The sequence below is a fragment of the Nocardioides panzhihuensis genome, assembly GCF_013408335.1.
In the GTDB taxonomy this organism is placed as follows: Bacteria; Actinomycetota; Actinomycetes; order Propionibacteriales; family Nocardioidaceae; genus Nocardioides; species Nocardioides panzhihuensis.
The window spans coordinates 2825944-2882261 of sequence record NZ_JACBZR010000001.1 but is presented as its reverse complement, the minus strand read 5'-3'; the positions used below and the strand labels follow the sequence as shown (position 1 = coordinate 2882261).

Genomic DNA, 56318 nt, shown 5'->3' with positions numbered 1-56318 from the left:
GCATCGTCGGCGCCACCTCGAGCTCCCGTTGGATGCTCGGCAGCGCGATGTTCACGATCGAATCGTCGAGCACCACCATCAGCTGTGCCGAAGCGATCACCAGCAGCGAAACCAACCCACCGCTGGTCGACTTCGTGGCCGTCATCTGGCTTCTCCTCCTTGGCGCAGGCGTCGCTGCGCGGAAACGAATTCACCCCTGTGCGTCGTGACGACGACAGGATCAGATACCCAATGGGGGTATCACCTTATACGGGTGGAGGGTATCAAACGAATCGGCCGATACGAGGGACACAAGCGATGGATCTCCAACTCACCGGTGGCCGGCGTGATCACGGTGCTCGCACGTACCCGTGAAGTGGGTCATCGCCCGCCACCTGCTCGGGCGAGACATCGCTGGTTGATCGACCGGTCGCCTTCTGGCGATCAGCGGTGACGTCAGGGGCGATCGGGGGCACACTGGCCCCATGATGTCCGTGTCCGACAGAGGCCGTCCTGAGCTGCGGGTGCGCCTCGCCGCTGAGGCGGCCAGCGTGCCCGGGGCGCGCAGGTTCGTCACGGACGGGCTTCTGGAGTGGGGACGCGCGCACCTGGTCGACGACGCGGCCATGTGCATCACCGAGATGGCGGCGAACTCGGCCCTGCACAGCGGCAGCCCCTACATGCAGGTCCGTATGCACGATCTCGAGCCGGCGGTGAGGGTCAGCGTCGAGGACGACGGCGCGCTGGTCCCGGTCCAAGCGGTTGCTCCGCCTCCTGTCGAGAGTCGGGGCACCACCGGGCGCGGGCTGGCCATCGTGTCGGTGCTGGCGAAGTCCTGGGGGATCGAGGAGCGCGTCGACGGGCGGCGCATCTGGGCCGACCTCGTCGGTGACGGCGTCGAGCACGACGTACGGCCTCCCACGGTGGAGTACGGCGATCAGGTGGTGCCGGAGTCGTCCGCCGTCCCGGCGGACTGGGTCACCGTGCGGTTGCCCCGCTGCCCGGTCCAGCTCGGGCTCCAGATCGACCAGCGCCTCGACGACCTGGTCCGTGAGCTCCAGCTCATCGACTCCGAAGAGGGTCCGACCCCGCCGCGGGAGCTCGGTCAGCTCATCGAGCGGTTGGTCGCCCGACCGGCCTTCGCGCGTCACCTGGGTCGGCGTACCGCCTTGGACGCGGCTGCTGCGGGGCTGGAGTACGTCGACATCGAGATGACCCTTCCCCGCGAGATGGCCCCCGTGGTCCGTGAGCTGATGGCCGCGGACAACCTGGCCGACGCGATCAGCGAGACCCACCAGCTGCTCACCCTGCGATCCACACCGGAGATGGTCTCGCTGCGAACCTGGTTCACCGAGAGCATCGTCGGCCAGGCGAAGAACGACGCCGAGCCCGTGCCGTACGACGAATGGCTGCGGGCCAGAGGCGGCACAGGGTGACGGTGGGTCAGGCCAGGACGCTGGCGATCGCCTCGGCACCGCGCCGGGACATCACGATGGTGTAGTGGTTGACGCTCTCGACAGGAACCATCTCCACCTGGGGAAAAACCTGTGCCAGCTGCTCGACGGTCGCGGGAGCGTAGAGGCCGGGCGGGTCGTCGACGAACCCGCGAGGTGCGTGCAGGAACGTCGCGGCAGGAAGGTGCGCCAGCGCGTGCCCGAGGACCGGACCGCTCTCGATGTCGGCCTGATCGGCGAGGACCGCTTCGAGCGATGCGGAGGAGCCGTACGCCCCTGGCGACCGCTCCACGGCGTCGTACGTCGCGTAGGCGCGGGCCTCGGGAGACCAGTCGTGGGAGAAGGCCGGGTGCTGCTGGAAGAGAGCGACGTACTCGTCCGGTGAGCTGTACGTCGCCCCCAGCCGGGCCTTGATCAGCTCGACCGCGGCACGAGTGGTCTCCAGCTCGGTCGGCGCGAACGGGAGCCCGCCGTCGACCAGCACCAGCCGGCCGACCAGATCGGGGTGTCGTTGCGCGAGGACCACTGCGATGAACCCGCCCATGGAGTGGCCGACCACGTCGGCGGGACCGTCGGGGGTGACCTCCCGGATCAGCGCGGCGACGTCGTCCGCGTGGGCTGCGAGCCCGTACGGGGCCGGCAGCATGCGCGACCCACCACGTCCGCGGAGGTCCGGTGCGACCACGCGACGGTCGAGGAGCGCTGCGGCGAGGAAAGGCCACGCCAGGTGGGTGGCGGTGATCCCGTGGATCGCGATGACGACGGGCTGTTCGGACCGGGGACCCCACGTCCGGACGGTCAGCTCACTCATGCGTCGAGGCGTGCGGCGATCGCATCGGCCACGGCCTGGGGATCCTCGAGCGGGATCCCGTGACCGACACCGTCGAGCACGATCTCCTCGTAGGACCCGCCGTTGGCCTGGTAGCGGTCGAGAACAGCACGCAGCTGGCTCTCCATCGGCTGGGGCGGCATCACCTCGGCGCCCGGCCACCCGGGCACCGCGCCCATCTCCCCGAGGGTGGCGAGATCGAACATCGAGCGGTCGGACACCACCTGGTCCTCGGACGCCCGGAGCCAGGTGATCGGGACGCCGTTCTGGAGATCGCCGAGGGCCGAGGTGTCGAAGAACTTCGGCGACATCGCGTTCATGATGCCGCGCGTGCCCGGTGCGACCGAGGGCCAGCTCTGCGACGGCGTCGCGTCACCCGGGTAGCTGTCGTCGCCCACGGTGGTCTTGAGCAGCTCGTCGACGAGGAAGTCCTCGTCGACGGCGGCGGCGTTCCGGCCCGGGCCGAAGTAGGTCATCAGGACCGTCCTCGGGGCGCTCTGAGGATCGGCGCTCGTGGCGTCGCGCTCGGCGAGGCGGCGTACGAAGTCCGGAGCCGCGGTCCCACCGCCGGTGCCGGCGAAGTCGTCGGTGCAGGGCTCACCGTCTTCACCTCTGGTCCCGCCGAAGCCGTACGGCGACAGCGGCGCCACCAGCGTGACCGAGGCGAAGTCGTCCGGCCAGGAGAGGAGGTGCTGCTGCAGGACGCCGCCGCCCATCGACCACCCCGCCGCGTGCACCACGCCTCTGTCCGCAAGCCCCAGCGTCTCGAGCAGTCCCCGGATGTCGTCAGCCAGGTCGGCGAGCCCACGGGTGGCGTCGACAGGCTTCGCCTCGGTGTCGCCGAAGCTGCGCAGATCCGGCGCGATCACGCGGACGTTGCCAGGAAGGGCCTCCGCGACGTACTTCCAGAAGCCGCCCGTCGTGATGTTGCCGTGCATCAGGAGCACGGGGATGCCGTCTTCGGGACCCGAGGTCCATACGTTCATGCGCAGGCGTGGCGTCACGACGGTCTCGGCTCGGAAGTGGCTCATGTGCCGTGTCTACCAGCGGTTCGTACGCCGCGTCGCCGTTCTTCAACAGTTCTGTCATCCGCAGTCGCGGCTCAGCGACTGCGGTGGCAGGAGCGGGTGGGGTTGGAGGTCCACACGGCGTACGCCGCAGCGGGTGCAGCGTACGTAGAGGACTCGGCCCTCCGACGTCTGATGGCTGGACTCGGTGAGCCAGCCGTGCTCGTGGGCGGCGTCCGCGCGCGGGGACTGCTCTGTTGCGGTGTCCGTCATGGTCACCACCCTGGTGTAATGGTCTTATGCATCTCAACCCTTACGGCGAGTACGCCGTGCTCATGGCTGCCTCGCTCGCCGACGACTGGCCCGAGGACCGGGCCGGCATCGAGGCTCGGACCAGGGAGTTCGGCATGACGATGGACTTCGCCGAGGCCCCAGACGACCATCGACGAACCCGCGGGGTGATCGACGAGTGGCTTCGTATCGTCGATGCGGACGAGCCGGGGGAGCGGGCACGGTTGCTCAACGACCTGATGGCGGAGGCGACGGCCTATCCGCGGCTGACCGACCATGGGCGGGAGGGGTGGCACATCCATTACCGGGACGAGGCCAACGACTCGCTTCCCGACGTGCTGCGAGCGGTGATCAGCGTCGGCACGGCGCTGCACCTGACCACTCGGGGCATCCATCGCCTGAGCCGGTGCGCCGCGGGGCAGATGGAGGGGGACCCATGCGTCGCTGTGGTCGTTGACGTCACTCGCAACGGACGGCAGCGCTATTGCTCGGTCCGCTGCGCCAACCGGGCTGCGGTACGCCGGCACCGAGCCCGCCGCTCTTCGCCTGCCCGCTGAACGGTCGTCGCGTGGGCTCGGGCATCGCCGCGGTGCCGGCCGTTCCCAACAGTCTGATCACGCGGCATGCCGGGCAACGGAGGGGGTACCGGATCGGCATGGAAGAGACATGGTCGAAGCAACCCGATCAGGTGACTCTCCGCCGGCCCCGCGATCTCGCACCGAGCTGTGAGCCGAGCTGAACGCACGCGCGCGGTGGAGACGCCCGACGTCACCGTCGTGGTGATCACCCGGAACCGTTGGCCCGACCTCAGGGAATCCCTGCCGCGTCACCGCTGCCCGGTCATCCTCTTGGACAACGGATCCGAGGACGGGACGCCCGCGCACGTCCGCGCGTCGTTTCCAGCCATCGACGTGATCGAGCTCGGCAGGAACCTCGGGGCGGTCGCGCGCAACACAGGAGTCGAGCGGGCGACCACACCGTACGTCGCGTTCGCCGACGACGACTCGTGGTGGAGCCCGGGAGCCTGTCGTCGGCCGCATCGATCCTCGACGCGCATCCCCGGCTCGCGGTTCTCGCCGCTCGGGTCCTCGTCGGGGAGGAAGAACGCCCCGACCCGCTCTGCGCCGCCATGGAGGCCTCGCCGCTCGGGACCGAACCGGACCTGCCCGGTCCGTCCGTCCTTGGATTCCTCGCCTGCGGCTCCGTCGTCCGTCGCGACGCCTTTCTGGCCGCTGGCGGGTTCGACGACGTGGTCTTCTTCGGAGGCGAGGAGGAACGGCTCGCCCTCGATCTTGCGTCGCAGGGCTTGGGGCTCGCGTACGTGGATGCCGTCGTGGCCCGGCACCACCCCTCTCCCGGCCGCGACCGCGCGAGCGGCGTGCGCGCGGGGAACGCAACCGGTTGCTCACCGCCGTGATGTGCCGGCCCTGGCCCGTGGTGGCACGCCACGCGTTGCGGGCCATGCTTCAAGGCGGCCCCGGGCTGCGCGGGGTCCTCCGCGCGGTGCCGGCGCTGCCTCGGGCGCTGAGGGCAAGGCGACCAGTGGACCGCCAGGTGGAGGCGGCTCGCGGCTCATCGACACCACGCCCTCCCTCGAGGCGGCGAGTCGTCGGCCGGATCCGGCGGCTGCCCGTGCTCGGTCGAAAGCCAGCGCTGCTGACCCGTGACCGGCCTAGCGCGTGGAGCCCGATGCTGAGCTCGTCAGTGCGACCGGCGTTGCAGAGCCATCAACAGCGCGCCCCGCCCAGCGTCCCCCACGGACCCAGGCGAGGTGGCCTTCCGGGCCGCGGCGGGCAGGTTCACAGGGCCACCTCCGCGGGCCGGGTCGGGGTGGGGCAGACGACCTGCCCGCGCAGGCGCCACACGAGCGTTCCTCCGGTCAGAAGCAGTGCTCCGATCGCCAGGAACGGCTGCGCGGGCGCGAACCAGGTGATCGCACCCGAGTAACCGAGTGCCAGCAGCGCAAGCTTGTTGCAGACCGGACAGCCGACCGCGAACCACGCCAGGACGCCTCCGGCGATGCCGAAGCGGCTGCTTCGCCGCTCCGAGCGTTCGTCCACGGTGTCTGGGTCGGTGGTGCTGGCGTCAGACCCGACGACGTAGGTCGCCACGAGCATCCCCGACAACAGCGACGTGGCCACCCAGACGGGGTAGTTCCACCACACCGGCGCGATCTCGCGGCTGAAGATCGGGTTGGGGATCAACACCGTCGCTACGCCCAGCAACAAAGCGAACCCGAGGGCGGTGGCGGCAGCCGTCGCCACCTGTAGGGGCGTCCAGGTGCGCAGGCCGTCTGCCGCCTGTCCGACTGCCTTGCACCACGACGACACAGCTGCCTGGACTGACCTCATGGCTCCAGCATTCCCGATAGCCGACCATGATCCATAGCTGACCTGGCAGTTGTCGGTTCCGGCCGCGCCGGCCGGGTGTGGCCGCTACCTTGTGCGCATGCACGCCCGGCTGCCCCTCGGCATCACCCTCGTCTCCCTGCTCGTCGGCCCACTGCTGACGGTCACCTCGGCCGCTGCCGAGCCCGCTCCGAACCCATGGTTGGAGCACCGGGTCATGAACATGGCGCATTCGGGCGGTGAGGACGAGGCGCCGACGAACACGATGTACGCCTTCAAACGGGCCGCCTCGATCGGCTCCGACATGCTCGAGCTGGATGTCCAGTCCACCGCTGATGATGAGCTCGTCGTGATCCACGACGCCGACGTCAAGCGCACCACCAACGGCACCGGGCTGGTCGAGGACCTGACGCTCGAGCAGGTGCAGGGGCTCGACGCGGCCTACTGGTTCGTGCCCGGGCGGAACACCGTGCAGGGTCTGCCCGAGACGACCGGAGCGAGGTCGAGCGGCGTGCTTGCTCGTCCGCTCGCGCCGAGCGAGGGAGTGACCGCGCGAAGCGCGGACTCCGCCTATCCGCTGCGCGGTGCCCGGCACGGCAAGAAGGTCCCTGGCTACAAGAACAAGGACTTCCGGGTCCCGACGCTGGCCGAGGTGTTCCGCGAGTTCCCCGACACCCCGATCAACATCGAGATCAAGGGCACCGCCGACTCCGACCTCGCGTCATTCAAGCGTACGGGGCGCCTGCTGGCCGACTTCTTGAACAAGTCGGGGCGCACCGATGTCATCGTCGCCTCGTTCAACGACGCAGCCCTCGTCGACTTTCACGCGCGGGCACCGCAGATCGGCCTCGCGCCCGGCATGGCAGGCATGATGGCGTACTTCCTGGCGGGGGTGAAGCCGATCGACGGGACCGTCGCCTTCCAGGTGCCGGTGCAGTTCCAAGGCATTCCGGTCGCCACCCGTGCGTTCGTGGAGCGGGCACATGCCGATGGTTATGCCGTGCACGTGTGGTTCAGTGGCTCGGCACCCGATGACGCCGCGACGTACTCACGGATGATCGACGCCTGCCTCGATGGCCTCATGCCTGCGAAGCCGTCCGTCCTCGAGACCGTCCTCGACGAGCGCGGCATCGAGCGCCCCGGTCGTCCTGGCCTCGATCCCTGCGCCTGACTCGTCTCGCTGCGAGCGATCGTCCGCGGTGTGGTCACTCCAAGGCACTGATCCCGAACGCCACCGCGAAGCCCAGCGTGGTCACCAGACCGACTACCCGGCCACCATGCTCGAACGCCTCCGGCATCATCGTGTCCGCAAGCATGGTCAGGATCGCACCCGCTGCGAACGCGAGCACGAAGGCGATCGTCGTGTCCGATGCGTCGGCGAACGCGGTCGCGCCCACCTGCGCGGCAATGCCGCTGATCACGGTGACGAACACCCAGAGTCCCATCACCCGGCCGCGAGACCAGCCCGCTTGCGACAGGCCGACAGTCGCGGCGATCGCCTCAGGAAGATTGGAGAGGAAGACCGCTGCGAGCAGAGCGATGCTCACGGAGCCTTCCGAGAGCACGGTGAGCCCGAGCGTCATCGACTCCGGGATCCCATCGAGAACGATCCCCAGTACGATCGCGAGTCCGGAACCTGTGGCCTGCGCCCCCGAGACGCTCTTACGGCGGTCGCCTCCGAGTCGGTCGATCAACCAGTCGCCGCAGAAGAATGCCAACGAGCCGGCAAGCAGGCCGAGCGCGAGCGCGCCTGTGCCCTTCGCCGTCTCGAAAGCCTCTTCGACGAGCTCATAGGCGATGGCGCTCATCAGCACTCCGGCGCCAAAGGCCATGATGATCCCGACCGCCCTCCGGGGCAGCGTCACCAAGTAGGCGAGCCCGCCGCCCAGGATCAGCGAGGAGCTGGCAAGAAGTCCCCACAGGAGCGCTGCGGTCAACGAAACACACCCCGCTCGATGACGGTCATGAGGCTCAGTATGGCTGGTCCACTGCTCACTGAGCGCGTGCGTCAACGCCGTGTCTGCCGGAGGGGCTCTACTTGGCTGACAGCTCCGCGACGTCCTTTTCGATCCGTGCGGCCCGCTTCTCCGGCGTCTCGACCTCGGAACGGAACATCATGTTCGCGACCTCCTCAGGCAACACGGATCAGTGAGGTTCACGCCAATCGTGGCCAAGGGATGAGTCTGAGTTCACACCACGCGTACGCGGGTCTTGACCTTCGTGAAGTCCCAGACCTCGGCCGCCATCTTGGCGCTGAGGCGAATGCAGCCGTCGGATGTCTTCTCGTCGGTGCCGAGATACCAGTTCGGGTGGATCTGACGACCCGTCCGCATGCTCACCGGCACCCGGTGGAAGGCTACGCCGCAGGGCGCGAACCGGACGAAGTGGTAGAGCCACTGCGTGCCGCTGTAGTTCGTACGTGGGTTGCCGCGCACCGGTCGGCCGCAATAGGAGCCGGTGGTGTACCACTGCTTGTCCAGCCACTCCGCGTCGATCATCCCGCCCTGCGCGCGGATGGACCCGTCGGCGCGCACCAGCCAGACCCAGGCCTGTCGCTGGCTGATCACGATGCGGCGTCCGGTCCCGGTGCTCGCCGGCACCGGCCGTTTGTCACACCGCTTCGCCGTCGACGACAACAGCCGATTCCGCGTGGTGGTCGTGAAGCGACCGCTCGGGTTCAGGCGGTGGCGGGTCTGGAAGCGTACGACGGCCGTTCGGGTGTGATCGTCCACGCGCCCGTCGACGCGGCCGACGTTGCAGCCGAGGCCTGCCAGACGGGTCTCCCACCGCTTGATCGTCGTGGCGGTGGCGGCGTTGCCGGGGCTGACCACCACCACGGCGGCCGTCGCCAGCGCAACAGCGGCGACGAGGGGAAGAATGAGGACGAGGATGGCGCGGCGTGTCCGAGACGCGCCGGCCAGGGTCGTGAAGGTTGGCACCGGGCGAGGCTATGCGACGTTCGCGCTCCGGGCAGCCGCTGTTGCCCGGTTGTTGACTAGATGACGCGGACGCGGGTGGGCCGCACTCACCGAATCGTGGCTAGTCGATGAGGAGCCAGAGCAGGTGCGCCGAGAGCGCGGTGGTTGCGGCACTCAGAGCGACCACGGCGCGGAGCGGTGGTCGTGACTGCTGGATGTGCATACTTCGTACGTCGCGGTGGTAGCGCGTGGTGGTCGAGCACGCGATCGCGACTGCGACCGTGAGGTAGGCGGCGGCGGAGACGATGCCTACCGGGCCCAGCTGTGGAGCTGCCTTCAAGCAGATGGTGGCGACGACCAGGTAGCCGAGGACGGTTCGTGACCAGGCCAGGCTGGTTCGTTCTGGCTGGAGACCGGGGTCTCGCGGTGGGGTTCGGTCCGTGGGCGTCACAGCATGAGCACCAGGAAGCTGCCGGCTCCCGCCAGCACGACGAGCGCGAGCATGGGTACGAGCGGCGACAGCGGGAGTGGACGGCCCCTACGCAGAGCGCGCTCCACCGTCAACCAGCGCACCGCGGCCCCGATGCTGACAGCAGTCCCTGCCAGCAGCAGGAGTACGACCACGGGTTGCCGGACGCCGGACGGCCACTGCTCGGCCATCAGGGTCTCGGTCGCCACTGCCGCCGCGACGACCGCGAGCGCGGTGCGGATCCAGGCCAGGAAGGTGCGTTCGTTGGCCAGGGTGAACCGGGGGTCCGGCTCGACGTCACCTCCGAGCAGGAGACTGCGGACATCGCGGCGGCTGTTGCTCGATCTCATCGTGGTCGTTCATCCTTCGCGCAGCTCACCTCGTCGGGGCCCCTGAGGGTTGTGTCCTCAATGGGAGGTGAAGACGCGTTGGCGGCGCTGCGCCTCGGCGTCGGCATCGTCGGGTGCGGCTGGGCCGTCGAGGTCGATCCGCACGGTGTGCACGGTGCCAGTGAAGGCGTTGTCGACCGCGGCGTACTCGTCGCTGACGGGGGTGCCGAGGTCGACCCCGATGTCCAGCGTCTCGTCGAAGGAGAAGTAGTAGGCGATCGTCCGCTCCACCCGCCCCTGGGCGACCTTGACGCCGTCGACCATCAGGATGACGTCGCCGCCGAGGCCGTGTCCGTCGCCGTCGTAGTGGAACTCCATCCGGATCTGGTGACGTCCGGGGGACAGCGGCTCCTCGGCGCCGACCGTGAAGTGGGTCAGGTCGAAGTAGCTGTAGTCGTAGCGGACCCTGCCCTCGACGCAGTACAGAGACCAGCCTCCGAACCGGCCGCCCTGGGCCACGACGACTCCGGCGGCGCCGGTCGCGGGCACCTCGACGTCGGCGGTGATGCTGTGGGAGCGGTTCTTGACGTTGGGTGTGGTCTCCTCGGTGAAGCGCCGCATGCCACCGCGGTAGGTGACCGAACGGCGATCGCCGATCAGGTCGACGCGTCCAGCCAACGTGGGGTTCTCGCGCTCGGTCACCCGGGGATCGAGCGGGAACACCTGGTGCTTCGCGGCCTCGATGAGGAACAGCTCCTGCAGCTCGCGCAGCCGCTCCGGGTGCTCCGCGGCCAGGTCATGGGCCTGAGAGAAGTCGGTGTCGACGTGGTAGAGCTCCCAGACGTCATCGCTGAACCGCCGTCCTCCCTCCGCGACCATCTCCCACGGGATCCCGTGCCGGGTCACCGCCATCCAGCCCTCGTGGTAGATCCCGCGGTTGCCGCACATCTCGAAGTACTGCGTACGCCGCCGCCCGGTCGCGTCGGACGCGTCGAAGGTGTAGCGCATGCTCGTCCCCTCGACCGGCTGCTGCGCGACGCCCGCGACCGAGGCCGGCTGCGGGACGCCAGCACAGTCGAGGACTGTCGGCAGGATGTCGATGACGTGGTGGAACTGGTCCCGGACGCCACCGCCGTCCGCGATCCCCTCGGGCCAGTGCACGATCAGGCCGTCCCGGGTTCCTCCGAAGTGGGAGGCGACCTGCTTGGTCCACTGGAACGGGGTATTGAGCGCCAGCGCCCATCCGACCGGCGCGATCGGGTAGGTCTCCGGGCCGCCGATCCGGTCCAGGTCCGCGATCATCTCCTCGGGGTCGTCCACGAGGCCGTGGCCGAGCCGATGCTCGACCGTGGTGCCCTCGATGCCACCTTCACCCGATGCGCCGTTGTCTCCGAGCAGGTAGACGAACAGTGTGTTGTCCATCTCCCCGAGCTCCTCGAGCGCGGCGACGAACCGCCCGACCTGCTGGTCGGCGTGCTCGGTGAACCCGGCGAAGGTCTCCATGAACCGAGCCGAAAGCGCACGCTGCGTCTCGGAGAGCTCGTCCCAGTGAGGTACGCCGTCGGCCCAGCGTGCCAGCTCGGCCTCGGCCGGTGCCACGCCGAGCCGCTTCTGCTCGGCCAGCGTGCGCTCGCGCTGCTCGTCCCAGCCGTGGTCGAACCGACCCTGATACCTCTCCCGCCACTCCGGTGCCACGTGCAGCGGCGCGTGCGAGGCGCCGAGAGCGAGGTAGGTGAAGAACGGTCGGTCCGGGGTCAGGGTGCGCTGCGTCCGCACCCACTCGATCGCCCGGTCGGCGAGGTCCTCCGAGAGGTGATACCCGTCCTCGGGCCGCCGGTCCGGCTCGACCGGCGTCGTGCCTTCGTACAGCAGCGGGTACCAGTGGTTCATCTCCGCACCCATGAACCCGTAGAAGGTGTCGAACCCCTCGCCGGTCGGCCACCGGTCGAACGGGCCCACCGCGCTGATCTCGCGCGGCGGGGTCTGGTGCCACTTGCCGAAGGCCGCGGTGCTGTAGCCGTTGCCCTGCAGGATCTGGGCGATCGTCGCCGCGGACTGAGGCCGGAACCCGTTGTAGCCGGGTGCCGACGTGGCCATCTCGGTGGTGCCGCCCATCCCGACGGAATGGTGGTTCCGGCCGGTCATCAGGGCCTGGCGGGTCGGCGAGCACAGGGCGGTCACATGGAAGCGGGAGTAGCGCAGGCCACGCTCGGCCAGCGTCTCGGCTGTCGGCATCGCGCACGGGCCACCGAACGCGCTGGACGTGCCATAGCCCAGGTCGTCCATGACGACGATCACGACGTTCGGTGCCCCCGACGGAGGCGCGGTCGGACGCACGGGTTCGAAGGCGGCGGTCTGATCCTCGATACCAAGGGCGGTGGCGACGACCTGTGCCTGGTCGGGCTCGGGCAGTACGTGCCGGTCGGCGTTGAAGAAGGTCACGATGGAATCTCCTCGGAGGCTGGTTGGGCCGAGTCTGTGCCAGTCCGCTCGACCCTTCGAGTGTCGGTCCAGGACGCTCGCGGCAGCAACGGCGAGTGGGCTAGGTCAGCGATAGCCGCTTGCTATGCCTTAGGGGCACAGAGTGGCGGGGCGAGGGCGCCGGCTCGGTCGCTAGGTCTCGGCCGATCCGGCTTTGACGCAGAAGTCGACGAAGCCCAAGGCCAGGTCGCTGGCCCTGCGCTTGCGCCAGATCACGTGTACCGACCGGCGAAGTGGCGGGTCGAGCGGTTGCACTCGAGCTCCCTTGACGGCGGCATCCTCGGCCATCGCCTGCGGGAGCACGGCGGCGCCCGCTCCGGACAGGACCAGGGGTGCCACCGCGGCGAGGTGAGCCGTTTCGACGGCTACGTCCGTCGAGAGCCCCGCGCCCAGGAGTGGTTCGGCGACGATGCCCCGGAGCACGGTGCCGTCGGGCGTACACACCAGGCCCCGTTCCGAGAGATCGCCGATCGTGATGGATTCCGTGTCGGCGCTGCCGTCCGTCGGAGTCGATGTGGCGTCTGGCGGGGATACGGCCATCATCTCGAGGTCGGCCAGCCACTGGCTCTCCAGAGTTCCGCCAGGAGGGGTCCCGTCGACGAGACCGAGCTCCGCGCCGCCCATTCGCACCGTCTCCAGCACGTCACCGTGCCATACCGGGTCGGCCACGGTGACCTGGACGCGGGGATGCAGCTCGCGAAATTCGCCGACCAGCCGTGCCAGTGGTTCGACGGCCCACAGCGTGTTCGTGATGATGGACAGGCGACCGAACCCGGCCTGTGACACGGCGCGCACCGCGCCACGTGCCACGTCGAACGATCGCAGGGACCGCCTGGCCGGTTCGAGCAGCGCCTCGCCGGCTGGAGTGAGTCGGACGCCCCGGCCGTGTCGATCGAAGAGGCGGGTGTCGAGATCTCGCTCGAGCCAGCCGATGGCGTTGGACAGCGACGGCTGGGCGATGGACAGTGCTTGGGCCGCCCGGGTGAAGCTCCCCAACTCGGCTACCGTCACGAAATATTCGAGGTGGCGCCTGTCCATGCGTGGAGCATAGTGCGTCGACGCGACGGGCGGTCCGAGCGTGATGGAGACGGGAGCGGGTCCATTGCCGGCGCCTATGGCTGCGATAGCCAATCGAGGGGTTCGCCTGGGCGGATTCGTTGAGATCCTGTTCGAACCGAAGCGCAGGCATCGTATCCAGCCAGATCTACGGGATGGCGACAACGGGCCCGCTGAACCTGAGGGGTCGAGCTGTGGACGAGAAGCAAACTTCTGACCAGGCGCGTCACGCGGACGATGGAAGACGCACCCGTCGCAGAGTCGGAGGGTCGTTGGGGAGGATCGATCCGATGCGCCCGAAGTATCCCCACGACCGGCATCCAGCCCTGGTCCCGGGCATCTCCATCGACGAGCAACGGCGGCGCTACAGCGTCGACAAGCTCGTCTTCGCGATCGCCGGAGGGCTCACGGTCGCCTTCGTCATCTGGGGCGTCGCGGCGCCGGACAGCGTGGCCTCGGTCGCTCAGACCGCCTTCGACTGGTCCACTCGGAACGTCGGCTGGCTCTTCAACTCGGTTGCCGTCGTGGTGCTCGTCTCGCTGCTGGTCCTGGCCTTCTCGCCCTACGGCAAGATCCCGCTCGGCAAGGACGGCGAGGAAGTGGAGTTCAGCACCTTCGCCTGGGTGGCGATGCTCTTCGCCGCAGGTATCGGGATCGGCGTCATCTTCTTCGGCCCCTCCGAGCCGCTGACCTACTTCACCGACCCACCGCCGCTCACCAACGAGGCGGGGTCGGTCGAGGCGATGCACGGGGCGATGGCGCAGACGTACTTCCACTGGGGGTTCCATGCCTGGGCGATGTACGCGCTCGTCGGTGGTGCCGTGGCGTACTCCGCCTATCGACGCGGCCGGAGCCTGCTGATGTCCTCGATCTTCCGTGATCTCCTCGGGGAGCGGTTCACCGAGGGCTTCGTCGGCAAGCTGATCGACATCCTCGCGATCGTCGCCACCCTCTTCGGCACCGCCGCAGCGCTCGGGATCGCAGCCATGCAGATCGGGACCGGCGTCAGCATCGTCACCGGGGTCGGTCAGCTGACGAACGTCATGGTGGTCGGCATCCTGCTGCTGCTCACCGTGGCGTTCGTGATCTCGGCCGTCTCCGGTGTCGCCCGCGGCATCCGCTATCTCTCGAGCATCAACATCGTGCTGACCGTTGGCGTCGTCGCGCTGATCCTGGCCGCGGGGCCGACCCTGTTCCTGCTGAACTTCCTGCCGTCGGCGCAGCTGGAGTACCTGGGTTCACTTCTCGACCTGATGGGCCGCTCGCTGTCCTGGGGTGAGGAGACCCAGGAGTTCCAATCGACCTGGACCGTGTACTACTGGGCGTGGTGGATCTCCTGGTCGCCGTTCGTCGGCATCTTCATCGCCCGCATCTCCCGGGGACGGACCATCCGGCAGTTCCTTCTCGGCACGATCCTCATCCCTTCCACGCTGCTCTTCGTCGCCTTCGGTGTGATGGGCGGAACTGCGATGTCGATGTCCCAGGACGGCTCGCTCGCCGGCGACCTGACTCCGCCGCAGGTCTTCTTCGCGATGATCGACAACCTGCCGTACCTGGAGTGGCTGCCTTACCTGATCATCGTGGTGCTGGCCATCTTCTTCATCACCTCCGCTGACTCCGCGTCGGTGGTCATGGGGATGCTGTCGACCCGGGGGCACCTGGAGCCGAGCCGCTGGGTGGTCGTCTTCTGGGGACTGGTGATGGCCGGCATCGCTGTGGTGATGCTGCTGCTTGGAGACGCGACCGCCCTGGCAGGCCTGCAGCAGCTGGTGATCGTCACTGCGGTGCCGTTCGCCCTGGTGATGCTCCTGATCATCGTGGCCTGGGTCCGCGACCTCACCACCGACCCCTACACCCTGCGGCACCGCTACGCCGACGCCGCGATCCGCAACGCCGTGCTCCAGGGTGTCGAGAGGTACGGCGACAACTTCGCCATCCAAGTGGTGGAGGCGAGCTGTCCCGAAGAGGGTGCCGGCGCGGAGGTCGACTCCACCGACGAGCGGTACACCGACTGGTACCAGCGCACCGACGAGGAGGGCCATCCGGTCGACTACGACTTCGACTCCGGAAAGTGGGCCGACGGCTTCGACCCGGAGACCGGCGAGATGCCGGCCGTCCGCCCCGACAGTCCCTGAAGAGATAGTACGACCGAGAACGCCCCCGAGCGACCGAAGTCGTTCGAGGGCGTTCTCGCTGTTCAGAGCCCGATGAACTACGCTTCCGCAATCATCGGAGCCCGGATCTAGATGTCGTAGTTGTGACTGACTGACCCATGCTGACCTGTGCAAACGTCGGTGGCTTTCGACCATTTGTACCACGCTTGTAACAGACGCAGGCTCCCGGCACGGGCTGATCATCATCATCGCGCTGGGTGAGGCGATCGTCGGGGTAGGCGCTGGCGCCGAAGCCGCTCTTCCGCGCCCGAGTGTTGTGACGGCCGTCCTCCTCGCCGTGCTGATCGCGGCCGGTCTGTGGTGGTCCTACTTCGGTTATCTGCGCGGCGGTGCCGAACGACGGCTGCGCGGCACCACTGATCGGGAGCGGTCAAGGCTCGCGCGCGACTCCTACAGCTACCTGCATCTGCCGCTCGTGGCCGGGGTGGTGTTCTTCGCTCTCGGGGTGCACGAAGCAGTCGCGGCTCCGGGGGAACCACTCCCCTTGTTGCCGGCCGTCGCCCTGGCCGGTGGCGTCGCGATGTTCTACATCGGCGACGTCGCCTACCGATGGCGCGACCACCACCAGCTCGCCACCGGTCGCCTGGTGGTCGCAGTGGGGGCTGCTTCGCTGATCCCGGTCGCGGTGGTGGCGCCTGCTTTGGCGGCGCTCGCCGGGCTAACCCTCGTCTGCTTGCTGCACACCAGCTGGGAACTCTGGCACCACCCGGCGATCGGCCCGGCCGACGACTCCTGATCGTCCAGTGCCATCGCCGCGCAGACTCTCGCAACTACGGCTTGGGACTACCTCACCGGACGGCGTTTCGCAGGGGCTCGCCGACGGAGACACGGCGCAGTCGCCACGCGCGTGTCGCCAGGTGGAGGTTGAGTTGTGCCTCGACGTCGTTGAGGTCGTGGCCCGAGATCTCGGTGATGCGGCTGATTCGGTAGCGCAGTGTGTTGCGGTGGATGGTGAGCGTCGTTGACGTGTCGGCGTACTTGCCCCCGTGGTCAAGGTAGGCCGCTAGCGTGGGGACGAGCTCGGTGCCGTGGCGACGGTCGTAGCTCAATAGGTCGCCGAGCCAGTCCCTGATGAGGCGCTCGACCTCCTCAGCGTTGCCGTCGAGGGCGAGCAGCCGGTCTACTCCCAAGTCGGCGTAGGCGATGAAGCCATACGGATTGTGGGACTGCTGACGAGCCCTGAGTGCTCGTCGGGCTTGCTCATACGCACGTGGGATCTGTTCCGGCGAGTTGGCCGGCTCCCCCTTGGCGATCACACCGTTGGTGTCGCCGTAGGCGCGCGACAAGTCGTTGAACAAGCGGCCCATGTCGACACCTCGATGGGCGAGGGCGACGACCAGTCCCCGGTTCCGGACGACCAAGCAGGCCAGTCGCTGACGAGCCATGGCCATCCGGAGGTGATCGACGTCGCGGTCGTGCCCGCGGTGACCCCGCTCGGAGGACCATGCGCACACGATCAGGTCGTGCGGAACGCCAAGGTCGTGGCCCTGAGCGGATGCCCGGTCCACGGCAACGTCGGCCGGGAGCCCTTCAAGAAGGTCGTCGAGGAGGTCTCGACTCAGTCGGTTCTCCAGTTCATTCATCGCTACGGCCTTAGCCCTCAGTAGCCCCAGTGCGACGCCCGCGTACCGCAGAGCGAATGATGCGTCGTCTCGGTCTTTGTCCGGTGGCACCTCCAGTTCGATCGTGCCGAGTTCGGGGCGTCCGCCGATGACCTCCTCGAGCGAGGTTCGCTCGAGGACCGGTTGGTACCGGCCGGCAACCGTGATCCGGGTCGTCTCGTGCCCGAATCTGTCCCGCAGCACGACAACGGAGCCAGTGAGCCGGCTGAGTGAGGTGGCCACGTCGAGCTCAGTCCCGGTCGTGGATAGTTGGGCGAACTCCTCAAGCACCCCCTCACGGTGCTGCAGCGCCGCGACGGTGCGCGCCATCTCGTTATTGGCTGCATCGAGTTCGTGGGCACGTCGGCGGTGGCGCTCGTGCACCTGCGCGTCCGCGAGCGCCGTCCCGAGGAGATCGCCCAACCGTTCGATGACGAACAGTTGTTCGGGGTCGGGCCGGGCGAAGCTGCGAAGGACCAGTTGGCCCGGGGCGCCGTTCAAGACCGCCACAGCCGTCGTCGACGTCCAGGAGTCGCCGTTGTCCTGCACGAATACCCGTTCACCGGTTGAGGGGCTCGGTTCCGCCGGCTTCGTTGGCTCCCCGGGGGGCAGGGTGATCCACTCCCGGTCCCGCTGGAAGGTGACGCGAACCAACTGGCAGCCGGTCACCGACTCGACCTCACGCTTCAGGACGTTGATGACCTCGTCCACGTCGTGACGTTGCATCATCGCCATGGACATCACCAGCAGCCCATCGAGGCCGGTGAGGGCACGCCGCAGATCCAGCTCGCCGGTTGGCACCACGGTTCCGGTTGTGGCGGGCTCGCAGACGGTCATCTCTTGATCCCTGGCCGGCCCGCCCAGGATGCCCCTGTGCCGTAGGGACCCCACAGGTCGTCGCGCTGAGCGGCGACGCCTCGGTACATGCAGCACGGATGTATCCCGGGATCCAGTCCGAGTCCGTGAGAGCTCATCGGTCCTCATCAACTCTCGGGGGCAGCGTCGCGCTCACTGTACGCCTTGCCCAGCGCACCCACCCGCGAGGAGTTGTGCACTCGAACCAAATCATGCCCCGGGACTTTGGCCTGGTGCGCCCATGACTTCTTGGTGGTCGGCGACGAGCGTGGACTGCTCGGAGTCACCGACACAACGATTGGAGATTCGCCATGAAGGCTGTCGTCTATCAGGGACCCAAAGATGTCGCGGTCACGGACGTTCCGGACGCCGAGATCGAACGGCCCACCGATGTGCTGGTCAAGGTCACAACGACCAACATCTGCGGCTCGGACCTGCACATGTACGAGGGGCGGACCTCCTTCGAGAAGGGCCGGACGTTCGGCCACGAAAACATGGGAGAGGTGGTGGAGATCGGCAAGGGAGTAGAGAAGATCAAGGTGGGCGACCGGGTCGTGCTGCCCTTCAACATCTCGTGCGGGTTCTGCAAGAACTGCGAGCGCGGGCTCACGAACTACTGCCTGACGACGCAACCTGACCCTTCGGCCGCCGGTGCGGCCTACGGCTTCGCCGAAATGGGCCCGTACGGCGGCGGGCAGGCAGAACTGCTCCGGGTGCCCTTCGGCGACCACAACGCGCTGCGCCTGGGTGAAGACGCGCAGGACAAGGAGAACGACTACGTCATGCTCTCCGACATCTTCCCCACCGGCTACCACGCCACCGAGATGGCCGGCGTGATCCCGGGCGACAGCGTCGTGATCGCCGGGGCCGGCCCCGTGGGACTGATGGCCGCCCTGTCCGCGACGATCAAGGGCGCCGCGAAGGTCATGGTGGTCGATCGCCACCCCGACCGGCTCGCGCTGGCCGAGCAGATCGGAGCGATCGCCATCGACGACTCCAAGGTCGACCCCGTGCAGGCTGTGCTGGACGAGACCATGGGGCTCGGAGCCGACCGTGGCTGCGAGTGTGTCGGCTACCAGGCCCACGACCCGCAGGGGAACGAAGACCCGGCTGCCACCTTGAACATGCTCATCAACTCGGTCCGGTTCACCGGCGGGATCGGCACCGTCGGCGTGTTCGTCCCCGAGGACCCGGGGGCCAAGGGCGAATTGGCCAAGCAGGGCAAGGCGGCCATCGACTTCGGCACCCACTGGTTCAAGGGACAGACCATGGGCAACGGTCAGTGCCCGGTCAAGAAGTACAACCGCCGGCTGCGAGACCTCATCGCGGCTGACAAGGCGAAGCCGTCCTGGATCGTCTCCCACGAGATCTCGCTGGACCAGGCCGCCGACGCCTACAGGAACTTCGACTCCAGGTCTGAGGGCTGGACCAAGGTCGTCATCAAGCCGGGTATGTCCGACGGAAAGAAGGCAAACTGATATGGCAGCAGATCTTCAGGGCAAGAGGGTCGCGATCCTCGCCGCGGACGGGGTCGAGCGCGTCGAACTCGAGCAACCCCGCGAGTCTCTGGACAGGGCCGGCGCTCGGACCGAGGTCCTCTCGATCCACGACGGCGAGATCAAGGCCCGTAAGAACGACCTGGATGAAGCGGGCACGTTCACCGTCGACGGGCTGGTCGCCGACGCCTCGGTGGGCGACTACGACGCCTTGGTGCTTCCGGGCGGCACGGTGAACCCCGACCAGCTCCGGGTCGACGAGGGCGCCGTTTCCTTCGTCCGCGACTTCGTCGAGAGCGGCAAGCCAGTGGCGGCGATCTGTCACGGGCCGTGGACGTTGATCGAGGCCGGCGTGGCCACCGGTCGCACCCTGACGTCCTTCCCGAGCATCCGCACGGATCTGCGCAATGCCGGCGCGAACGTCGTCGACCAGGAGGTCGTGGTCGACAAGAATCTCATCACCAGCCGCTCGCCGGAGGACCTGCCGGCGTTCTCCGAGGCGATCGTGTCCCAACTCGCGGGCACCACGACAAAGGAAGAGGAGAAGTCATGAGTGTGACCAAGGGATTGCTGGTCAGGTTTGACGCGTTGCCCGGCAAGGAGGACGACGTGAAGGAGTTCCTTGACAGCGGCCGTGCGCTTGTCGAGGAAGAGCCGGCGACCACCGCGTGGTTCGCGATCCGCCTCGGGCCCTCCTCCTTCGGGATCTTCGACGTGTTCCCCGATGACGCCGGACGTGACGCTCACCTGTCCGGCCCTGTTGCGGTAGCTCTCGGCGAGCAGACCGGTACGTTGTTCTCCGAACCGACGATCGAGAAGCTCGACGTGTTGGGCTCCAAACTTCCCGCCTGACACCACAGACCGGGAGTACTGACCCCGACATGAGGGGTCGCTGCGCGCGGTGACTTCGGGCTGACACAGCCCGTTGACGTCATGGCAGCGGCCCCTTGTCTTGCGGCCCATCGCACATCCCTAACAGATCGAGGAACCGCGATGACAGGAACTGACGACGACGTTGCCCCGACGCGTTCACCCGAGGTAGCAGTGATCGGGGGCGGGATCGTCGGTCTGTCGACGGCGTACGCGCTGCGGGAGCAGGGCGTGCCGGTGCGCTTGTACGAGGCCGGTCTGCCCGGAGCTGGTCAGTCCGCAGGCGAGTCGCGGATCTTCCGGCATGCCCACGACGACCCGCGACTCGTCGCTTTCGCGCGCGAAAGCCGCGGCGTATGGGATGAGTGGGCCGAACACTTCGACGTCGAGCTGGTCTCATCAGACGGTGTCGTGGCGATCGGCGACAGCGCCCTGGCGCGGCTGCGGGTGCTCGACCAGGTCGGCGGCGTGGAAGCGTACGAGATCGATGCAGCCGAGCTCGCCCAACGGATGCCGCTGCTCGCTGGGTACTCGGGGCCAGCGGTGCTCGACGAGTCGGGCGGCGCGATCCGCACCCGCACCGCGATCACGGCACTCGCGGGTGCCCTCGCAGATGCCGTCACCACCGCAGAGGTCATCTCCATCGATCCCCGCGCCGATGGGACGGTCGAGGTGCGCAGCGTCACCGACCGGGCTGTCTACTCCAAGGTGGTCGTGTGCGCCGGCCGCGAAACCGCCCGCCTGGCCCGCAGCGTCGGCCTGTCGCTGCCGGTTCGCCTTGCCGCGCACGTCCGGCTGACCTTCGACGTGAAAGCCGCCGCCCCGGCACGAGTCGCGTGCCTGCAGGACAGCAGCGGCGTCTTCGGCGAAGTCGGCGTGTACGCGACGCCGCTACCGGGCAACAGCAGTTATTCGGTCGGACTCAGCGAAACCGTCGGCGTCCGCGACGACGGAACGTTCATCGACCCTGCGGCGATTCGATCGCTGGACGAACGCGCGCGCGAATACGTGACACGGGCGCTGCCCGGTCTCCACCCAGAGCCGCGCGACTTCCTTCACTGCTGGGTGACCGACCTCCCATGGAGCGAGGACGGCGTCGCCGTGTGGGAGGCAGGCTCTGTCCTGTTCGTGGCCGGTCACAATCTGTTCAAGCAGGCACCTGCGCTGGGGCGCGCTCTAGCTCGAGCCGCGACAGGTGAAGGTCTCGCCGCCGAGCTCGAGCAGGGGGCGCGCCTGGGTGAATTACAGCAATAGGCTCCCGATCCATTCGACGTAGCATCCACGGGTCCTTCTGTGCGCGGCAGCCGACTGGCAAGGGCAAGCGTAGGTTGAGGTAGGGATCAACAAGACCCTCCCTGTTCACCCAGTGCACACCCCGCCCGCTCATCGGCATGAGCGTGCACAAGGGAAGCGGCCGCGGGGGAGTGCCGGCGTCTGTACCTCTCGCCGTGCCGGGATGCGACGAGGGCTCCGGCGACGCCGGAGCCCTCGTACTCGAGTCTGTTGAGCTCGAGCTCTACGCGAGAAGTGACTACAGGTCGTAGTTCTGACTGACTGATCCATGCTGACCTGCGCAAACGTCGACGACTGTCGACCATTTGTACCACGCTTGTAGCGACCGACGGTCTCTTCCTGACGGGGGGCGTCAGCAGTGCACGCTGAGCCAAGAAGGGTGTAGGAGATTCCTTGAAGAATCACGCGGTGACCCTGCCAACGTCGACGCCACGGCGGTCACCTCGTCGTACGCCACTCTGACGGACGCAACTGGGATACAAGGTTCGCGAGTGCCCGGGTGAAGAAGATGCTGGACGTCGGGACCCCCGTCTCCTTCAGTCGTGCCTGGAGCCCGCTGGTGACCCGAGACTCCGGCGGGCTGCGTCGCGCGACGACACGATCCGCAAGGTGAGTGTTCTTGGCAGTGTGGGAAACCGGACCGACGACTGTTCGCAACGTGAGGGTGACCGGCCGCTCTCGCCGGACGACGGTGACCCGGCTGCATCGGCGACCGGCACCCTCTGCAACCATCTCGGTCAAGGCTGCCGTACTCGCCGTTCGGGTTCGAATCCCGCAATGACGGTGCCCGCGCTCGAAGCCGCCAGATCATCCGGTCAGGAGGTTGTGTTCGGGTCCGGCGGGGAACGCCGTGAGGAGTTCAGCACCGGTTTCGTTGACGAACAGGACGTCAGTGTCGCCATAGACGCCGGCTCCGGGTTCGTGCTGGGCGACAGCGCTGGTGACACGCAGCGAGACCAGCATGCCGGGTTCGAGCGCGATGTCGAGGTCGCGGATGGTCTCGCGGCCGGCCCAAGGTCCGTAGGGATGGGCGAGAAGCCTGACCCGGTGGTTGCGGTCGCTGAGGTGGCGCCAGCTGTGGTCTGCGCGGGTCTCGTCGAGCTCACGTTCGATCTTGCGACACGTGGTGCCTGGTCGGATCACCTCGAGGGCGTGCTGGCGGATGTTCAGGTTGGTAGCCCATGTCTGCAAGGCGCGAGCGTCAGGTTCGCCCAGGAAGAGGGTGCGTCGCAGCGCAGTGCCGTACCCCGCGACCGTGGGGAAGCAGGTGAAGCTCAGGATGTCGCCGGCTTTGATGCGGCGTCTGGTCGGCCACGTCTGGCCGCGCAACGTGTTGATGCCTGACTGGAAGCTTGTCCAGGCCTGTCCTTGCTCACCGTCCGGGGACTGATTCGCCTGGGTTTCGTTCCTATCGGTTTCCCTGGCCAGCGGTCGCTGGCTGGGATGAATCAAGGTCAGCGTAGTAGGCCTGCTCGACCTCGATCGGTGTGCGGTAGCCGAGCTCGCCGTGAAGGCGCTGGTTGTTCCACCACCACACGTACTCCAGAGTGGCCAGCTCGACTTGTTCCACAGTCCGCCACGGGCCACGGCGGCGGATCAACTCGGTCTTGTACAGGCCGTTGACCGCCTCCGCGAGGGCGTTGTCGAAGGAGTCCCCGACGGTCCCTGTGGAAGGCTTCGCGCCGAGTTCGGCGATCCGGTCGGTGTAGACGACCGCGAGGTAGTTCGAGCCGTGGTCGGCGTGGTGCACCAAGCCGTCCAGATCGCCGCCGTCACGGTTGGCGTCCCAGGCGGCCATGTCGAGTGCGCGTAGCGGGAGAACCTCGGCGCGCAGCGTCGCAGCGACGTTCCAGCCCACGATCCGACGCGAGTACACGTCGGTCACGAACGCCACGTAGGCAAACCCCGACCAGGTCGCCACATACGTCACGTCGGCTACCCACAGCCGGCGTGGCCCCGGGGCGGTGAAGTCCCGTTTGACCAGGTCACCAGGCAGGTCCGTGGTCTTGTCCGGGCGAGTCGTGAAGACCTTCTTCGAGCGACGTACCCCACGCAGGTCCAGCTCCCGCATCAGTCGGGCGGTCTGGTCGCGGCCGATCGCCCAGCCCTGCCGCTTGAGCAAGGCATGCATCTTCCGCACCCCGTACACGCCGTAGTTCTCCGCGTGCAGTCGGGCGATCTCGGGTTTGAGCAGGTCATCCTTCAGCTGGCGTGCTGAGGCCGGCCTGTTCTTCACGGCCCGGTAGCCGCGTGAGGTGATGAACCCACGAACTGCCGGGCGCAGCACCCGGCAGATGGCCTCGACCCCGAACTGATCACGGTGTTCGTCGATGTACCGGATCACTTCGTCGTGGGACGGTCGAGCTCCTTGGCGAAAAACACGCTGGCCGACTTCAAGATCTCATTCGCCCGCCGCAGCTCAGCGTTCTCCCGCCGCAACCGCTTGATCTCTTCAGCCGCGTCCGTGGACACACCCGGCCGCGTGCCCGCGTCGACCTCGGACCGGCGCAACCAGACCCGCAGCGTCTCGCTGTTCATCCCCAACAGATCCGCCACGTGACGGATCGCAGCCATCTGGTTGGGGTGGTCCGGCAGCGCCTCGGCCACCATCCGCAGCGCCCGCTCACGCATCTCATCGGAGTACTTCTTCGGCATCGTTCCCAATCCTGTCAAAGATGTCGGAACGAAACCCAGGGCGAATCAAACCACTTTTGGCCAGCCGCATTGCCGAGGTATCGAAGAGCTCGGCTCGGTGAAACTAGTGCCGAACGACGAAGGATCGGTCCTTGACGCGCCACAGACCCCGACCGTTCTAAGGATAGGGAGCAGTGACTGCTCGGTGCGAGTGAGGGCCAGCGCGTCCGCGGTCGCGCCGAGCTGGTCGGACTCTTGGTGATAGATGACGAGGCTCTCGGCGTTGGCGAGCAAGGACGATGCCAAGGCACGCGCAGCGGAGCCCGAGTCGCCGACGTTGTCCAGGTCAATCAGCTTGTAGGAGATCAGCACCTTCGCGATCCCGTAGTGGCGGACCAGGTGCCAAGGAGCCCCCAGACGCCGAGGCGGTGCTCGGCACTCGTGTGAGTTTCTCGTTCCTGCGCGACTGGCGGACTCATCGACGACCGCAGTGCCACGACGATCCCGACCTGCGGTGGTCAGTGGTGTGGCGAACATCTTGCTCACCCACGGGTCCGCGGCATTGCACTGGCGCCCGACCTTGTCGCCAACGGCGTGGAGTGATCCACCTGGTCGGCACCTGAGGTCCTCGGATGGGCGCCGACGAACGGTCCGCACACGTCGAATGAATCGGCGACACGCTGCACGACATCTTCGACCCCGCCCGGCGAGACAGATGAGCACCGAGCGTGCCGCGCGTCAGCAGGCCAACGAGCGCCAGGCCGACTGAGGAAAGTTCCTGTCCGGAGCGTGATCCGTCCCCAGCGCGGAGGGCGTCATGGCTGGGGTAACGGAGTGATGGCCGATAGGAACAGCAGCTTCCCGTAGCTCGTGCTCCTCCCAGAGGTCGCGGAACTTTTGGACCGTTTGGCCAGAAGAGCCACGTAGTCCGCCGCGCGGGCGTTCGGTCCGCGGAGGCTGAGTACGCCGCGGAGTGCGGCGTACATCCGTGAGTAGAAGCCGTGGTGCTCAGGTAGGTAGAGGTCGCGGGTGAGGGGATCGGTGAACCAGCGGTAGCCTCGACCCGTCCCGAGCAGGTCGAGACCTTCCCTTCCTGCCCACCCGCGTGGTTGGATCCGACGCCGACCTGATGCCGCTGCTCGACGACTGAGTGCCCTATGTCAAGCAGTCGGCCACGGCACGGGTCGGTCGTGCTGCCGAACAGTCGGTGCACCACTTGCGGATGTCGTCGGCCCGGAGGTGCCAGAAGGCGTGCCAGCCGAGCGTTGGGGCACCGCAGTAGGTGACCTGGCTGCCGATGCGCTTGAGGTGCGCCGCGCCCCACGGTGCGCGCAGGCCGACGTGCGCGGGCTCGCGATGCCGGGCCACGACGACCCAGCCCAGAGCGGTCAGCGACCGGTCAGCTCCCGCCGGTGCGGGTGACTCCACTGTCCTCGGCACGGGAGGTCACGCCTTCACGGCCCGGTCGTCGCCGGCGATCTGCGCCATGATGGCGGGGTCGCTGAGCGTGGTGGTGTCGCCGACGGCCCGGTTCTCGGCGACGTCGCGAAGGAGCCGGCGCATGATCTTGCCCGACCGGGTCTTCGGGAGCTCGGGCACGATGGTGATCTTGCGGGGCTTGGCGATGGCGCCGATCTCCTTGCCCACGTGCGTACGCAGCTCGTGCACGAGCGCGTCGCCGGCCGAGGCGCCCTCCTCGGCACCGGAGCGCAGGATCACATAGGCGAAGACCGCTTGGCCCGTCGTCTCGTCGGCGGCACCGACCACGGCGGCCTCGGCGACCCGAGGATGGGAGACCAGGGCCGACTCGATCTCGCTGGTCGAGAGCCGGTGGCCGGAGACGTTCATGACGTCGTCGACGCGGCCGAGAATCCAGATGTCGCCGTCCTCGTCCTTCTTCGCGCCGTCGCCGGCGAAGTAGTAGCCCTGCTTCTCGAACCGAGCCCAATAGGTCTCGACGAAGCGGTCCTTGTCGCCCCACAGCGTGCGGAGCATCGCCGGCCAGGGCTCGGTCAGCACCAGGTAGCCGCTCGACCCGTTCGGAACCGGGTCGCCGTTCTCGTCGACGACGTCGACCCCGATGCCGGGCAGCGCCTGCATCGCGGAGCCGGGCTTGCCGGCGGTGACGCCGGGCAGCGGGCTGATCATCATCTGCCCGGTCTCGGTCTGCCACCAGGTGTCGACGACGGGGCAGCGGTCACCCCCGATGACGTTGCGATACCAGAGGTAGGCCTCCGGGTTGATCGGCTCGCCGACCGAGCCGAGCAGCCGCAGGGAGGAGAGGTCGTAGCGGTCGGGGATCTCCCGGCCCCACTTCATGAACGTGCGGATCGCGGTGGGCGCGGTGTAGAGGAGCGTCACGCCGTAGCGCTCGACGATCTCCCACCAGCGGCCCTGGTGCGGGCTGTCCGGGGTGCCCTCGTAGAGGACCTGGGTGACGCCGTTGGCCAGCGGCCCGTAGACGATGTAGGAGTGCCCGGTGACCCAGCCGATGTCGGCGGTGCACCAGTAGACGTCCCCCTTCTCCTCGGCCGAGCCCGGCTTGAGGTCGAAGACCGCGTGGTGCGTGTAGGCGGCGCCGACGAGATAGCCGCCGGTGGTGTGCAGGATGCCCTTGGGCTTGCCGGTCGTGCCGGAGGAGTACATGACGTAGAGTGGGTGCTCGGCGTCGAAGGCCTCCGGCGTGTGCTCGGGCGAGGCGCCGTCGACCACGTCATGCCACCACACGTCGGTGGCGTCGTCGAACGAGACGTATTCGCCGGTGCGGCGCACCGTGAGGACGTGGTCGACCGGGCTGTTGCCGCCGAGCTTGCCGATGGCGTCGTCGACGGTCGGCTTGAGCGCGGAGGGTGCGCCGCGGCGGTAGCCGCCGTCGGCGGTGATGACGACCTTCGCGCGGCAGTCTTCGATGCGGGAGGCGAGCGCCTCGGCCGAGAAACCGCCGAAGACCACGGTGTGGGTGGCGCCGATGCGGGCGCAGGCCAGCATCGAGACGACCGCCTCGGGGATCATCGGCAGGTAGATCGCGACCATGTCGCCGGTGCGTACGCCGAGGTCGAGGAGCGCGTTGGCCGCCCGCGAGACCTCGTCCTTGAGGTCGGCGTAGGTGATGTCACGGGTGTCGCCGGGCTCCCCGACGAAGTGGAAGGCGACCTGGTCGCCGCGCCCGGCCTCCACGTGCCGGTCGACGCAGTTGTACGCCGCGTTGAGCCTGCCCCCGACGTACCACTTCGCGAACGGGGCATCGGTCCAGTCGAGCACCTCGGTGAACGGCTCGGCCCAGGTGAGCCGCTCGGCCTGCTCGGCCCAGAACCCGAGCCGGTCCTGCGCGGCACGGTCGTAGGCCGCGGACGTGACGTTGGCCTCGGCGGCGAGATCGGCGGGAGGCTCGAAACGGCGCTTCTCGGAGGAAGTGCTGCTGCCGGTGTCCTCGGCGAGGTTGGCTCCGATGCTCATGCGGGGTCCTGCTTTCTGGGTCTGGGTGGTGGGGAAGGGGCGGCTCAGCTGTCGGCGGAGGCCTCGAGCGCTGCGTACTCCTCGTCGGTGAAGATGCGGGAGCGGATCAGGAAGCGGACCCCGAGCGGCGCCTCGAGCGAGAAGCCGGCGCCGCGTCCCTTGACGACGTCGATGGTCAGGTGGGTGTGCTTCCAGTACTCGAACTGGGCCTTCGACATCCAGACCGGGACGGCCCGGTCCAGCCCGATGTCGAGGTCGCCGAGATGGATGTCGGCGCCGCCGAGCATGAACTCCCCGTCGGGGTAGCACATCGGCGCCGACCCGTCGCAGCAGCCGCCGGACTGGTGGAACATGACGGGGCCGGCCTCGGCGGTGAGGCGGCGGAGGAGCTCCGCCGCCTCACCCGTGAGGTCGACCCGGTGCGGAAGGGTGCGCATCCGGGTCAGCGCCTCAGAAGAAGCCGAGGGCGTCGGGGGAGTAGGACACCAGGAGGTTCTTCGTCTGCTGGTAGTGGTCGAGCATCATCTTGTGGTTCTCACGACCGATGCCGGACTGCTTGTAACCGCCGAACGCGGCGCCCGCCGGGTAGAGGTGGTAGCAGTTCGTCCACACCCGGCCGGCCTCGATCTCGCGACCGGCGCGGTAGGCCTGCGCACCCTCGCGCGACCAGACACCGGCGCCGAGGCCGTAGAGGGTGTCGTTGGCGGTCTCGAGAGCGTTGGCCTCGTCGGTGAACTTGGCGACCGAGACGACCGGCCCGAAGATCTCCTCCTGGAAGATACGCATCGAGTTGTCGCCCTCGAAGATGGTCGGCTTCACGTAGTAGCCCTCGGCGAGGTCGCCGTCGAGGATGTTGCGCTCGCCGCCGGTGAGCACCTTGGCGCCCTCGGCCTTGCCGATCTCGATGTAGGAGAGGATCTTCTCCAGCTGGTCCTGCGAGGCCTGCGCACCGATCATGGTGGCGTCGTCGAGCGGGTTGCCCTGGACGATCTTCTCCACGCGTACGACGGCGTCAGCGAGGAACTCGTCGTAGATCGACTCCTGGATCAGCGCCCGCGAGGGGCAGGTGCAGACCTCGCCCTGGTTGAGGGCGAAGAGCGCGAAGCCCTCCTGCGCCTTGTCGTAGAAGGCGTCCTTCTGCTGGGAGACCGACTCGAAGAAGACGTTCGGGCTCTTGCCGCCCAGCTCGAGGGTGACCGGGATGATGTTCTGGCTGGCGTACTGCATGATGAGCCGGCCGGTCGTGGTCTCACCGGTGAAGGCGATCTTGGCGATCCGCGACGACGAGGCGAGCGGCTTGCCGGCCTCGACACCGAACCCGTTGACGACGTTGAGCACGCCGGCCGGGAGCAGGTCGCCGATGATCTCGACCACCTTGAGGATCGACCACGGGGTCTGCTCGGCGGGCTTGAGCACGACGGCGTTGCCGGCGGCGAGGGCCGGGGCGAGCTTCCAGACCGCCATCAGGATCGGGAAGTTCCAGGGGATGATCTGGCCGACGACGCCCAGCGGCTCGTGGAAGTGGTACGCCACGGTGGACTCGTCCAGCTCACCGGCGCCGCCCTCCTGGGCGCGGATCGCGGCGGCGAAGTAGCGGAAGTGGTCCACGGCCAGCGGCAGGTCGGCCGCCAGGGTCTCGCGGACGGGCTTGCCGTTGTCCCACGACTCGGCGACGGCGAGCTCGGTGAGGTGCTCCTCCATGCGGTCGGCGATCTTGTTGAGCAGGATCGCGCGCTCGGTGCCGGTGGTGCGACCCCACGCGTCCTTGGCGGCGTGGGCGGCGTCGAGGGCTGCCTCGATGTCCTCCTCGGTGCCACGGCCGACCTCGGTGAAGGGCTTTCCGTTGACGGGGGAGATGTTCTCGAAGTACTGGCCCTTGACCGGCTCCACCCACTCGCCGCCGATGTAGTGGCCGTAACGGCTGTTGACGGAGACGAGCGAGTCCGGCTGGCCGGGGGCTGCGTAGATGGTCATCTGAATGCTCCTGATGTCGGGACTCGGCGTCCTCTGTGACGCCGTTCACAGCACCGTAGGAGCCGTGACGTTGCAGACACGTTGCCGTTGTCCGGCCCGCTTCCGGATCCTGTCCTAACGGGTAGGAGCGCCCGTCAACTCGTGGTCCAGCCGGGCCAGCTGCCCGGTGGCAAGGGCCCACATGGGTGACCCCGGTGGCAGCAGATCGCGTTGCTGAGCCCACATCTCGTAGTCGTCCGAACCCCAGGCCGAGCGAGTCCAGGCCGACATCAGGTCGGGCTGGCCGGCGTGCATGATGGCGGCACGCATCTGTTCGGTGAGTGCCTGGCGCAGGCGTACGACCCCGGGAGCCGTGGACCGTGGGAGCAGGGGGCCTCGGAAGGCGCGAAGCGCACCGGCGACGTCCCCGGATGCGAGCAGCGCCTCGACCGCGAGCCAGTCGCCTCCGACGTCCGACACGAGCCGGTAGGGTCGCGAGGCGAAGAACGTGTCACCGAGCAGGTGGCGCAACCGGTTGAGCTCTGCGCGCAGCGTCGAGGATCCGCCTTCGTCCTCGTAGAGCAGCACGCTGAGCTCGTCGCCGGAGAGACCGCGCGGAGTGCTGGCGAGGAGCAGGATGAGTTCGCTGTGACGTGGCGAGAGACGCATCCGACCGGTGTGCCCGAGGTCGTCGTCGACCGTGAGCAACGCGTCGTTGCGACCGAGCGCCTCGATCGTGATCGTGGCACGTCCGGGCGCCTGCGGGGTCTCCGCGACGAGCCGGTCCCTAGCGAGCTCGGTCTCCGCGAGCCGCACCGTGGCTCGGATGAGCGCCATCGTCTGGGGCACGACGATCTCGTCGCCGCCGGTGACGTCTAGCACGCCGAGAAGCTGCGAGCTCGCGGGGTCGTGGATGGGCGCCGCGGCGCAGCTCCAGCGGCGCACGGAGTGACGGAAGTGCTCGCTGCGTACGACGCTGCTGGGCTGGTCGAGACGTAGGGCGAGCCCCGGTGCGTTGGTGCCGGCGAGGCGTTCGTCCCAATTACTGCCCTCGACGAAGCCGATCGACTCGGCCCGGCGCAGTGCCGCGCCCGAGCCGCAGACCCACAGCAACTGACCTGCTTCGTCCGCGACCGCCATCACGGCGTCGCAGTCGCGGGCGGCTTGTCCGAGGACGTCGTCGAGGAGCGGGAAGACACGGGCGAGCTGGTGCTCGGCGCGTGCTGAGTGCAGCGCTCCGCCGTCGAGGGTGATCGGCGCCGTGAGCTCGTCGGCGGGGACCCCTGCCGCGGCAGAACGGTGCCAGGAGTCGGCGACCTCCGCGCGCATGCCCTTGTCCATCTCTCCAGTGTGACACCGTTCACGTTGCAACGAGGTTGCAACGTTTCCGTCGGTTGGTCAGCCGGACGAAGGCAAAGCCTGCAACCGAGTTGCAACCTGAACGGGCTTACGGTGTGGCGTGCGTCACTAACGGCACTGATTTCTGTGGCGCCTCGAGGAGGTCGGTTCCCCAATGCTCACGCTCGACGCGCCGTCGACGTTTCCCTCGTCCCGAGGTGATCGGCGGCTGTTGAAGTTCCATGTGCCGGAGATGGTGTTCGGACTGGGCTCGCTCGCGGAGGCCGGATTCTGTGCGGGCCGGCTCGGGGCCCGCCGGCCCTTCGTGGTGACCGACCCCGGCATCATCGACGCGGGCTGGGTCGATGAGCTGCTCGCTCATCTCGCCGAGGTAGGCCTGGAGCCACGGGTCTGGGCGGGCGTGACCCCCAACCCTAAGGATCACGAGATCGAAGCCGCTTACCGCGCCTATGTGGATTACGGCGGCGACGTCATCATCGGGATCGGCGGAGGCTCGGCGCTCGACGCTGCCAAGGGCGTCGCGATCGTGAGCGGGAACGGCGGATCGATCCACGACTACGCAGGCGTCGATCGTGTCGAACAGCCGATCCCACCTCAGCTGATGATCCCGACCACTGCCGGGACCGGGTCCGACGTCTCCCAGTTCTGCATCGTCACCGACACCGCCAACGCCGTGAAGATGACCATCATGGGGCGGTCGCTCGTTCCGGACATCTCCGTGACCGACCCGCGCCTGCTGAGCACGATGCCTCAGGATCTCGCCGCTGCCACCGGGCTCGACGCCCTCACGCACGCGATCGAGTCGTTCGTCTCGCTGGGCCATAACCCGTTGGCCGACGGGCATGCGCTGTCCGCCGCTCGTCTGGTCGCCAAGGCACTGCTCCGCAACGTCGAGGAGCCCGGCGACGAGCGGGCCCGGATGTGGATGGCGCAGGCAAGCCTCGAGGCTGGCCTTGCGTTCTCGAACGCGATCCTCGGGGCGACCCACGCGATGAGCCACCAGGTCGGTGGCCTGTACGACCTGCCGCACGGAGTGGTCAACGGTGTCCTGCTCCCGCACGTCATCCGGTTCAACGCCGAAGTGGTCCCGGAGCGGTTCGCGATGCTGGCCGATGCGATGGGGCTCCGTGTCGAGGGTGTGCCCGACCGTGAGGCGGCCGAGCTGCTGGCCCACTACGTCCAGGACCTCGCGGCCTCGGTCGGAGCGCCGCGACGGCTCGGTGCCCTCGGCGTGACCGCCGCCGACATCGACCGGATGGCGCTGACCGCCACCCGCGACGCCTGCCTGGCCACCAACCCACGCGCCGCCGCGAAGGAAGACATCGCCGGCATCTTCCGAGACTCGCTGTGACCACTCAGCCGCGCCCGTTCTCGGCCGCCGACATCGCCCGGCGCCTGCCGGACCTCGCCGCGCTCACCGGGGTGCGCTCGGGCAAGCAGACCTACTACTCGGCCTACCAACGCTCCAACGAGCGTCTGCAGCTCACGGTCGCCGCGATGGACTCCATCTCCGGTGCGCTGGTCCACTCCGTCGAAGGTCCGCGGGCGCTGCTGGAGAAGATCGTGCGGGTCGCCTCGCACCACCTCGACGCCCGCTGGGCCGCGCTGGCGCTGACCTCCCAGGCCCTGCCGTCGACCCGTCCGCGTTTCCTGGCGATCGACTCCGAGGGAGCCATGATCGACGCCGCCGCCGATCTGGCCGAGGAGGTGACCCGTGCCATCCAGCGCGTCGAGACGGGCGACCTGCCGGCTCGGGCGACCCAGAACGCCGACGGCGTGGTCGTGGTCCCGATGCTGCTTGACGGGCACGCGATCGGCGGTCTGGTCGCCGCCCCGCGGGACGACCTTCCGCTCGAGACCCCGGACCTGTCGGTGCTCCACATCCTCGCCAACCTGGCCGCGGTCTCGTTGCACACCGGCGACCTCTATCGCACCGGTCTGGCCCAGCAGCGACGTGCGCACCAGCTCTTCGAGGAGGTCTCCGAGCAGGCGCGGCTGCTCTCGGTGCGCGACGAGGAGCTGCGGGCGGCCGAGCAGCGGCTCCGTGTGGCCGACCAGCGCGAGCTGCTCGAGAACGAGCGTCGGCGGATCGCGCTCGAGCTCCACGACAGTGTCGCCCAGACGGTGCTCAGCGCGGGTCTGGTGGTGGAGATGCTCCGGGGCGACTTCATCGGGGATGCGAGCGGTGCAGGTCGGCGTGACGTACGTCCTGAGCTGGATCGGGCGCGCGACCTGATGTCGACCGCGACCGAGCAGCTCCGATCGGTGATCTACGCGCTGAACCACGAGCGTGGCGCCGAGAACGTGGCGAGCCTGCCCGAGCTGCTGGCCGAGATGGCCGCCCAGCACCGTCCTCACCTCAACGTGCGGCTGCGCGTCGAGGGAAGCCCGGTGCCGATGGGTACCGCCGCCGAGCACGCGTTGGCAAGGACTGCCGGCGAGGCGTTGTTCAACGTGGCGATGCACTCCGATGCCGGCAAGGCGCTGGTGCGGCTGTGCTACCTCGAGGACTGCGTCGTCCTCAGGATCGGTGATGACGGCAACGGCGACCCCGCCGCGATGCGTCGCACCGTACGTCTGGCCCGCCGTGGCGCCGCCGACGGGCGCCATCGGGGGCTGCTCGGGATGGCCCTGCGAGCCGAGGGGCTGGGCGGCACCCTCTCGATCCGCCGCTCCCGGGCCGGTGGCGTCGCCATCGAGTCGCGGGTTCCCCTGTCGGGAGTCACGCCCGGCCCCACCCGTACGCCCGAGGAGAGTGATGCGTGATGAGTGCTCCGGCCATCGTCCCCGCCCGAGGTCAGCAAGGAGCGGGCACCATCGGCGTCGTCCTGGTCGACGACCATGCGATGGTGCGCCAGGGCCTGCGCTCGGTGCTCGAGCGCGAGGCCGACCTGCGGGTCGTGGGGGAGGCGGGCTCCTCGGCGCAGGCGCTGGCCGTCGTCGCCTCCACCGCGCCCGACGTCGTGCTGCTGGACCTGCGACTCTCGCCGTCGACCGACAACGAGGGGATCGACCTGTGCGCGCGCCTGCACCAGGCCCATCCCGAGGTCGCCCTGCTCGTGCTGACGACCGTGATCGACGACCAGCTCGTCCTCGAGGCCATCCATCGGGGCGCGCGTGGCTATGTGGTGAAGGAGGTCGACACCTCCGAGCTGGTGCGAGCGATCCGGGCCGTCAACCGCGGTGAGAGCGCCTTCGACTCCCGCAGCGCCGCGGCGATGGTGCGGGGGATCAACGCCGAGTCGGCCGCGGAGAACCGGCAGCTGACCGAACGCGAGCAGGACGTCCTCCGCCTGCTCGCGCGCGGCCTGTCGAACCGCGACATCGGCAAGCAGCTCTTCATCTCCGAGACGACCGCCAAGTTCCACGTCGGCAACATCCTGCGCAAGCTGCAGGTCAGCCGGAGGGCGGAGGCCGTCTACGTGGCGAGCAAGGAAGGCTTCATCTGAGCCGCCCGCTGCACGGTCCTGGGTCGGCCCTAGGGACGGTCGAGGACCAGCCAGCCACCGTGGTGGTCGTGGACCTGCCACCGCCAGCCGCTGTCGGTCGCCAGGTCGGCGAGGTCGTCCGCGCTGAACGTCCGGACATGACCGTACGCAGCGGTCGGCTCGTCCTCGTAGGGCACAGCGACGATCACCCGGCGCCGGGCCAGCCGCTGCATCTCCCGCACCACCGCCAGACCGTGCTCGGGCGGCAGGTGCTCGAGCAGATGAAGGGCCACCACGGTGTCGAAGGAAGCCGCGGGTCGCGGCACGCGCGCTGCGTCGCAGATCAGCGTGCCCAGGCTCAGGCCGAGACGCGGGGCGACCTGCGCCAGCAGCCGCACCGTGTTCGGCGTGAGGTCGCTTGCCGTCACGTCGCGGTCGGCTGCGCAGAGGAGGCTGAAGAACCCGAAGCAGCTGCCCAGCTCGAGCATCGACCCGGGATCGATCAGCGACCGGGCGTGGGCGTAGACCGGTGCGTAGCCGGCCAGCGATCCTTCGGCCAGGCCGCTGTGGGGCTCCGGCACGTCGCCGGTGACTGGCGCGGTCAGCCGGTCGAGGGTGTTGGCGTAGAACAGCGTCCACGCGGTCAGCGGGTCGACCGCGGAGCTGATCACGATCCCGGTCAGCAGCCGCTCGAAGAGCTCGCTGCCTTCCAGCCACCCAGGTGCGAACAGCTCGGTGGCGAGCAGGCCCGCGAGGTCGTTGTCGATCTGGTCGGCGGGCAGGTCGTGCACCAGGTGGACACGATCGCGGTCGGCCCAGAACTCGAACGATCGGGTCCGGTGCGCCGCGGCCGGGCCGGGGCGTCCGCGCACGACCTCGACCAGCTCGTCCCGGTAGGCGCCGGAGGCGGTGCCGACCAGCGGGTCGATCGGCGGCGGCGCGGCCAGGCTCATCGCCCCACCTCGGTCATGTGGGAGGTGACCAGGTCGAGCCCGGCGAGGTCGCGCACGATGTGCACGCGATCGCAGTGGGTGGCGTACGCCGGCAGGTCGCAGCTGCCGAGCGTCCAGGAGTAGCGGGGCTCGGGGGTGATCCAGATCGTCTCGCGAGCCCGCCGGGTGATCTCCTCGAACGCCGTGGTGCCGGGATCGTTGCCGTTGCCGCGTCCGTCGCCGAGCACGATCACGGTCGTACGCCGATTGATGCCACCCCCGAACTCGTCGAGGAACTGGCTGAACGCGGAGCCGTAGTCGGAGTCGGTGTCGACGTCGAGGATGCCGCCGGCCGGCAGTCCGGACAGGGTCAGCGACAGCGCCTCCTCCATCTGGTGCTCGGCGAAGAGATCGGTCACCTCGACCAGGTCGGAGACGAACGCGAACGTACGCACCTGCGAGGCCATCCCCTGCAGGCCGTGGACGAGCTGCAGGGTGAACCGGGCGGCGGCACGTACGGACAGGGAGACGTCGGCGAGCACCAGCAGGCGCGGGCGGTCGGTCACCTTGGCTATCGTCACCGGCCGGAACGGCACGCCGTCGCTGCGCATGTTGCGCCGCATCGTGCGGGACCCGTCGATGCTGCCACGTGCCGCTACGCGGCGTCGGGCTCGAGGAGCCCCGTGCAGGCTGCGGATCAGCCTGCGGAGCGAGTCCTCGAGAGTGGCGCGCTCGAGCTCGCCGATGCGGTCGATCTCCCGGGCGCTGGCCTCGCGCGACTCGATGGCGGCATCCGACGCCATCAGCTCCTCGAGGTGCGCCTGCAACGCGGCAGGCAGACCGTCGAGCAGGCCGGAAAGGCTGGCGCGGAGTGCGTCGATCTCGTCGGGTTCGAGGCTCGCGCCGGGCGTATCGGCATCGGCGTCGTCGAGCCAGGCCAGCAGCGCCATCTCCTCGGCCACGGTGAGCTCGACATCCATCCGGGTGCCCGCCTTGTCCGCGATCCTGCCGGGACGACCCGGATTGTGCAGGCGCGTGGTGTCGAGCTGGACACGGGCCGCCTCGGTCCGTGCCCCGGCACCGTCGTTGGAGAGGACGATCTCGTCGGTCATCGCGGCCATGTCGAGCTTGTTGGCCTCCTGGTGCAGGTTGTACTGCTGAGAGAGGTCCTCGGGATCGAAGTAGTCGCGGATGTCGTCGGGCTTGCCGTGGCTGTGTCCCTGGCTCGGTGTCTTGCCCGGCTCCTCGGAGAGGACGAACTCCTCGAGCTCGCCCTCGTCCTCCAGGTCGTCGTGGGCATGGGAGTGGCCGTGCTCATCGGGAGCGTCGAGCACCGGCCGCAGGCTGAAGAAGCGGTCGAAGGTCCGCTCGAAGGTCGCTGCGTCTCGCTGGTCCTTGATCAGCGTCACCCGCAGCGCGCTGCGCAGCAGCGACCGGTTGTCGAGTACGCCGGGAGCGCCCGCTGCGCGCGAGGCGTCGACGACCTCGGAGATGCCGATCCGGACGCCCTGCACTCGAAGCAGGCGTACGAAGCGATGGAGTGCGCCGTCCATGACTCAACCCTCCACGGATCAGAACGGCCGGCGCCGGCTCGCGAATGCGCGCGCGCCCTGGTCTGCGGACACCTTGCGGGCCGGGCCCATGGAGCCGGTCCCGTAGTAGGCCTCGTCGTGGCGTCCAGGCAGGTCCTTCGACCGTCGTACGGCGGCTCCGTCGGGCTCGCCCTGGCCGATCTCCTGGCCGTTCGCATGGCCGTTCTGCTTGCCGTTCTCGTGGCTGTGGTCGCCGTGGCTGTGACCGTGACCGTGCCCATGTTCGTGGTCCTGGTCGAGATCGGCGTTCGGGTCGACCAGCCGCGGCAGCGCCTCGAGAGTGCGCTTGAGGTCGCGGTCGTACTTCACGACGACGTTCGCGGTCGCCGACAGCGTCTCGGCGGTCAGCTCCTCTGCACCCAGGACAGCGAGCGTGCGTGCCCAGTCGACGGTCTCGGAGATGCTCGGGGCCTTGCGCAGATCGAGCTCGCGCAGGCCGCGCACGATGTCGACCAGCTGGCGCGCGAGCTCGTCGGCGAGCCCGGTCTTCTTGGACCGGATGATCTCCAGCTCACGTTCGGCGTCGGGGTAGTCGAGGAACAGATGCAGGCAACGGCGCTTGAGGGCAGCGGAGAGATCGCGGCTGTTGTTCGAGGTCAGGATGACGTACGGCAGGTGGACGGCCGTGAACGTGCCGAGCTCGGGGACCGAGACCTGATACTCCGCGAGCAGCTCGAGCAGGACCGCCTCGAGTGCCTCGTCGGCACGGTCGACCTCGTCGATCAGCAGCACGACAGGCTCCTCCGAGCGGATCGCCTCCAGCAGCGGGCGCGGGGCGAGGAACCGCTCGGAGAAGAAGGCGCTCTCCTCGGCGGCGATCGCGTCCACGGCCGAGGCGAGGTCGGGGGTGTCGGCGACCAGCGAGCCGATCTTCTCGCGCATGAGCTGGGTGTAGAGGAGCTGGCGGCCGTAGTCCCACTCGTAGAGCGCGGTGGTCTCGTCCTGACCCTCGTAGCACTGCAGGCGCAACAGCTTGCGACCCGTGACGGCGGCCAGGGACTTGGCGAGCTGCGTCTTCCCGACGCCGGCGGGGCCCTCCAGCAGGACCGGCTTGTCCAGATGGGCCTGGAGGAAGACGGTCGTGGCGAGTCGCTCGTCGGCCAGATAGCCCTGGTCGGTGAACTGGTCGATGACGTCCGCGACGCTCTCGAAGCCGGTGTGTGCGGCGGGCTCGATGGGTTCGACGGGCTGTGCGTTCATGGGTGCCTCCTGGGGCGACGGGGCAGCGGGCAACGAGTGGGCATGTGAGTGGGCATGTCTGTGGGCGTTCGCGGGAGATCGTGGAGTCGGTCCGACCCGGGGGCGCATGCCCCGGCCCCCAGGCCGGACCGAGCCGGTGGGATCAGGTCAGCAGGTCGTCGAGGTCGCCGTTCAGGGCGTGGTCGACGACGGGCCGGACCGTCTCGAAGGTGCACTCCTTGGCGTTGCCCGGGGTGCAGGCGTCGCCGAGGACGTGGTTGGTGATGCGGTCGACGTCCGCCGCGTCACCCTTGATGACCTTCGCGTTCTCGTAGTACTTGGTCGGGCCCTCGCCCAGCCGGTTCTTGGAGTAGCTGTCCTTCGTGACGTCGACGAAGCGCTCCGGGATGCCCACGTCGCGCAGCAGCCGGATCGCGGCTGCGAGCGCGGCGTCGGCAGCCTGCGGCTTGGTCATGCCACGGGTGTCGACGCCCATCGCCTCGGCGATGTCCGCGAACCGTCCGTACTGCGCCGGCATGTTGAACGCCCACACGCGGGGCAGCGCGATGGCGTTGTTCAGGCCGTGGTGGGTGTCGTAGAACGCGCTCACCGCGTGCGAGATCGAGTGGATGATCCCGAGCCCGCCGGAGTTGAACGCCTGGGCGGCGATGTACTGGGCGTACATCATGCCCTCGCGACCCTTGAGGTCCTGACCGTTCCAGACCGCCTCGCGCAGGTTCTCCGAGGTCAGCTTGATGGCCCGGATCGCGTTGCCGAGCGAGGGCTCGAAGTTCAGGCGGGAGACGTACGGCTCGGAGGCGTGCGCGAGCACGTCGAAGCCGCACTGGGCGGTGTAGTCGATCGGGCAGTCGAAGTAGAGCACCGGGTCATCGATGGCGAGGGTCGCCACCGAGGCGTCGTCGAACGCGACGTACTTGTGCGGGTTGTCGGGGTCCGTGGTCGTGTCGGTGATGACGTACGCCCACGAGGTCTCCGACCCGGTGCCGGCCGTGGTGGACACGGCGATGTGCGGCGGGTTGTTGGGGTTCTCCGACTTGTTGAAGCCCTCGAACTCGTTGACGTTTCGGCCGTCGTGGGCCACCGAGACCCGGGCGCCCTTGCAGGCATCATGCGAGGACCCGCCGCCGATGGAGATGAACGAGTCGCACTTGTTCTGCTGGTACAACGCCACGGCGTCCATGGAGTTGTAGTCCTTGGGGTTGGACTCGACCTGGTCGTAGACGACCGCGTCGAGGCCGTGGTACTTCAGCGAGTCCACGATCTTCTGGACGATGTTCGTGCCCCGAAGGCCGGACGTCATGACCAGCGGCTTGGTGAACCCGAGCTTGATGGCCTCGGGGCCGATGAGCTCGTGAGCACCCGGCCCGAGCAGAGCCCGCGGGAACGGGTGGAACTCCTTGATCGGGAAAGGCTTGAGCAGCTCGTCAACCTGCATGGGGAACCTCCTGTTTGGACTGATGACGTGCTCGAACGTAAGCCGCGTCACACCCCCAGCGGGAGGCCCTGAAGCGCAAACCATCCGCTGCGAGCAGGGGGTCCTGATCGGTCGGCCCGGCGCGTACCTACCCGTTCGGAGAGGAGCCGCGGGCCGCGCCTTCCGACGCCTCGCCGAACCTCTCCGAACGGATAGGCCGATGTGCACTTCCGGACGGCGCTGAGCGTGGCCGTCGGTCTCTAACGTCGGTTTTGCCAGTGCATCAACCACACGAAGGAGTCCGGACATGTCCGCTCACATCACCAGCTCCGCAGACGTCGACACCGATCTGGTCGACACCGACCTCGTCGAGGAGGACCTCCTCGTCGAGGAGGTCTCGATCGACGGCATGTGCGGCGTCTACTGAGAAAGGACGAGACACCATGACCTCCTTCGACCCGCAGGGCGCCTGGCGCCGCAACCCCAGCGTCGTGATCCGGCCCGAGCCCTTCGGCGCCCTCGTCTACGACTTCGGCTCGCGGCGGCTCTCGTTCCTCAAGGACCTCGCTCTCGTGCGGGTCGTGGAGGCGCTGGACGGATCGGCCTCGGCCCTCGCCGCCCTCGACACCGTCGGCGTCGCCGAGGCCGATCGCCCCCACCACCTCGCGGCCCTCGCCGCCCTTGCCCGCTCCGGAATGATCAGCCCACGCCAGGAGGCGATCGCGTCATGACCCTGATGGACCAGCACACCGAGAGGCAACCGGTTCCACGACTGATCGACCAGTTCGAGCACGGTCTCGACGCCCCGATCTGCCTGACCTGGGAACTCACCTACGCCTGCAACCTGGCGTGCGTGCACTGCCTGTCCTCCTCCGGCCGTCGCGACCCGAACGAGCTCTCCACCGACCAGGCCAAGGCCGTCATCGACGAGCTGCAGCGGATGCAGGTCTTCTACGTCAACATCGGCGGCGGTGAGCCGACGGTCCGACCCGACTTCTGGGAGCTGCTCGACTACGCGGTCGCTCACGACGTCGGCGTGAAGTTCTCGACCAACGGTGTCCGCATCACCAAGGAGCGGGCGGCTCAGCTCGCTTCCTCGGACTACGTCGACGTACAGATCTCGCTGGACGGCGCGACCGCCGAGGTGAACGACGCCGTACGTGGCCGCGGCTCGTTCGACATGGCGGTCCGGGCGCTCGCGAACCTGCAGGAGGCCGGCTTCACCGACTCCAAGATCTCGGTCGTCGTGACCCGCGAGAACGTACGCCAGCTCGACGAGTTCCAGGCGTTGGCCGAGACGTACGGCGCCACCCTGCGTCTCACCCGGCTGCGCCCCAGCGGCCGTGGTGCCGATGTCTGGGACGACCTCCACCCGACCGCCGAGGACCAGCGCTACCTCTACGACTGGCTGGTCGAGAAGGGCGAGCGCGTCCTCACCGGCGACTCCTTCTTCCACCTGGCCGCCTTCGGCGACGCCCTCCCGGGCCTCAACCTGTGCGGTGCCGGTCGCGTGGTGTGCCTGATCGATCCCGTCGGGGACGTCTACGCGTGCCCGTTCGCGATCCACGACCAGTTCCTCGCCGGCAACCTGCTCGCCGACGGCGGCTTCAAGAAGGTGTGGCAGGAGTCCACGCTCTTCCGCGAGCTGCGTGAGCCGACCTCGGGCGGAGCCTGCACGTCCTGCTCGGCGTTCGACGCCTGTCGGGGTGGCTGTATGGCCGCCAAGTTCTTCACCGGTCTGCCGCTGGACGGACCGGACCCGGAGTGCGTCAAGGGCAACAGCCAGACCGCCCTCGCCAACCGGGACGGTTCTGGCCTGCCGCAACCCTCCCAGGACCACTCGCGGTCCGACGCCGTCCTGCTGGGCATGCCCGGCCGGCCGACCAAGCTGCCCGACCGCCTCTGCAACGAGAGCCCCGTCTAGGAGTCAATTGTCATGTCGAAGATCTGGTTCGAGACCGTCGCCGAGGCCCAGCGGCGGGCGAAGAAAGGCCTCCCGAAGTCCGTCTACAGCGCGCTGCTCGCGGGCTCGGAGCGCGGGGTCAGCTATGACGACAACACCGCCGCGTTCGCCGAGCTCGGCTTCGCGCCACACTGCGCCGGCCTGTCGGGCAAGCGGGACCTGGCCACCACCGTCATGGGCGAGCAGATCTCGATGCCGGTGATCTGCTCGCCGACCGGCGTACAGGCCGTGCATCCCGACGGCGAGGTCGCCATCGCCCGCGCCGCCGCTGCCCGAGGCACCATCACCGGTCTCAGCTCGTTCGCGAGCAAGCCGGTCGAGGAGGTGGTCGAGGCCAATCCCCAGACGTTCTTCCAGATCTACTGGCTGGGCAGTCGCGACGCGATCCTGCAGCGGATCGGCCGGGCCAAGGCGGCCGGTGCCCGCGGTCTGATCGTCACCACCGACTGGTCCTTCTCGATGGGTCGGGACTGGGGCAGCCCGTCGATCCCGGAGAAGCTCGATCTGAAGGCGATGGTGCAGTTCGCGCCCGAGACCCTCGCCCGGCCGCGGTGGCTGTCGCGCTTCGCGCGCGCCGGCTACATCCCCGACCTGACCGTGCCCAACCTGGTCCAGCCGGGGGAGACCGCACCGACCTTCTTCGGTGCCTACTACGAGTGGATGCAGACGCCGCTCCCGACCTGGGACGACCTGGCCTGGCTCCAGTCGCAGTGGGACGGCCCGGTCATGCTCAAGGGGATCTGCCGCGTCGACGATGCCAAGCGCGCGGTCGATGCCGGTATGACGGCGATCTCGGTCTCCAACCACGGCGGCAACAACCTCGACAGCACGCCGGCGCCGATCCGGGTGCTGCCCTCGATCGCCGACGCCGTCGGTCACGAGATCGAGGTCGTGCTCGACGGCGGCGTACGCCGGGGGAGCGACGTGATCAAGGCGGTGGCGCTCGGCGCCCGTGCCGTGATGATCGGCCGTGCCTACCTGTGGGGCCTGGCCGCGAACGGTCAGGCCGGGGTGGAGAACGTCCTCGACATCTTGCGCAGCGGCGCCGACTCGGCGCTGCTGGGGATGGGCAAGTCCGCCCTGGACGAGCTCAGTGCCGAGGACATCGTGATCCCACCCGGCTTCACCCGCACCCTGGGTGCCTGAGATGGATCTCGCGCACTCCACCTGGCCCGAGGTCGGTGAGACCGTGGAGGTCGTCATCCTCCCCACCGGCTCGTGCGAGCAGCACGGACCGCACCTCCCGTTCGCGACCGATGCCGCCATCGCCACCGCCGTCGCCGAGCGCACGGTGACCCGCCTGCTGGACGCGGGGATCAACGCGGTGCTCGCGCCGCTCATGCCCTATGGGGCCAGCGGCGAGCACGAGCACTTCCCGGGCACCGTCGACATCGGTCACGACGCCCTGCACTCGGTGCTGCTCGAGCTCGGCCGGTCGATCTCGCGCTGGGCGGACCGGGTCGTCTTCGTCAACGGCCATGGCGGCAACGCGCCGGCGATCGCCAGCGCCGTCCGGCGGCTGCTGTACGAGGGTCGCGATGCTGCCTGGATCCCGTGCGAGATCGCCTCCGGGGACGCTCATGCCGGCCGCACCGAGACCTCGCTGATGTCGGCGCTCGCGCCCGGGGACGTACGTCATGAGCGAGCAGAGGCGGGAGCGACCGGGCCGGTCGAGCTGCTCATGCCGATGATGCGTGCCGGCGGTGTCCGGGCCGTGTCGCCCAACGGCGTGCTCGGCGACCCGGCGGGAGCATCGGCGCCGGAGGGCGATCAGCTGCTGGCCGGGCTGGTCGACGCGGCGGTCGAGGCCGTCCTGCTCGGCCGCGCCGACGGCGCCGGGCGGCTGCGGGTGGCGGCGTCGGCATGACGGAGGGTCCGGTCGCGCTCGTCACCGGTGCCGCGGGAGGCATGGGTGCCGCGATCGTCGCCGGCCTCGTCGAGGACGGGTTCCACGTCGTCGCGGTCGACGCGTGCGCGCCGATGCCGGGCGCCGCGTCGCCACCGGGCCGCGAGCAGGCCCTCCGCGATCTGGAGTCCCGGTGGCCCGGCCGGGTCGACACGGCGATCATCGACGTACGTCACCGCGCGGCCGTGGCTCGCCTGGTCGAGTCCATCGACTCCGCACGTGAGCGGTTGGACGTGGTCGTCGCTGCCGCGGGGGCCGTGGCCGGGGGCCATCCGATGTGGGAAGCGCCCGACGGCGAGCTCGACGTGCTGCTCGACGTCAACCTGCGCGGGGTCTGGAACCTCGCCGCGGCCGCGGTGCCGCTGATGCTGCGGGCGGAGCCCCCGCGCTCGGGGCGCTTCATCGCGATCGCCTCCGCGGCGGGCCATCGAGGTCTGCAGCAGCTCACGGCGTACGTCGCCAGCAAGCACGCCGTGGTGGGACTGGTCCGCGGCCTCGCCGCCGACCTGCGCGGCACCGGGATCACCGCCACCGCGGTGTCGCCGGGCAGCACCCGGACCGAGATGCTCCACGCGACCGCGGCCCTCTACGGCCTCGACACCGTCGAGCCGCTTGCCGAACGCCACCTCGTCGAGCGGGTGCTCGAGCCCGAGGAGATCGCCGACGCCGTGCGCTGGCTCAGCTCTCCGCGCTCGCGTGCGGTCACCGGCTCGGTGATCCACGCCGACGGAGGATTCACGGCATGAACCGGGACCTGGCCCACGGCACGGTCGTCCGGCTGCTCGCGACCACCTGGCGGGGTGAGGAGGGCCGGGCGTTGTACGGCGGCTCGCCCAACCGGATGCTGTTCCTGCGTACGGCGGCCGTGGAGATCCTCGACGACGGCGAGCTCGTCGTCGACTCCCCACGCAGCTCACGACTCGCCCGGATGCTCCTCGACCGCGGCCTCGCCGAGATCGCCTGGGCACCTCCCCGGTCGACGCGCGAGGACGTCACGGTCGTCATCCCCGTCAAGGACCGTCCCGAGGCTCTGGCCCGCCTGCTCGGAGTGCTGTCGGGACTGCGCGTGATCGTGGTCGACGACGGCTCCGTCGATCCCGTCGCGACCAAGGAGATCGCCGCCCGGTTCGGAACCGACCTGCTGCGCCACGAGGAGTCCCGAGGCCCGGCAGCGGCGCGCAACACCGGCCTGCGCGCGGTGAGGACCGAGCTGGTGGCGTTCGTCGACTCCGACGTCGTCCCGCACCAGGGCTGGCTCGACCCCCTGCTCGTCCAGCTCGGCGACCCGGCGGTCGGGATCGCGGCACCGCGCATCGTCGCGCTCGACCACCGGGAGCGGCGGGGCCGGGTCGAGCGCTACGAGGCGGTGCGGTCGTCCCTGGACCTTGGCGCGGCCGCCGCTGTGGTCGTGCCCGGCGGGAAGGTTCCGTACGTCCCGTCAGCCTGCCTGGTCGGCCGTGCCGTCGCGTTCGAGGGCGGCTTCGACGAGACGATGCGGGTCGGTGAGGACGTCGACCTGATCTGGCGCACCGTCCAGCGTGGGTGGCTGGTCCGCTACGTGCCCGACGCGCAGGTGGCGCACGAGCACCGGGTCGCGACGGCGGGCTGGCTGGGACGCAAGGCGTTCTACGGCACGAGCGCCGCTCCGCTCGCGATGCGTCACCAGGACGCGGTGGCGCCCGTCGTCGTCGGCCCGCTCACGCTCGCGGTCGGTCTCGTCCTGCTGGTGCAACGGCCGTGGGCGCTCGGCGTCGGCGTCGGGATCGGTGCGGCGGTCCTCGCCAGGACGGCCCGCACGATGCGCCGGAGCGACCGGCCCTGGGCGGTCGCCGTCCAGCTCGTGCCGTACGGGCTGGCCGCCTCGGCCCAGCAGTGTGCCGCGGCCATGAACAGGCATTGGTGGCCGCTGATGATCCCGGCCGCCCTGGTGTCGCGGCGGGTGCGCCGCGCCTGGGCCGCCGCGGCCCTGGTCGACGGCTTGGTCGACTGGTCGCGGACTCGGCCCGAGCTTGATCCGCTCACCTACACCGCCCTGCGCCGTCTCGACGACCTCGCCTACGGAGCGGGCCTGTGGTGGGGTGCCGTCCAGCACTCCACCACAGCCCCGCTACGGCCGGCCCTGCCCGGTGGACTCGGGCCCGGCCGACTCAGGCGCGGACCGGGGCGCCCAGCGGAAGAGCGCGGCCGCCGGTGGCCTGGGACATGGCGTCGAGGAACAGGTACGCACCGACGATGACGAACGCGAACACGGTGTAGCCGCCGAGCTGGGTGAGGAGCGTGCTGGCCTGCGCCGTGCCGAGCAGGACCAGCAGCAGCGCCAGGTCGATCAGCCCGAAGAGGACCGTGAAGGCGCGCGGCAGGCGCAGGGTGGCGAGGGTGAGCAGCACGATCACGGCGAGCCAGGATCCGAGGAACAGCTCCTGGGTCCTGACCGCGTCTGCGGGCTGGATGCCGAGCCAGCCGTGGGTCAGACCGAGCACGAGGGCGGCGTAGCTCGACCAGAAGCCGGTGAAGATGCCGAAGATCGCGGCCACCGCGTTCTGGTTGAGGCGGGTGGCCCAGATCGCCGCGACCGCCTGCCCGAACGCGGTCGCCGTGGCGATGATCGGGATCGACGCCGCGACGGCGGTCGCGGGGACGAAGCCGGTCAGCACCAGACCGAGTGCCACGGAGCCGACCAGGAACGTCGGGACTCCGATCAGGGCGGGATTGCCGTCGGGGACGGTGGTTTCAGTGGACACGAGTACCTCCAAGGGTTGTTGTCCTTGTCACTGTGTCGATCCCCGGGCCCGCTCCACACCCTGCGAGCAGGTCGCAGTTCTTACTGCCTGATCGGAGGGTATTGGCCCGCCCGAAGGCGAGGCCCGCGCGTTCGCAACGTGACTGCAGCGGTGCGACACCTAGCCTCCGACCAGGCGTGATCGTCGGGTGACCGGCGCGCTCTGACAACGAAAGGTCCGTATCCGCATGCGACTCCTTCTGATGGGCCCACCCGGCGCGGGCAAGGGCACCCAGGCCGCCACGATCGCGGCACGCTTCGGCATCCCGGCGATCTCGACCGGCGACATCTTCCGGGCAAACGTCGCTCAGCGAACCACCCTGGGTGTCCTAACCGACACGTACATGGCCGCGGGCGAGTACGTCCCGGACGACGTCACCAACGCGATGGTCGCCGATCGGCTCTCCAGGCCGGACTGTGCCCACGGCTTCTTGCTCGATGGGTACCCGCGCACGCCACAGCAGGTCGACGAGCTCGATGCGCTCCTCGGCTTCGCCAGCGTCGGAATCGATGCGGTCGTGCTGCTCGAGGCCGAGACCGAAGAACTCGTACGCCGCCTCCTGCTGAGGGCGCAGGAGCAGGGCCGTGACGACGACACCGAGTCGGTGGTCCGGCGCCGACTCGACCTGTACGCGGCCGAGACCGCTCCGCTCGCCGCCGAATACGCCGGCCGCGGACTGCTCGCATCCGTGGACGGTCTGGGGTCGGTCGACGAGGTCGCCGAGCGCATCCTGTCTGCGCTGGTGGCCGTCTCGGCGGCGCTCGAGAACCGCTAAGCCTTGGTGCTGGCGACCTGACGACCTGCTCGATCTGGCACGCCAACGCCCTTTCGTCCAGTAGGCCGCACGGGCCGCTCGCTGGTCGGCTGCTCGCGTTCGGGCGCACCCGGTCCGGCGATCGATGCTCTCGGGTCCAGATCTCACGGCCTGGCTCCGACAAAGCGGGGCTGGCCTGAGGGCATCCGTCGATCTCCACTGCAGGTATTGGAGAGTCGGCCATCGCACTAGGTCGTCAAACCTGGCCTGCGTGTCTCGACGGTTCCTGACGGAGGTTGACGTACTCCAGAAATCGGGCGCTGACTTGGATACATCACTTCTAAGACGGTCGGCACGCATGCTACACAGATCAGTAGGAAAACAGGTGATCACCTGCGGGTATGTGGTTATCGACGGTTGTTGACGGAGGTGTGTCGGGCGTGCATGGTGGGGTGAAGTTCTACACCGGCCGGGCGGTCGACGCGCGTCGCTATGTCGAGGCCGACAGTTTCGGGGCTGATGACTACTACCTGGCTGAGGGGACGGGGGTGGCCGACAGCTACGCCGTCACCAACAGCACAGTCGAGCGGTCGCCGGCGATGGATGCCGAGACATACGAGCGATGGGTGGGCGGCCTCGACATCGAGACCGGACGGCCGAAGGGTCGCCTACGCAAGGAGGGTGTGAAGTTCGTCGAGGTGACGGTGAACGGGCCGAAGTCATGGTCGTTGGCGGCCGCGATGCATCCGGATGTGTCGGTGGCGTACGACGCTGCTCAGCGCGGCGCGGCAGAGCAGATCTTGTCGTGGGTGGGGGAGCATGCGACCACCAGGGTGGGTCCGATGGGGCGGCAGGTGCAGGTGGCGGGGGCTGCACACGGTCGGGTTCCGGGAGAGCATCGCGGCGATCAACGGGATCGGCCATGCGGCGGTGATGACCGACCCGGGGTTCCGGTCTGCACTCGCTGGGCACGGCTATCACGTCGATCCGGTCTCCGGGGAGATCGTCGAGCTGGAGGCGTATGGGGAGGCGTTCTCGGCGCGGTCGAAGCAGATCGGGCACAACATCGATCGGTATGAGGCCCAGTGGAGGAGCGAGCATCCGGGGGAGGAGCCGGGTCCGCGGTTGCGGCGGTCGTGGGATCGGAGGGCGTGGGCCGATGAGCGGCCGGACAAAGTGGTCCCTACCTCGGGGGCAGCGTTGGAGGAGCACTGGTGCAACGAGCTGGCGGAGCTCGGTTTCCGGCCGCCGCGTCACCGGGTCGAACTGTTGAGGCCGTGGCCGGGGATGCTCGACCGTGACGCGCTGGCGGCGGAGGGGTTGTGCCGGTTGGGTGCTCGTCGGTCGGCGTGGAGTCGGGCCGATGCTCGTGGCGAGGCCGAGCAGCTGATCGCGGAGAGCGGGCTCGTCGTCGACGTCGGTGTCCGCACCGAGTTGGCCGAGGATTTGACTGCTCGGATCGTTGCCGGCTCGGTGCCGTTGGTCGAGCGCGACGACGTCCCGGTCGACGTACGTTCCTTGACGTCGCCTTGGGTGGTCGCGGTCGAGCGGCATCTGGTGCGGCGCTTCGCCTGCCGAGCCGATGAGCCCGGACGGCGTGTGGATCTTCGACGGGCTCGGCGCGCGATCGTCGGACTTGGCCGGGACCAGATCGCCGCAGTGGAGCATCTGGCGGGTAGTGAGCAGTTGGTGGTGATCGAGGGTGCTGCTGGGGCGGGGAAGACGGCCGCGCTTGCGGCCGCCCAGAGGGTCCAGCGGTTGCAGGGGCGGGAGATGGTGGTGGTCTCACCGACCTTGAAGGGCGCCAGGGTAGCTGCCGGTCAGGTCGGCGCCTCGGCGTATTCGGTGGCCTGGCTGCTGCGGCAGTATGGGTTCCGGTGGGATGACCATGGGCATTGGGAGCGGGTCGAGCCCTCCCCGCACCGGGTTGCCCGGTTGCGGCGTGGGAACCTGCTCGTGGTCGATGAGGCTGGGATGCTCGACCAGGACGCTGCGGTCGCGCTGGTCAAGATCGCCGACGTCACCGGGGCTCGTCTGGCGTTGGTCGGGGACCGGCATCAGTTGCCTGCGGTGGGTCGGGGTGGCGTACTCGATCTTGCCTGTCGCTACGCCGGTGGTCATGTCGACTTGGATGGGGTGCGGCGATTCGCCGACCCCGAGTACGCCAGGATCAGCCTGGCTATGCGGGCAGGAAGGCGATCCGAAGCGGTCTTCGACCGGCTGTTGGCCCGCGGTGAGATCGTCGTGCACGCCTCCGAGGTCGAACAGGTCGCCGCGCTCGCTGAGGCTGCCGCCAGTACGGACGAAGGGGTTGCGGTCGTGGCTGACACCCGCGACCAGGTCGCCAGGATCAATGGCCTGGCCCACCGATCACGCGCCGCAGTGCTTGACCCGAGTGGCAGGTTCATGACCAGGTCGGGGGAGCGGATCGAGGTCGGTGACCGGGTCGCGACCCGCCGCAACGATCCCGATGCCGATGTTGCCAACCGAGAGACCTGGACCGTACGCCAAACCGACCGCGACGGCGTCGTCCTCGACGGCCGGGCCGGGCGTCGCCGGGTGTCGTGGGACTACGCCCGAGAGCATCTCGACCTCGCGTGCGCGACCACGGCCTATGGCGTCCAGGGCGAGACCGTGTCGGTCGCCCACGTCGCGGTCGGCACCCACACCAGTGCGTCCTCGGCGTACGTCGGGATGACCCGCGGCCGCGATCGCAACGTCGCCCACCTCGTCGCCGACTCGATCGATGACGCACGACGACAATGGGTCGAGGTCTTTGACCGCGACCGCGCCGACCTCGGACCCGCGCACGCTGCTCAGCGTGCCGCTGAGGACATCGAGCGCTACGGATCCGTTGGTCCACCGCGAAGGGCCGGGCGCCATCTAGTTCGGCAGGACCGCGGCCGAGGAGAGGCAGGGCTCGACCGGCCTACGTCGTCGACGCCGTCCCATGGGCCGAGCATCGGCTTCTGAGCAGCTGCAGCGCCGCACGTGAGGCTCAGTCGACGTGAGTCCAAGCGCGGGTGCCTGCGTGCCACGTGGACTCCGACACCGAGCCGGTCAACGCTGGATCGACGAACGCCCCGACCAGTCCGATCGCGTGGTCAACGGTCCGATAGGCGGCGCAGTAGGGCACGTTCTTGGCCATCTTGGCATAGGCAGGTCCCCAGCTGCTCGGGACGACGAACCTGTTGATCGGTTCCATCTGGCGCAGTCGTGTCTCGTGGGCGATGGCGGTCTGCAAGGCGCGGCCGGAGACGTCTTGGGTGGTCGCGAGGACGACGAGATCGACGAGGTCCTTCTCCCGACTGGACGGTCGACCGTGGTGGTCGGCCATCGTGGCGCAGACCTTGTCGGCGATCTGGTCGACGACCGGATAGAGCCGATAGGGATGGCTGGTCAGCCGCGGCAGCGCGAGCCCGCTGGCGGGGGTCGCGGAGGTCACGGGTGCAGTGACACCCACCCCGACGGCGAGGTCGATGTTGACCTGCGTCTTCTTCTGAGCTCCGACGTAGACGTCGAAGGAGACGCGGTAACCGTCGGTGTAGGGCTGCTCCTCGCCGCCGATCGAGGCTTGGTGGCCGGTGTAGACGAAGCGGAAGTGGTCACCCAGGTCGACGCTGGCGAGTCGGCGAAGGTCGTCGAGAGCCTGGTCGAGGGTGAAGCCCTCACGGTAGAGATCGATGTCCAGCGTCGAGCGGGTGGACGGCACGCGAGCGAGCATCCCGGTTCCACCCTTGAGGATCCATTCGGACTCCTCTCCTTCGGAGAAGACCCGGCTGAGGAAGCGACGGAAGTGTTCGATCCGAATCCGCTCGTTGATGGTCAACGAAGGATCGGCAGCCGAGGCTGCACGCGCGGCGTCCTTGATCGCTGCTTCGACGCCGGCGGGTGCGGCGTACGGCTTGGGGTCAGCCAACGTTCTCGACCTTCCTCGCGACCTCTGCCAGGGTCGCGTACGTCGGGGACTTTGCGAGCCGGCGAGCGAGTGATTCGGGATCCAGTCCGGCGCTCGTCAGAAGGCGTTTGAGGAGGCCGTTGCCGTCACCGCTCCGGATGCCGTTGCGGGCTGCCAGCGGCGCGAGCATGTCGGCGAGCACCGTGGTGTCGAGCGCCGCCTTGTCGACGGCGTCCCGCAGGACGTCGGCGACCAGGCTGAGGTCGGTCCGCGCCTCGACGAGGTCCGCGACTGTCCGCTCGACAGTGGTCACCGGCAGTCCTTGGGCGATGGTGACCTCTCTTTCCGTCAGGGATCGTTGCCGGTAGTGGATCTCGAGCCGTTGGGTCTGCCGACGCTGTCTGGTGGTGAACTCGTGCCGGTCGGCAGGAATGTCGCCCAGCCCGTGGAGGCGAGCAGCCGACGTGCCGGAGACGATCACTCCAGCAGCGCCGTCCCTGAGGCGATCGCTTGCGAATCGTGCAGGTTCAGTGCTCAGCCATGCGGCGCGCAGGTCCTCGAACTCGTCGCTCGGCGCGCCAGCGTTCCGGTAGACACCATGGGCCAGCCGTAAGAGGTGACCGGCGGCTGCGAGGCGAGACATCTCGAGCCGGGTGACTCCAAGTGCCCGGGCCTGCCCAGAGGTGACCATGCCCCACTGGGAGGCGGTTCCCTCAACAAGCTCCACTCCAGCCTCAGGACTCTTCATGCTTGAATTGTATCTCTCAGTGTGACACTTTCCAAGAAAGATGCTTGCTGGTGTATGGGATGCGGGTCCAGGCGGCGCCACCGTATGTCGCTACATCGTCGAGGTCTGCGCGTCAGCCCCAGGGGTGGCCATTGACGGGATCGACCCGGCGTTTGGCGTGTGACGGCGGCTCTGTCGGGGAATCGGTCGGCGAGACCGTTGGAGGCAGCGGCTCGTATCCACGGATCTGAGCGGTCTCGGTGCCGTCGGGACCGAGACCGCGAGTGAAGCCGAGGTCGAAGATGTCGACAGTCTTGGTGGGAGTGGCGCGGACGATCGCCGGCGTCCAGCTCACCCGGATCTCGTCAGGCAGGTCGAGCTCGTCCCAGAGGTCGACGAGCAGGGCGCCGTCGAGCCAGCGGAGCATCGAATGCGGGAGTCCCCAGCGGATCAGGATCTCGTACGCCCGGGCGCGGTCGGTGCGGTCGCTCAGGTCCCAGTCGGTCTGGCTGGTGTGGTTGACCATGTCTGGCACGTGCAGGATCACGAAACAGGTGGGCGGTCCCACGTTCCACAGCATGTTCGGGACCCAGAACGCTTCGACACCGGGCATCGCGCGTTGGGTGAAGTCGATATGCGCGCGGAGTGAGAGCTCGAGGCCGGTGGCGTGAAGGATCCGTTCGGCGACCTCGAGAGCCGGAGACTTCACCCCTCGTTCGTACGTCGACAGCGTGGCTTGGGACGTGCCTGCCCCCTCGGCGAGCTCGGTCTGGGTGAGGCCAGCGACTCGTCGGGCCGCCTGAAGAAGTCTGGTTCCCTCGATCGCTTCAGGATATCCGATCGGACCTGCACCTTCGATCGGATCTAAAACGGCTCTTCCCAGATGAGGGTGTAGATGTCGAGGTCTCCCGACGACGGAGGTTCCTACGCCATCCATCCGAAAGACCTCGACGTGACCGACGCTACCCCGCCGGCCGGCTTCGGCCGCCCTGACCTGACCGCCTTCGCGTCTCATCCCAATCGACCCTGATCGGGTCTGCTGACCCCCTCGACGAGAACGCAGCGACATCACAGCCACCCGACCCCGACCGTCCGGGATGCCGGGACACGTCACATGGCCTGTGCTGCGGGCGTGTCGAGTGGGTCGTCCAGGGGCGACGCAGGGGCGTCGACGCGACGTGCTGAGAGGTGGTTCCAGTCGAGCGCTAGGGGACACCGGCTACAGGCATGGCGATAGGTCAGGAACGGCGTCGCTCCCTGCGCAGGAGGGAGCGCAGAGTCTCGGCGTTCGCGTAGCCGACCCGTAGCGCGATCTCGGCGGAGGTGAGGTCCGTGGTTGCTGAGAGGTGCCGAGCTCGTTCGATGCGAAGCCGTTGGACGAAGCCGAGCGGAGTGAGGTTGAGCGCCGCACGGACTCGTCGTTCGAGGGTGCGCCGGCTGGTGCCGAGCGACTGCGCGACGAAGGCGACGTTGAACGGTTCGTCCAGGCGGGCGCGCACGAAGCGTTCGAACTCGACGACGATCGGGTCCTCGTGCCGGAGATGTTCGTAGGCGACGAAGGCCGCCTGCGACGGACGCTCGTCGATGATGAGGAGCTTGGCGACATGTTGGGCCAGGTCGGGGCTGATCGATCGCACGAGTGAGAGCGCGAGGTCGATGTGGGCGAAGGCGGCGCCGGCGGTGACGAGGTTTCCGTCGACCACGACCATGGTGTCGAGATCGAGTGCGACGGTCGGATAGCGCTTCAGGAACTCCGGCCCCAGGAACCAGCTGGTCGTCGCCCGCCGATGATGCATCCGTCCGGTCTCGGCGACAGCGAACACGCCGGTGCACGCCGCGGCGATCCGGGTGGTCGCGTCGTCGAGGCGCCCGAGCGAGGCGATGACCGAACGAGCATCTCGGCTCTGGAGGGCGTCGTTGGTAGCGGCGGCCGTGAGGGTTCCAAGCGCAGGGACGACGACAACGTCGAACTCTGCAGACTCCGACAGCGGGTGGTCCACCGACAGGGTCATCGATGTTGTCGTGGTCACTCGCCGTTTCGGTCCGAGGATGGCGAGTTCGATCGGGTCGATCCGCGGGTCGACATCGCCGCGGGCTCCGTCGGCCACCCGCACGATGTCGATGACCGACGCGACAGCCGAACCGAAGCAGCCGTCGATCGCGATCAGTCCGATACGCATGGCGCGAACAATAGCAATACTGCCGTATACGCCACTTCTCACATGCCCTTGCTCGTCATACGCTGAACTCGCTTCACCAAGAAACCTCGACACCTAGGAGAACCCCTCATGTCCACACCCGCATCACTTCCGTATGCCTTCGTCGCCAAGATCGTCGCGGCCGATGGACAGCACGACGCGCTCGCCGATCTGCTCGCCGGCGCTGTCGCGCTCGCCAACGAAGAAGTAGGAACGATTGTCTGGTTCGCGGTCAGGACCCACGCCGACACGTTCTGGATTTTCGATGCATTCCCCGACGAGGCCGCTCGCGACGCCCACGCCAACGGCGCCATCGTCGCAGCCCTGATGGCCAACCAGCACCTCCTCGGCGCAGCACCCGAGATCCTGGCGGCCGACGTCCTCGCGTCCAAGCTCCCGTAGTCCGCCAACGCACGAGACGATCGCGCCCCGCCGAGCCGTCGCCAGGTCGCGACGCAACGCCACGCTGCGTTGCCGAGCGGTGCGAGGCCTATCGGCACACGGACAGGATGCCGGCCGCGAGCGCTCAGCCGGCGAGGGGTCCGTCGCAGAGGAGAGCGACGTCGGTGTCGGGCAGAGCCGTGAGGCCAGCGCATTGCGCGACCACCAGAACCGAACCGCCCCTGTCCTGCGTTTGCGCAGGTCAGGGGCTGTTCGCCGGAGCCGCCTGTCGGAATCGAACCGACGACCTAATCACGTCGGCTTTGCGTCTATCGCTTGATGCGCCCACTGGGCGAACGAGCCGCTGACCTGCGCAAACGCCGAGCGTGGGGGACGCCGCCATCCGGGGTGACCGACGACGACCGACCAGTACCGACCGTTTCACCGGAGCTTGCGGCGGCGTCGAAGCCGGGCAAGCTCCATTCCTTTAGCTCACCGCGCCCTCCTCCTCGCCGGTCCCGTCGTCGTCGAAGACGTTTCAGGGGTCTTCTCAGATGACGGTGTAGGTCGGCCGGGCGCGTCGGTCCGCAGATAGACGTCGAGGTCTCCCGACGACGGAGGTTCCTACGCCGTCCATCCGAAAGACCTCGACGTGTCCGACGCTACCCCGCCGGCCGGCTTCGGCCGCCCTGACCTGACCGCCTTCGCTCGACTCGACGGCCTCGGTCTGAGCGTGACCGGACAACGACTTGAACCGGATCGTGCGGTCCTCGCGTGCCGCGTGGTGGAACCAGATCAGTGGTGCCGACGGTGCGGCAGCGAAGGCGCTGCTCGTGACACCGTGATCCGGCGGTTGGCCCACGAGCCGCTGGGCTGGCGACCGACCGTGCTGGAAGTTGTAGTGCGCCGCTACCGCTGTGCCGACTGCGGACACGTGTGGCGCCAAGACACCAGCGCCGCGGCGGAGCCACGCGCGAAGCTCTCGCGCACCGGGCTGCGGTGGGCGCTGGAAGGGATCGTGGTCGCACACCTCACCGTCGCCCGTGTCGCCGAGGGACTCGGGGTCGCGTGGGACACCGCCAACAACGCGGTCCTGGCTGAAGGCAAGCGGCTGCTGATCAACGACCCCACGCGGTTTGAGGGCGTGAAGGTCATTGGCGTCGATGAGCACGTCTGGCGCCACACCAGGCGTGGCGACAAGTACGTCACCGTGATCATCGACCTCACCCCGGTCCGTGATGGCGCCGGCCCAGCAAGGCTGCTGGACATGGTCGAGGGCCGGTCGAAGGCGGCGTTCAAGACCTGGCTCGCCGACCGCGACGACGCCTTCCGTGACGCGGTCGAGGTGGTCGCGATGGACGGCTTCACCGGGTTCAAGACCGCCGCTGCAGAGGAGATCCCGGACGCGGTCACGGTGATGGATCCCTTCCACGTCGTGCGCCTGGCCGGTGACGCCCTCGACAGGTGCCGGCGCCGGGTCCAACTCGCGATCCACGGGCACCGTGGGTTCAGGGACGACCCGCTCTACAAGTCGCGGCGCACGCTGCACACCGCCGCGGACCTGCTCACCGACAAGCAGAGCGACAGGCTACGCGCGCTGTTCGTTGATGACGCTCACGTCGAGGTCGAGGCGACCTGGGGTGTCTACCAGCGCATGATCGCCGCCTATCGCCACGAGGACCGGCAACGTGGCCGCGAGCTCATGGAGAAGCTGATCACCGACCTCAGCGCCGGCGTCCCCAAGGTGCTCACCGAGCTCACCACCCTGGGCCGGACCCTGAAGAAGCGAGCCGCTGACGTGCTCGCCTACTTCGAACGACCCGGCACCAGCAACGGGCCGACCGAGGCGCTCAACGGACGGCTCGAACACCTGCGCGGCTCCGCACTCGGGTTCCGCAACCTGACCAACTACATCGCCCGAAGCCTGCTCGAGTCCGGAGGATTCAGACCGCAACTACACCCCCATCTGTGAAGAGCCACGTTGATGCCCTGCGCCGTCGCGCAGGTCGACTGGCGCCCGTAGTCTGTGATCGAGGTGTGAGAAGTCGATGAGCAGCTACGCCAGCCTGAGTGACGGCACGTTGGCCGTCGGCCGTGACCTGATTGAACGTGAACTGCTCAACGGCTCCGGCGCAGACGCAGTGAAGTTGCAATGGGCGTTCGACCAGGTTGTCGGCGACACAGGTCGAAGGCGAGCAGTTGCGCAGGTTGGCCGCGAAGATGCGCGAGTAGCCCAGCCGAGGAGGCGATCACGTAGGCAGATGGGCATCGGATCGGCCGTTGCCTTTCGTGC

At 68.5% G+C, this 56318-nt stretch carries 54 protein-coding genes and 1 pseudogene (2 of these 55 only partly in view); 26 read left to right on the top strand and 29 right to left on the bottom strand.

The window, feature by feature from the left end; all coding sequences use genetic code 11:
• Nucleotides 1-145, bottom strand: the 5' end (the start) of a protein-coding gene (locus BJ988_RS13705; protein WP_179658500.1) for an MFS transporter. It extends 1286 nt beyond the left edge of the window; only the first 145 of its 1431 coding nucleotides appear in the window; its start codon is at nucleotides 143-145; the stop codon falls past the left edge of the window.
• 319 nt (nucleotides 146-464) lie between these two features.
• Between BJ988_RS13705 and BJ988_RS13700 the strand changes: the two genes are divergently transcribed.
• The gene (locus BJ988_RS13700) at nucleotides 465-1415 is read left to right on the top strand and encodes an ATP-binding protein (protein ID WP_179658499.1); all 951 of its coding nucleotides are present in this window, start codon (nucleotides 465-467) and stop codon (nucleotides 1413-1415) included.
• A gap of 7 nt (nucleotides 1416-1422) precedes the next feature.
• Here the strand turns inward: BJ988_RS13700 and BJ988_RS13695 are convergent, their stop codons facing one another.
• From BJ988_RS13695 to BJ988_RS13685, 3 genes are read right to left on the bottom strand one after another with little or no spacing between them, the layout of a single operon-like run.
• A complete protein-coding gene (locus tag BJ988_RS13695; protein WP_179658498.1) occupies nucleotides 1423-2244 on the bottom strand; it encodes an alpha/beta fold hydrolase in 822 nt (273 codons plus the stop codon).
• Nucleotides 2241-3293: an alpha/beta fold hydrolase gene (locus BJ988_RS13690; protein WP_179658497.1), complete on the bottom strand. Its 1053-nt coding sequence runs from the start codon at nucleotides 3291-3293 to the stop codon at nucleotides 2241-2243. The genes BJ988_RS13695 and BJ988_RS13690 overlap by 4 nt, the downstream gene beginning before the upstream one ends.
• Nucleotides 3294-3347: 54 nt before the next feature.
• The gene (locus BJ988_RS13685; RefSeq protein WP_179658496.1) at nucleotides 3348-3542 is read right to left on the bottom strand and encodes a hypothetical protein; all 195 of its coding nucleotides are present in this window, start codon (nucleotides 3540-3542) and stop codon (nucleotides 3348-3350) included.
• A 26-nt stretch (nucleotides 3543-3568) separates the two neighbouring features.
• On the opposite strand from BJ988_RS13685, the gene BJ988_RS13680 reads away from it, so the two are divergent.
• Nucleotides 3569-4117, top strand: coding sequence for a CGNR zinc finger domain-containing protein (locus BJ988_RS13680; RefSeq protein WP_179658495.1), 549 nt, complete (start codon nucleotides 3569-3571; stop codon nucleotides 4115-4117).
• A 168-nt stretch (nucleotides 4118-4285) separates the two neighbouring features.
• Nucleotides 4286-5227 (top strand): glycosyltransferase family 2 protein, encoded by a 942-nt coding sequence (locus tag BJ988_RS31570; protein WP_425490856.1) that lies wholly within the window; start codon nucleotides 4286-4288, stop codon nucleotides 5225-5227.
• 132 nt (nucleotides 5228-5359) lie between these two features.
• Here the strand turns inward: BJ988_RS31570 and BJ988_RS13670 are convergent, their stop codons facing one another.
• The gene (locus BJ988_RS13670; RefSeq protein WP_179658494.1) at nucleotides 5360-5911 is read right to left on the bottom strand and encodes a hypothetical protein; all 552 of its coding nucleotides are present in this window, start codon (nucleotides 5909-5911) and stop codon (nucleotides 5360-5362) included.
• A 97-nt stretch (nucleotides 5912-6008) separates the two neighbouring features.
• On the opposite strand from BJ988_RS13670, the gene BJ988_RS13665 reads away from it, so the two are divergent.
• Nucleotides 6009-7079: a glycerophosphodiester phosphodiesterase family protein gene (locus BJ988_RS13665; RefSeq protein ID WP_179658493.1), complete on the top strand. Its 1071-nt coding sequence runs from the start codon at nucleotides 6009-6011 to the stop codon at nucleotides 7077-7079.
• Nucleotides 7080-7113: 34 nt separating this feature from the next.
• On the opposite strand, the gene BJ988_RS13660 is transcribed toward BJ988_RS13665, so the two are convergent.
• From BJ988_RS13660 to BJ988_RS13635, 6 genes are all read right to left on the bottom strand, one after another.
• Nucleotides 7114-7845 carry a ZIP family metal transporter gene (locus BJ988_RS13660; protein ID WP_179658492.1) on the bottom strand — a complete coding sequence of 244 codons (732 nt, stop codon included), beginning with the start codon at nucleotides 7843-7845 and terminating at the stop codon, nucleotides 7114-7116.
• 252 nt (nucleotides 7846-8097) lie between these two features.
• Nucleotides 8098-8847, bottom strand: coding sequence for a peptidoglycan-binding protein (locus tag BJ988_RS13655; protein ID WP_179658491.1), 750 nt, complete (start codon nucleotides 8845-8847; stop codon nucleotides 8098-8100).
• A 100-nt stretch (nucleotides 8848-8947) separates the two neighbouring features.
• Complete coding sequence (locus tag BJ988_RS13650; protein ID WP_179658490.1) at nucleotides 8948-9277, bottom strand: DUF202 domain-containing protein; 330 nt, start codon at nucleotides 9275-9277, stop codon at nucleotides 8948-8950.
• On the bottom strand, nucleotides 9274-9645 hold the full coding sequence (locus BJ988_RS13645; RefSeq protein ID WP_179658489.1) for a YidH family protein: 372 nt from the start codon (nucleotides 9643-9645) through the stop codon (nucleotides 9274-9276). Before BJ988_RS13645 ends, BJ988_RS13650 begins: the two co-directional genes overlap by 4 nt.
• A 57-nt stretch (nucleotides 9646-9702) precedes the next feature.
• Complete coding sequence (locus BJ988_RS13640) at nucleotides 9703-12066, bottom strand: sulfatase-like hydrolase/transferase (RefSeq protein WP_179658488.1); 2364 nt, start codon at nucleotides 12064-12066, stop codon at nucleotides 9703-9705.
• 171 nt (nucleotides 12067-12237) lie between these two features.
• Nucleotides 12238-13143: a LysR family transcriptional regulator gene (locus BJ988_RS13635; protein WP_179658487.1), complete on the bottom strand. Its 906-nt coding sequence runs from the start codon at nucleotides 13141-13143 to the stop codon at nucleotides 12238-12240.
• A 308-nt stretch (nucleotides 13144-13451) separates the two neighbouring features.
• Here BJ988_RS13635 and BJ988_RS13630 point away from each other — a divergent pair, with 308 nt between their 5' ends.
• Nucleotides 13452-15296 carry a BCCT family transporter gene (locus BJ988_RS13630; protein WP_218860847.1) on the top strand — a complete coding sequence of 615 codons (1845 nt, stop codon included), beginning with the start codon at nucleotides 13452-13454 and terminating at the stop codon, nucleotides 15294-15296.
• A 130-nt stretch (nucleotides 15297-15426) separates the two neighbouring features.
• Nucleotides 15427-16071, top strand: a complete 645-nt coding sequence (locus BJ988_RS13625) for a low temperature requirement protein A (RefSeq protein WP_179661495.1) — start codon at nucleotides 15427-15429, stop codon at nucleotides 16069-16071.
• 52 nt (nucleotides 16072-16123) lie between these two features.
• Here the strand turns inward: BJ988_RS13625 and BJ988_RS13620 are convergent, their stop codons facing one another.
• Nucleotides 16124-17773, bottom strand: a complete 1650-nt coding sequence (locus BJ988_RS13620) for a PucR family transcriptional regulator (protein ID WP_179658485.1) — start codon at nucleotides 17771-17773, stop codon at nucleotides 16124-16126.
• A 329-nt stretch (nucleotides 17774-18102) separates the two neighbouring features.
• Here BJ988_RS13620 and BJ988_RS13615 point away from each other — a divergent pair, with 329 nt between their 5' ends.
• From BJ988_RS13615 to BJ988_RS13600, 4 genes are all read left to right on the top strand, one after another.
• On the top strand, nucleotides 18103-19269 hold the full coding sequence (locus tag BJ988_RS13615) for a glutathione-independent formaldehyde dehydrogenase (RefSeq protein WP_179658484.1): 1167 nt from the start codon (nucleotides 18103-18105) through the stop codon (nucleotides 19267-19269).
• Nucleotide 19270: 1 nt separating this feature from the next.
• Entirely contained in the window at nucleotides 19271-19840 is a 570-nt protein-coding gene (locus BJ988_RS13610) for a type 1 glutamine amidotransferase domain-containing protein (RefSeq protein ID WP_179658483.1), read from the top strand.
• Nucleotides 19837-20139 carry a putative quinol monooxygenase gene (locus BJ988_RS13605; protein ID WP_179658482.1) on the top strand — a complete coding sequence of 101 codons (303 nt, stop codon included), beginning with the start codon at nucleotides 19837-19839 and terminating at the stop codon, nucleotides 20137-20139. Before BJ988_RS13610 ends, BJ988_RS13605 begins: the two co-directional genes overlap by 4 nt.
• A 192-nt stretch (nucleotides 20140-20331) precedes the next feature.
• Nucleotides 20332-21411: an NAD(P)/FAD-dependent oxidoreductase gene (locus BJ988_RS13600; RefSeq protein WP_343051603.1), complete on the top strand. Its 1080-nt coding sequence runs from the start codon at nucleotides 20332-20334 to the stop codon at nucleotides 21409-21411.
• Nucleotides 21412-22257: 846 nt separating this feature from the next.
• On the opposite strand, the gene BJ988_RS13595 is transcribed toward BJ988_RS13600, so the two are convergent.
• The 8 genes from BJ988_RS13595 to BJ988_RS13560 form a co-directional block, all read right to left on the bottom strand.
• Nucleotides 22258-22902 carry a M24 family metallopeptidase gene (locus tag BJ988_RS13595; RefSeq protein ID WP_179658481.1) on the bottom strand — a complete coding sequence of 215 codons (645 nt, stop codon included), beginning with the start codon at nucleotides 22900-22902 and terminating at the stop codon, nucleotides 22258-22260.
• Nucleotides 22859-24105, bottom strand: a protein-coding gene (locus BJ988_RS13590; protein WP_425490854.1) for an IS3 family transposase whose coding sequence is annotated in 2 segments (ribosomal slippage) — nucleotides 22859-23826 and nucleotides 23826-24105 — 1248 coding nt in all. Because the reading frame shifts where the segments join, the coding sequence is not laid out codon by codon here. The genes BJ988_RS13595 and BJ988_RS13590 overlap by 44 nt, the downstream gene beginning before the upstream one ends.
• 45 nt (nucleotides 24106-24150) lie before the next feature.
• Nucleotides 24151-24456: a hypothetical protein gene (locus tag BJ988_RS13585; RefSeq protein WP_179658479.1), complete on the bottom strand. Its 306-nt coding sequence runs from the start codon at nucleotides 24454-24456 to the stop codon at nucleotides 24151-24153.
• Nucleotides 24457-25239: 783 nt separating this feature from the next.
• Nucleotides 25240-25524, bottom strand: a complete 285-nt coding sequence (locus BJ988_RS13580; RefSeq protein ID WP_179658478.1) for a hypothetical protein — start codon at nucleotides 25522-25524, stop codon at nucleotides 25240-25242.
• Between the two features lie 6 nt (nucleotides 25525-25530).
• Nucleotides 25531-27540 (bottom strand): acetate--CoA ligase, encoded by a 2010-nt coding sequence (acs, locus tag BJ988_RS13575; RefSeq protein WP_179658477.1) that lies wholly within the window; start codon nucleotides 27538-27540, stop codon nucleotides 25531-25533.
• Between the two features lie 44 nt (nucleotides 27541-27584).
• Nucleotides 27585-27977 (bottom strand): DUF779 domain-containing protein, encoded by a 393-nt coding sequence (locus tag BJ988_RS13570; RefSeq protein WP_141779644.1) that lies wholly within the window; start codon nucleotides 27975-27977, stop codon nucleotides 27585-27587.
• 13 nt (nucleotides 27978-27990) lie between these two features.
• Nucleotides 27991-29514 (bottom strand): acetaldehyde dehydrogenase ExaC, encoded by a 1524-nt coding sequence (gene exaC, locus BJ988_RS13565; protein ID WP_141779645.1) that lies wholly within the window; start codon nucleotides 29512-29514, stop codon nucleotides 27991-27993.
• A gap of 114 nt (nucleotides 29515-29628) precedes the next feature.
• Nucleotides 29629-30834: a GAF domain-containing protein gene (locus BJ988_RS13560; protein ID WP_179658476.1), complete on the bottom strand. Its 1206-nt coding sequence runs from the start codon at nucleotides 30832-30834 to the stop codon at nucleotides 29629-29631.
• Nucleotides 30835-31063: 229 nt separating this feature from the next.
• Here BJ988_RS13560 and BJ988_RS13555 point away from each other — a divergent pair, with 229 nt between their 5' ends.
• The 3 genes from BJ988_RS13555 to BJ988_RS13545 are packed head-to-tail and all read left to right on the top strand — an operon-like array spanning nucleotide 31064 to nucleotide 34301.
• Entirely contained in the window at nucleotides 31064-32203 is a 1140-nt protein-coding gene (locus BJ988_RS13555) for an iron-containing alcohol dehydrogenase (protein ID WP_246321476.1), read from the top strand.
• A complete protein-coding gene (locus BJ988_RS13550; protein WP_343051602.1) occupies nucleotides 32200-33618 on the top strand; it encodes a sensor histidine kinase in 1419 nt (472 codons plus the stop codon). Before BJ988_RS13555 ends, BJ988_RS13550 begins: the two co-directional genes overlap by 4 nt.
• Complete coding sequence (locus BJ988_RS13545; protein ID WP_179658474.1) at nucleotides 33618-34301, top strand: MadR family response regulator transcription factor; 684 nt, start codon at nucleotides 33618-33620, stop codon at nucleotides 34299-34301. Before BJ988_RS13550 ends, BJ988_RS13545 begins: the two co-directional genes overlap by 1 nt.
• Before the next feature lie 29 nt (nucleotides 34302-34330).
• On the opposite strand, the gene mftM is transcribed toward BJ988_RS13545, so the two are convergent.
• From mftM to mdo, 4 genes are all read right to left on the bottom strand, one after another.
• Nucleotides 34331-35233: a mycofactocin oligosaccharide methyltransferase MftM gene (gene mftM / locus BJ988_RS13540; RefSeq protein ID WP_179658473.1), complete on the bottom strand. Its 903-nt coding sequence runs from the start codon at nucleotides 35231-35233 to the stop codon at nucleotides 34331-34333.
• On the bottom strand, nucleotides 35230-36765 hold the full coding sequence (locus BJ988_RS13535) for a VWA domain-containing protein (RefSeq protein ID WP_179658472.1): 1536 nt from the start codon (nucleotides 36763-36765) through the stop codon (nucleotides 35230-35232). Before BJ988_RS13535 ends, mftM begins: the two co-directional genes overlap by 4 nt.
• 18 nt (nucleotides 36766-36783) lie before the next feature.
• A complete protein-coding gene (locus tag BJ988_RS13530; RefSeq protein ID WP_179658471.1) occupies nucleotides 36784-38004 on the bottom strand; it encodes an AAA family ATPase in 1221 nt (406 codons plus the stop codon).
• Nucleotides 38005-38146: 142 nt separating this feature from the next.
• Entirely contained in the window at nucleotides 38147-39439 is a 1293-nt protein-coding gene (mdo, locus tag BJ988_RS13525) for an NDMA-dependent methanol dehydrogenase (RefSeq protein WP_179658470.1), read from the bottom strand.
• A gap of 286 nt (nucleotides 39440-39725) precedes the next feature.
• On the opposite strand from mdo, the gene mftA reads away from it, so the two are divergent.
• From mftA to mftF, 7 genes are read left to right on the top strand one after another with little or no spacing between them, the layout of a single operon-like run.
• The gene (mftA, locus tag BJ988_RS13520) at nucleotides 39726-39845 is read left to right on the top strand and encodes a mycofactocin precursor MftA (protein ID WP_179658469.1); all 120 of its coding nucleotides are present in this window, start codon (nucleotides 39726-39728) and stop codon (nucleotides 39843-39845) included.
• Between the two features lie 16 nt (nucleotides 39846-39861).
• On the top strand, nucleotides 39862-40149 hold the full coding sequence (mftB, locus tag BJ988_RS13515) for a mycofactocin biosynthesis chaperone MftB (protein ID WP_179658468.1): 288 nt from the start codon (nucleotides 39862-39864) through the stop codon (nucleotides 40147-40149).
• Nucleotides 40146-41342, top strand: coding sequence for a mycofactocin radical SAM maturase (mftC, locus tag BJ988_RS13510; RefSeq protein WP_218860845.1), 1197 nt, complete (start codon nucleotides 40146-40148; stop codon nucleotides 41340-41342). Before mftB ends, mftC begins: the two co-directional genes overlap by 4 nt.
• A gap of 12 nt (nucleotides 41343-41354) precedes the next feature.
• Nucleotides 41355-42527 (top strand): pre-mycofactocin synthase MftD, encoded by a 1173-nt coding sequence (gene mftD / locus BJ988_RS13505; protein ID WP_179658467.1) that lies wholly within the window; start codon nucleotides 41355-41357, stop codon nucleotides 42525-42527.
• Between the two features lies 1 nt (nucleotide 42528).
• Nucleotides 42529-43248 (top strand): mycofactocin biosynthesis peptidyl-dipeptidase MftE, encoded by a 720-nt coding sequence (mftE, locus tag BJ988_RS13500; protein WP_179658466.1) that lies wholly within the window; start codon nucleotides 42529-42531, stop codon nucleotides 43246-43248.
• A complete protein-coding gene (locus BJ988_RS13495; protein ID WP_179658465.1) occupies nucleotides 43245-44033 on the top strand; it encodes a mycofactocin-coupled SDR family oxidoreductase in 789 nt (262 codons plus the stop codon). Before mftE ends, BJ988_RS13495 begins: the two co-directional genes overlap by 4 nt.
• Complete coding sequence (mftF, locus tag BJ988_RS13490) at nucleotides 44030-45523, top strand: mycofactocin biosynthesis glycosyltransferase MftF (RefSeq protein ID WP_179658464.1); 1494 nt, start codon at nucleotides 44030-44032, stop codon at nucleotides 45521-45523. Before BJ988_RS13495 ends, mftF begins: the two co-directional genes overlap by 4 nt.
• Here the strand turns inward: mftF and BJ988_RS13485 are convergent.
• Nucleotides 45435-46028: a GPR1/FUN34/YaaH family transporter gene (locus BJ988_RS13485; protein WP_218860843.1), complete on the bottom strand. Its 594-nt coding sequence runs from the start codon at nucleotides 46026-46028 to the stop codon at nucleotides 45435-45437. The two genes, mftF and BJ988_RS13485, sit on opposite strands and share 89 nt — an antisense overlap.
• Nucleotides 46029-46254: 226 nt before the next feature.
• On the opposite strand from BJ988_RS13485, the gene BJ988_RS13480 reads away from it, so the two are divergent.
• From BJ988_RS13480 to BJ988_RS13475, 3 genes and pseudogenes are all read left to right on the top strand, one after another.
• Nucleotides 46255-46842, top strand: a complete 588-nt coding sequence (locus tag BJ988_RS13480) for an adenylate kinase (RefSeq protein ID WP_179658462.1) — start codon at nucleotides 46255-46257, stop codon at nucleotides 46840-46842.
• A 380-nt stretch (nucleotides 46843-47222) separates the two neighbouring features.
• Nucleotides 47223-47994: pseudogene (locus BJ988_RS30455) on the top strand (relaxase domain-containing protein); the annotation flags it as partial.
• A gap of 114 nt (nucleotides 47995-48108) precedes the next feature.
• Nucleotides 48109-49794 carry an ATP-dependent DNA helicase gene (locus tag BJ988_RS13475; RefSeq protein ID WP_246321913.1) on the top strand — a complete coding sequence of 562 codons (1686 nt, stop codon included), beginning with the start codon at nucleotides 48109-48111 and terminating at the stop codon, nucleotides 49792-49794.
• A 25-nt stretch (nucleotides 49795-49819) separates the two neighbouring features.
• On the opposite strand, the gene BJ988_RS13470 is transcribed toward BJ988_RS13475, so the two are convergent.
• The 4 genes from BJ988_RS13470 to BJ988_RS13455 form a co-directional block, all read right to left on the bottom strand.
• Entirely contained in the window at nucleotides 49820-50740 is a 921-nt protein-coding gene (locus tag BJ988_RS13470; RefSeq protein ID WP_179658460.1) for a nucleotidyl transferase AbiEii/AbiGii toxin family protein, read from the bottom strand.
• Nucleotides 50733-51467, bottom strand: a complete 735-nt coding sequence (locus tag BJ988_RS13465) for a type IV toxin-antitoxin system AbiEi family antitoxin domain-containing protein (protein ID WP_179658459.1) — start codon at nucleotides 51465-51467, stop codon at nucleotides 50733-50735. The genes BJ988_RS13470 and BJ988_RS13465 overlap by 8 nt, the downstream gene beginning before the upstream one ends.
• Before the next feature lie 112 nt (nucleotides 51468-51579).
• Nucleotides 51580-52383, bottom strand: a complete 804-nt coding sequence (locus BJ988_RS13460) for a helix-turn-helix domain-containing protein (protein WP_179658458.1) — start codon at nucleotides 52381-52383, stop codon at nucleotides 51580-51582.
• Nucleotides 52384-52684: 301 nt separating this feature from the next.
• Nucleotides 52685-53626, bottom strand: a complete 942-nt coding sequence (locus tag BJ988_RS13455) for a GlxA family transcriptional regulator (protein WP_179658457.1) — start codon at nucleotides 53624-53626, stop codon at nucleotides 52685-52687.
• Between the two features lie 108 nt (nucleotides 53627-53734).
• Here BJ988_RS13455 and BJ988_RS13450 point away from each other — a divergent pair, with 108 nt between their 5' ends.
• The 3 genes from BJ988_RS13450 to BJ988_RS13440 form a co-directional block, all read left to right on the top strand.
• Entirely contained in the window at nucleotides 53735-54046 is a 312-nt protein-coding gene (locus BJ988_RS13450) for a putative quinol monooxygenase (RefSeq protein ID WP_003941073.1), read from the top strand.
• A gap of 631 nt (nucleotides 54047-54677) precedes the next feature.
• Nucleotides 54678-55997, top strand: coding sequence for an ISL3-like element ISPfr2 family transposase (locus tag BJ988_RS13445; RefSeq protein WP_179658456.1), 1320 nt, complete (start codon nucleotides 54678-54680; stop codon nucleotides 55995-55997).
• A gap of 76 nt (nucleotides 55998-56073) precedes the next feature.
• Nucleotides 56074-56318, top strand: partial view of a hypothetical protein gene (locus BJ988_RS13440; protein WP_179658455.1) — the 5' portion only. It continues 13 nt past the right edge of the window; the window shows 245 of its 258 coding nt (coding positions 1-245); it begins with the start codon at nucleotides 56074-56076; its stop codon lies off the right edge, out of view.

Bases quoted from the DNA above. Each gene is read 5' to 3' on its own strand.
- BJ988_RS13635 (WP_179658487.1), bottom strand. From the start codon at position 13,143: ATGGACAGGCGCCACCTCGAATATTTCGTGACGGTAGCCGAGTTGGGG.
- mftC (WP_218860845.1), top strand. From the start codon at position 40,146: ATGACCCTGATGGACCAGCACACCGAGAGGCAACCGGTTCCACGACTG.
- exaC (WP_141779645.1), bottom strand. From the start codon at position 29,514: ATGACCATCTACGCAGCCCCCGGCCAGCCGGACTCGCTCGTCTCCGTC.
- BJ988_RS13670 (WP_179658494.1), bottom strand. From the start codon at position 5,911: ATGAGGTCAGTCCAGGCAGCTGTGTCGTCGTGGTGCAAGGCAGTCGGA.
- mftM (WP_179658473.1), bottom strand. From the start codon at position 35,233: ATGAGCCTGGCCGCGCCGCCGCCGATCGACCCGCTGGTCGGCACCGCC.
- BJ988_RS13680 (WP_179658495.1), top strand. From the start codon at position 3,569: ATGCATCTCAACCCTTACGGCGAGTACGCCGTGCTCATGGCTGCCTCG.
- BJ988_RS13495 (WP_179658465.1), top strand. From the start codon at position 43,245: ATGACGGAGGGTCCGGTCGCGCTCGTCACCGGTGCCGCGGGAGGCATG.
- BJ988_RS13475 (WP_246321913.1), top strand. From the start codon at position 48,109: ATGCTCGACCGTGACGCGCTGGCGGCGGAGGGGTTGTGCCGGTTGGGT.
- BJ988_RS13480 (WP_179658462.1), top strand. From the start codon at position 46,255: ATGCGACTCCTTCTGATGGGCCCACCCGGCGCGGGCAAGGGCACCCAG.
- BJ988_RS13685 (WP_179658496.1), bottom strand. From the start codon at position 3,542: ATGACGGACACCGCAACAGAGCAGTCCCCGCGCGCGGACGCCGCCCAC.
- BJ988_RS13530 (WP_179658471.1), bottom strand. From the start codon at position 38,004: ATGAACGCACAGCCCGTCGAACCCATCGAGCCCGCCGCACACACCGGC.
- BJ988_RS13610 (WP_179658483.1), top strand. From the start codon at position 19,271: ATGGCAGCAGATCTTCAGGGCAAGAGGGTCGCGATCCTCGCCGCGGAC.
- BJ988_RS13455 (WP_179658457.1), bottom strand. From the start codon at position 53,626: ATGCGTATCGGACTGATCGCGATCGACGGCTGCTTCGGTTCGGCTGTC.
- mftD (WP_179658467.1), top strand. From the start codon at position 41,355: ATGTCGAAGATCTGGTTCGAGACCGTCGCCGAGGCCCAGCGGCGGGCG.
- BJ988_RS13465 (WP_179658459.1), bottom strand. From the start codon at position 51,467: ATGAAGAGTCCTGAGGCTGGAGTGGAGCTTGTTGAGGGAACCGCCTCC.
- BJ988_RS13690 (WP_179658497.1), bottom strand. From the start codon at position 3,293: ATGAGCCACTTCCGAGCCGAGACCGTCGTGACGCCACGCCTGCGCATG.
- BJ988_RS13620 (WP_179658485.1), bottom strand. From the start codon at position 17,773: ATGACCGTCTGCGAGCCCGCCACAACCGGAACCGTGGTGCCAACCGGC.
- BJ988_RS13615 (WP_179658484.1), top strand. From the start codon at position 18,103: ATGAAGGCTGTCGTCTATCAGGGACCCAAAGATGTCGCGGTCACGGAC.
- BJ988_RS13700 (WP_179658499.1), top strand. From the start codon at position 465: ATGATGTCCGTGTCCGACAGAGGCCGTCCTGAGCTGCGGGTGCGCCTC.
- BJ988_RS13630 (WP_218860847.1), top strand. From the start codon at position 13,452: ATGCGCCCGAAGTATCCCCACGACCGGCATCCAGCCCTGGTCCCGGGC.
- BJ988_RS13450 (WP_003941073.1), top strand. From the start codon at position 53,735: ATGTCCACACCCGCATCACTTCCGTATGCCTTCGTCGCCAAGATCGTC.
- mftF (WP_179658464.1), top strand. From the start codon at position 44,030: ATGAACCGGGACCTGGCCCACGGCACGGTCGTCCGGCTGCTCGCGACC.
- BJ988_RS13545 (WP_179658474.1), top strand. From the start codon at position 33,618: ATGAGTGCTCCGGCCATCGTCCCCGCCCGAGGTCAGCAAGGAGCGGGC.
- BJ988_RS13560 (WP_179658476.1), bottom strand. From the start codon at position 30,834: ATGGACAAGGGCATGCGCGCGGAGGTCGCCGACTCCTGGCACCGTTCT.
- BJ988_RS13535 (WP_179658472.1), bottom strand. From the start codon at position 36,765: ATGGACGGCGCACTCCATCGCTTCGTACGCCTGCTTCGAGTGCAGGGC.
- mdo (WP_179658470.1), bottom strand. From the start codon at position 39,439: ATGCAGGTTGACGAGCTGCTCAAGCCTTTCCCGATCAAGGAGTTCCAC.
- mftB (WP_179658468.1), top strand. From the start codon at position 39,862: ATGACCTCCTTCGACCCGCAGGGCGCCTGGCGCCGCAACCCCAGCGTC.
- acs (WP_179658477.1), bottom strand. From the start codon at position 27,540: ATGAGCATCGGAGCCAACCTCGCCGAGGACACCGGCAGCAGCACTTCC.
- BJ988_RS13570 (WP_141779644.1), bottom strand. From the start codon at position 27,977: ATGCGCACCCTTCCGCACCGGGTCGACCTCACGGGTGAGGCGGCGGAG.
- BJ988_RS13460 (WP_179658458.1), bottom strand. From the start codon at position 52,383: ATGGATGGCGTAGGAACCTCCGTCGTCGGGAGACCTCGACATCTACAC.
- BJ988_RS13605 (WP_179658482.1), top strand. From the start codon at position 19,837: ATGAGTGTGACCAAGGGATTGCTGGTCAGGTTTGACGCGTTGCCCGGC.
- BJ988_RS13645 (WP_179658489.1), bottom strand. From the start codon at position 9,645: ATGAGATCGAGCAACAGCCGCCGCGATGTCCGCAGTCTCCTGCTCGGA.
- mftE (WP_179658466.1), top strand. From the start codon at position 42,529: ATGGATCTCGCGCACTCCACCTGGCCCGAGGTCGGTGAGACCGTGGAG.
- BJ988_RS13665 (WP_179658493.1), top strand. From the start codon at position 6,009: ATGCACGCCCGGCTGCCCCTCGGCATCACCCTCGTCTCCCTGCTCGTC.
- mftA (WP_179658469.1), top strand. From the start codon at position 39,726: ATGTCCGCTCACATCACCAGCTCCGCAGACGTCGACACCGATCTGGTC.
- BJ988_RS13695 (WP_179658498.1), bottom strand. From the start codon at position 2,244: ATGAGTGAGCTGACCGTCCGGACGTGGGGTCCCCGGTCCGAACAGCCC.